Raw genomic sequence first — 53,501 nt, 5'->3', positions numbered from 1 at the left:
TCAGCACGCAGTAGCGACCGGCCAGCGACAGGTAGGTGGTCAGCGCCGCGCCCTTGTTGCCGCGCTCTTCCTTGACGACCTGGACCAGCAGGATCTGGCGGACTTTGATGACTTCCTGGATCTTGTACTTCTTGGCGCGCGGCTTGCGGCGCGGACGCACCTCGTCGGTGACGTCGTCATCGGCGACAGATTCGATGTTTTCGTCCCGCTCGGACGCGTCGTCGGCGGCGACGTAGGGCGTTTCTTCTTCGTCGCCTTCGGCGGTGTCGATCACGTCCATGCCGGGGATGGTGTCGACCACGGCCATGGTGCGCGCCGCGGCGTCGACCTCGGCTTCGCTTGCGTCGACGTCGTCGGCGGCGTCCGCCACTTCGCTGCTGGTGTCGGGCTCTGCCGTGGCGACGGCATCGTCGGCCTGCGTGTCGGCGGCCTTCGTCCGGCTGCGCGAGCGCGAGCGGCGCTTGGGCCGTTCCTCTTCGCGCGCCTCTTCCTCGGCGTCGGCGGCCTCTTCGGCCAGCAGCGCTTCGCGGTCGGCGATGGGGATCTGGTAGTAATCGGGATGGATTTCCGAGAACGCCAGAAACCCGTGCCGATTGCCGCCATAGTCGATGAACGCCGCCTGCAGCGACGGCTCGACCCGCGTTACTTTCGCGAGGTAGATGTTGCCAGCGAGCTGGCGCTTGTTTTCGGATTCAAAGTCGAACTCTTCGACCTTGTTGCCGTCCACCACCACAACGCGGGTCTCTTCCGCGTGGGTGGCATCGATAAGCATCTTCTTTGCCATGTATCCAATTTCTGCACGCCGGGCGGCCCGTCGCGCCCCAGGGGCGCTGCAGGATCTGCACGGTTGTGTCTGACTGAAGCGACTGCGCGCGCCCGATCAGCCTTGCGGAGGCGCCCGAGGGGCCCCGTCATCGGCAAGTCTGTCGCAGGTGCGCGGTGCATCGCTGTTCCATTTCCGACAATCGGTCGCCCAACCGTCGACTGAGTTCCGGACACGCCAGGCGGCCCACCGGAGGTTTCAAAGGGGCGCGAGGGCCCCGATCTATCTGAAATGACTGCAATTCTGCGTAACACAGACCGGTCATTCAGCGAAATCATTCAGGTTCCACACCCCTTGGGGAAGGGGCAACGAACCTGTCATAATACATAGGCGAGGTCGCCGCCCCTTTACAATGGCAATTCGCGACCAGTTCCCGAGCGGAACGCGCAATCGGCCAAATCCGCGCATCTTCGGATGGACCGGTGCCGCGCGTGGCACCGGGCCGAACCGCGGGTCAGTGGCCCAGGTAGTCCGAGCGGCTCAGCCCGTATTTGGCCATCTTTTCGTTCAGGGTCCGACGTGGCAGGCACAGCTCGTCCATGACCGCCACGATCGAGCCCTTGTGGCGGCGCATGGTGTTGTCGATGAGCATCCGCTCGAAGGCTTCCACGTATTCCTTCAGCGGCTTGCCTTCGGTGGTCATGCCCGGCTCGTCCGCGTCCTCGTCTGCCATCAGAAGCGAGCTGATCTTGCCCGACCCGCGGCGGTTCTGCATTACCGCGCGTTCGGCCACGTTGATGAGCTGGCGCACATTGCCCGGCCACGGCGCCTGCAACAGCTGCGCGGCCTCCTGCGCGCTGACCTCGGGGGCGGCGCAGCCATATTCGTCCGCCGCCTGCTCGGAAAACCGCGCGAAGAGCGACAGGATATCCTCGCCCCGCAGGCGCAGGGGGGGCAGCATGATCTTCATGGCCGCCAGCCGGTAATAGAGATCGGGACGCAGCACGTCTTCGACCGTGCGGCCCTGTTCACTGAGGTTCGAGATCGCCACCAGGCGCGTCTCGGCCGGGGTCCCTTGCTCGTTGATCCAGGTCAGCAGCCGCGCCTGGAGTGATATGGGCAGCGCGTCGATATCCTCGAGCACCAGCGTGCCGCCCCGCGCCTGCTCCAGCAGCGGCACGTTCTCGCCGCCCGAGCCGAACAGCCGGTCGGCCAGAACGTCTTCGTCCTGGCCCGCGCAGGAAAACAGCACGAACTTGCGGCCTGCCTTGGCGCCCACCGCGTGCAGCGCGTGGGCGACCAGCGTCTTGCCGGTGCCGGTTTCGCCGTCGATCAGAACATGACCGTCGGCCTGGCCCAGATCCAGGATATCCTCGCGCAGCCGCTCCATCACCGGAGACGAGCCGATCAGCTTCTTCATGATCCCGGTGCCGTCGCTGAGCTCGCGGCGCAGGGCGCGGTTGTCCAGCGTCAGCCGCCGCTTGCCCGCCGCGCGCTTGGCAAGCTCGGTCATCCGCTCGGGATTGAAGGGTTTTTCCAGGAAATCGAAGGCGCCGACGCGCATCGCCTCGACCGCCATGGGCACGTCGCCGTGGCCGGTGATCATGATGACCGGCAGCGCGCTGTCCACGGCCATCAGCCGCTTCAGGAACGCCATCCCGTCCATGCCCGGCATCTTGATGTCGCTGACCACCACGCCGGGATAGTCGCTGCCCAGCGCCTTCAGCGCGTCCTCGGCGCTGCCGTAGGTTTCGGTGTCGAAGCCCGACAACGCCAGCCACTGGCTGATGGATTGCCGCATGTCCTGTTCGTCGTCAACGATCGCGATCTTCATGGAGGCCGCCATGGGCTTTCCCTTCCCTTATTCCGCCGCTTCCCGGGAGTCCTCCAGGATCGGCAATCGCATCTCGAAAACCGCTCCACCCGAGCGGCCGTTTCGCGCGGTCAGGCGTCCGCCCAGATCCGCAACGATGCCCGACGATATGGCCAGCCCGAGGCCGGTCCCGTCGCCAGGTGCTTTGGTTGTGTAAAACGGCTCGAACAACGCGTCGAGATCGTGAATGCCGTGACCGTTGTCGCGAACGGTCAAAACCGCGCTATCGCCCGCCGCCAGGATCAGCTCGATCCGGGGTTTGGCGATGTCCTTGGTGGCGTCGATGGCGTTGCGCAGCAGGTTGACGATGACCTGCTCGACGCGGATCCGGTCGGCGCGGATCGGGATCGGCGTGTTGGGCACCTGGCGGTCGATGACGATGTCACGGGCCTTCAGTTGCGGCTCCATCATGGCCAGCGCGGCAGACAGCGACGCGCGCAGATCCAGGGGCTCGAACGCGTCGCCCCCCTTCCTGGCATAGCTTTTCAGTTGCCGGGTGATGGCGCCCATCCGCTCGATCAGGTCGTCGATGCGGTGAAACGACGCCAGCGCCTCGTCCGGGCGCTTGCGCTGCATCAGCAGCCGCGCGCCCGCCAGATAGGTCTTCATGGCGGCCAGGGGCTGGTTCAATTCGTGGCTGACGGCGGCCGACATTTCGCCCAGGACCGCCAGCTTCGAGGTCTGCGCCACGGTCTGCTCGGCCACTTCCAAGTTCTTCTCGGCCTTCTCGCGCTCGGCGATTTCCCGCTGGAGCGCCACGTTCAATTCGCGAAGCTCCGCCGACTCGCGCTGGAAAAACAGCGACCGGCTGTCGGCGCGGCGTCCCGCCCAAATGGCGCCAAGGGCAATCACGAAGGAAAACAGCATCCATTCCATGGCGAGGACCGTGTTCACGCGCTCGCGTACCGACGCGTAGCTGGTGAAGCTGGTCATCCGCCAACCCTGGAACGGGATGCGCGTCGACTGGCGCATCACGGCCTCGCCGGACAGATAGGCGTCTGCGGGAAGCGCGGTCCAGTCGGTCGTCGCCTGGATGGCGCGCTCGATCGCCCCGCGGGGCGAGCGCAATTGCAGGGCCTGGTCTTCGTTCAGACCGCGCCAGCGCGACTCGGTGGCCAGGACGATCTGCCCCTCGCTGTCGGTGACGAACACCGCGTCCGAAAAGCCGGCCCAGCTGTCTTCGAACTGGCGCAGATCCACGTCCACGACGATCACGCCGGTCAGGTTGCCGCCCACCTCGATCTTGCGCGAATACGAGAACGCGAAGGCCCCGTTGTCGCGCCGCGCGGTTGAAAAGACCGTGCCATTGCCCCGGAGGGCGTTGATGAAATAGGGCTCCTGGCGGTGCTGCGAGCCCAGCCGATTGCGATCGGTCGCGGCGACGGCACGCCCCTCGCTGTCCAGCAGCATGATCGACTGCGCGCCGATCTCGTCGAGATACGAGATCAGTCGTTGCGTGGTCTGCGAATAGTCCAGCGACGTCAGCGCCCCGATCAGGGCCGGATCGCGGCTGAGCAGAAGCGGCACGACGCTCGCGCGCTGCAGCGCACTGATAAGGTTGCCGGAATACAGCGCCAGCCGCACCTCGGCGCGATTGCGGGTGCTTTCGGTGAAGCGCTCGGTCAGCAGCTTGTTGGTGGTCCAGACGATGGTCAGCGCAATCGCGATCGCAAGGAAAACGGCCAGCCGCCACGGCCAGCGGCGGGTCGCGCGTGGCTCAAGGATCAAAGGGTCGTTCATGGCGATCAGGCTATGCGCTGCGCGTGCCCGCGGCAAGCTCAGGCGTGGGCCAGGCATCCCGCCAGGCTGCGGAACAGCGCCCGCCCGTCGGTGCCGCCCAGGCTGGGGTCGGCGGCACGCTCGGGATGGGGCATCATCCCCAGCACCCGGCCGTTTTCGCTGAGCACGCCCGCGATGTCGTTCTGCGAGCCGTTGGGATTGACGGCATAGGTGAAGGCCACCCGCCCTTCGCCCCGCAGCCGGTCCAGCGTGGCGGGATCGGCCGAATAATTGCCGTCGTGGTGCGCGATCGGAAGGTCGATGGGCTGGCGGTCGCGGTAGCGCGCGGTGAAGTCGCTGGTGGCGTTCTGAACGATCAGCGGCACGGTGCGGCAGATGTATTTCAGGTCGCGGTTGCGCATCAGGGCACCGGGCAGCAGGCCCGTTTCGGTCAGGATCTGGAAGCCGTTGCAGATGCCCAGCACGTGGCCGCCCCGGCGCGCGTGCTCGGCCACCGCGCCCACGATCGGCGAGCGCGCGGCGATGGCGCCGCAGCGCAGGTAGTCGCCAAAGGAAAACCCGCCCGGAAGGCCCACCAGGTCCACGCCATTCGGCAGGCCCGTATCCTTGTGCCAGACCATCGACACGTCGAAGCCCGCATCCCTCAGCGCCACGGCCAGGTCGCGGTCGCAGTTCGATCCGGGGAAGACGATGACGGCGGCTTTCATGGCGCGGATCCTATTGCAGGCTGTCGATCAAGGCGGGCGCGTCCGCCCAGCGCATCAGGCGATGCTCCACCGTCTCGCCGCGGTTGTGCAGCGCGTCGAAACAGATGCCGATGCCCCGGAAGCCGGGAAAATGGCGGGGCGAGTCGTCGATCAGCGCATCGGCGTGGATGATCGATTTGTGCCCGCAGAGCACGATGTTGAGCACCGGGACGAACGGGAAATAGCGCTGCATCCACGCGATCTTGTGGGTGCAGGACGCCGGATATTCCATGGCCGCCGTGGCGATGAAGAGCTCGTGATCGCGCGCCAGCGTCTCGAGCGCCTGCTGCGCCCCGTCGATCACGTCGAGATTGGCGAAGATCGTGCCCTCCTGCAGCGTGGCCTCGATCCGGGCGGCATCTTCGGGACGGGCAAGGTCGGTCAGCTTGCGCCCGGCCAGATCGTCCTCGGTCCAGCTGTAGCCCATGTCGGCGAGCATCGCCGCCTTGGCGGCATGGGTGTCCGCGATCACCTCGTCCATGTCGATGGCGATGCGCATCACAGGATCTCGATCCGGTAGGATTCGATCACGGTATTGGCCAGCAGCTTTTCGCACATCTCGCCGATGCGCGCCTCGCTGGTGCCGTCCTCGAGCTCGAGCTCGATCACTTTCCCCTGGCGAACCCCCTTGGCCTCGTCGAAGCCGAGCGCGCCCAGCGCGTGCAGCACCGCGGCGCCCTGCGGATCCAGAACACCGTCCTTCAGCATCACGTGCACCCGTGCCTTCATCGCGCCGCACCCTTCCATCTTTGTTCTTTCAAGTATCCCGGCGCTCCGCCTGCCTGCCACGCGCCGTCAGTTGATCGGCGTGGGTTTCGTCGCGTGGGTCACGTTGGACGGCAGCACGCCCAGCCGACGCGCGACTTCCGTGTAGGCGTCGGTCAACGAACCCAGGTCCCGCCGGAACACGTCCTTGTCCAGCTTCTGGCCCGTCTCGATATCCCACAGGCGGCACGAATCGGGGCTAATCTCGTCGGCCACGATCAGGCGCTGGAAATCGTTGTCCCACACCCGGCCGATCTCGATCTTGAAATCCACCAGCTTGATGCCGACCGCCAGCATCATGCCCGACATGAAATCGTTCACGCGCAGCGCCAGCGCGATCATGTCGTCCAGGTCCTGCTGCGACGCCCAGCCGAAGGCGATGATGTGTTCTTCGCTGACCAGCGGATCGCCCAGCTTGTCGTCCTTGAGACAGAATTCGACGATCGGCCGCGGCAACGGCGTGCCCTCAGCCAGTCCCAGGCGCGTCGACATGGACCCGGCCGCGAAATTGCGCACGACCACTTCCAGCGGAATGATCTCGACCTGGCGGATCAGCTGTTCGCGCATGTTCAGCCGCTTCAGGAAATGCGTGGGCACGCCAATCTGGCCCAGCCCTTTCATGAAGAACTCGGACAGGCGGTTGTTCAGAACGCCCTTGCCCTCGATCGTCGCCTTCTTCTCGGCATTGAAGGCGGTGGCGTCGTCCTTGAAATACTGCACGAAGGTGCCCGGCTCGGGGCCTTCGTAGAGGATCTTGGCCTTGCCTTCGTAGATTTTCTTGCGCCGCGCCATGGGGATCTCCTGCCGGACCTGCTGCCCGCTCGCGGTCGCCTATAGGCCATCGCGCCCGGTCCAGCAAGAACGCCCTCTTGGCAAGCCGGTCGCGTCTGCGCATATGTGGTGGCAAGACCGGAACAGCCGCAACAGGAGCCCACCATGACCGACATGCACGACCGCGAGAAGGCGTTCGAAAACAAGTACGCCCACGATGCACAGATGCAGTTCAAGGCCGAAGCGCGGCGCAACCGCCTGCTGGGCCTGTGGGCGGCCGAGCATCTCGGCAAGTCGGGCGACGAGGCGGCCGAATACGCCAAGGAAGTGGTGAAGGCCGATTTCGAAGAGGCGGGCGATGAAGACGTCTATCGCAAGGTGAAGGGCGATCTGGGCGACAAGGTCGACGAAAAGACCCTGCGCACCAAGATGAGCGAATTCCTGGCCCAGGCGAAGGCCCAGCTGGCCGACGAAGCCTGAGCCACGCCCATTAGCAGAATTTTCGCATCTTCCCTCCATCCTCGTGTCGCGGGGATGGGAGTGCTCTGACACGAAAACCGAACTGGCGCGGACGCGCGGCCCCGCGCTGCGCGCACTTGCGCCCATGATCCTGTCGCTGGGCGCCCTGTGGCTGGCGCGCGACACGCTGGCCGGGCTCGATCCGGCTCGCGCGCTGCGGGGCGCCGCCGCGGCCGCGCCCTGGCAGTGGATCGCGGCGCTGACCGCCACCGCCCTGACTTTCGCCGCCTATGGGCGCAGCGAGGTGGCGGTGCACCGGTGGCTGACCACCGGGCGCGATCCGGTCGCGGCCCGGCGCACGGGCATGGCGGCGCTGGCGATCGCCCAGGTAACGGGACTTGGCCCCCTTGTCGGCATGATGGTGCGCTGGCGCTGCGATCTTGCGGGCGGGCTGGCGCGCGCGGCGCGCGTCACCGCGCTGGTGTCGGTGTCGTTCCTGGTCTGCCTGGGCACGATCGGCGCCATCGCGGTCCTGGCAAGCGGCACCGGCGGCCCAGCGTTTCGCCCGGGTGCCATGGTGATCCTTGGGGCAGTCGCGCTGTTCTGCGCCGCCAGCGTGAGCCTGCGCCACGTGCCCGGTCTACCCCCGATAAGGGTGCTGGGTGCGCTGGCGCTGTGGGGCACGATAGACGCGGCGGCTGCGTGCCTGGCCTTCTGGGCTTTCGCGCCCGCGCTGCCGCTTTTCGATCTGGCGCCCGCCTTCTTCGCGGCGCTTGGCTCGGGGCTGGTCTCCGCGCTGCCCGGCGGGCTGGGCAGCTTCGATCTGTGCCTGCTGTCGTTGCTGCCCGCCGGTCTCTGGCCCGCGCTGGAAGGCGCGACATGGGGCTTCCGGCTGGTCCATATCGCCCTGCCCGCCGCCCTTGCCGCGCTTGCGTTGCTGGGGGCCCCAGGACTGTTCGACGGGCGCGATCGCGATCTGCCCAGCCCCGCGCCCTGCCTCGACACCACCCCCCTGCGCGCCGAGGCCGGCCTGATCCACCAGCCCGGCGCCCGTCTTCTTCGCGCGAACGGCCGGGCCGCCGCGCCCTGCTGGACCGCAAGCCACGCGCTGGTCGCGCTCGGCGCGCCCTTCGCCGGGCCGCTTCCCCTGGACCCGTTGGCGCGCGCCGCCGCGGACACGGGACGGATCGCGCTGTTCTACAAGATCTCCGCCCGCCAGGCGGCCGCCGCGCGGCGCGCTGGTTGGCGGGCGATGCGGGTCGGCTGCGAAGCGCTGGTCGACCCCGCCCGGTTCGATCGGTCCGCACCCGCCTGCCGCCAGCTGCGGCGCAAGCTGCGCAAGGCGGCTGCGTCCGGGGTGACGATCCGCGAGGTTTCCGCCGCCGACATGGACGGCCTTGGCGAAATCGACGCCGCGTGGCAGGCCGAAAACGGGGCCGCGCGCGGCGTGTCCATGGGACGATTCGATCCGCGATACCTGTCGCATCAAAAGGTGTTGGCCGCCTGCCGCGATGGGCAACCAGTCGCCTTCATCTCGCTGCACGTTTGCGCCGCGGAATGGACGCTGGACCTGGTGCGCTGGCACCCGGACGCACCCGACGGCACCATGCACCTGCTTCTGAGCGAGGCCATCGTCCAGGCGCGCGCGCAGGGCATCGCCCAGCTATCGCTGGCCGCGGTGCCCCGGTTCGATCCGTCGCGCGCGGCCGGATTGCACCGGTTCAAGTCCATGTTCGCGCCCCGCTGGGCGCCGCTCTACGCCGCCGCACCGACGCGCATCGGTCTTTGGGCGGGGCTTGCGGACCTGGCCCGCGATATCGCCCGGCCGCCGAAGCGCGCCGCGCCGCAAGATGTTTATGAAGGTTCCGAATTTGCGCCCACCGCGGTTTCGTGACACATCCCGGGCAACGCTCCTTACTGGGTGATCCCATGTCCGAAAATGCTCTCTCCCGCATGCTGGCCGCGCACGATGTGCTGCTGGCCGACGGCGCCACGGGGACGAACCTGTTCAACATGGGCCTGCAATCGGGTGACGCGCCGGAGCTGTGGAACGTGGATCAGCCCGACAAGATCCGCACGCTCTACCGTGGCCCGGTCGAGGCCGGAAGCGACCTGTTCCTGACCAACACGTTCGGCGGAAACGCGTCGCGGCTGAAGCTGCACGACGCGCAGTCCCGGGTGCGCGAGCTGAACCGCGCGGGCGCCGAGCTGGCGCGGGAAGTGGCGGATGCATCGGGCCGCGACATCGTGGTGGCGGGCTCGATCGGCCCGACGGGGGACATCTTCGTGCCCATGGGCACCCTGACCCACGAGCTTGCGGTCGAGATGTTCCATGAACAGGCCGAAGGCCTGAAGGAAGGCGGCGCCGACGTGCTGTGGGTCGAGACGATCAGCGCCCCCGAGGAATACCGCGCCGCCGCCGAGGCCGCGCGCCTGGCGGACATGCCCTGGTGCGGCACCATGAGCTTCGACACCGCCGGGCGCACCATGATGGGCGTCACGTCCGAAGACATGGTGACGCTGGTGGGCAAGCTGAAGGATTCCGCACCGCTGGCCTTCGGGGCGAATTGCGGCGTGGGCGCGTCCGACCTGCTGCGCACGGTGCTGGGCTTCGCGTCGCAGGCGCCGGACCGGCCCATCATCGCCAAGGGCAACGCGGGCATCCCGAAATACGTGGCCGGGCATATCCACTACGACGGCACGCCCGAGCTGATGGCCGATTACGCGGTGCTGGCGCGCGATTGCGGTGCACGGATCATCGGCGGCTGCTGCGGCACGACGCCCGAGCACCTGGTCCGCATGCGCCGTGCGTTGGACGAGACACCGCGCGGCGAGACGCCGACGCTGGCCGAGATCGAAAGGCGGCTTGGCGGCTTTTCGTCCGCGGGCGACGGCACCGGCGACGACGTGGCCAAGCCGCGCGCGCGCAGGCGGGGTCGCAAAAGCTGAAGCCAGCGGATGCATCCGGGATGTTCTTTTCCCCGCCTCACGCGATGCGGAAGGATGCGGTGAACGGCAGGTGGTCCGAGACGCGGTCCCGGAACGCCTCGCGCCCCAGCTCCATCGTCCAATGCATCGGAAACAGACGCAGCGAGCCGCGCACGTAGCGCGTGGAATAGGTGCGGCTGATCGCGAAGCCGTCCAGCAGATTGGCCCGACCGAGATCGAGAATATGCGAAAACCTGTCCTGAAGATCCCAGCTCGACACGAAATCCATCACGTCCTGGCCGCCCAGGTGGTGGAAGTTGCTGACGTCCTGGCCGGGGATCATGTTGAAATCACCCATCATCAGGATCGTCCGGCGCGACTGTCCCGGCGCGGCGCGATAGGCGTCGACATAGCTGCCGATGGCCCGACACTGGCTGTCGCGCAGCGCCTGCTGCGGCGCCCCGCGCCCCGATTTCAGATGCAGGCCCAGCACATGGGCGCTGAAGCGCCCGATCCGCAGGTCGAAGACCAGCGCCCGGCGGCCGTTGGCATAATCGCCCTGGCTGCCCTCGAGCAGGCGCGGGTTCTCGATGCCGACGCCGCCCTTGGCCAGCACGCCGATATGCAGCCGAACCGGCTGCTCGATCAGCGTCGCGCTGTAATCCAGCCCCAGCGCCGCCAGACCGTCGACCAGCCGCTGCAGGTGCGACACCGGCCGAACCTCGATCAGCACCACCAGTTCGGCATCCAGAAGCGCCAGGCCTTCGATCTGGTGCGCCGCGCGCTCTGCGTCGATGTCCTGGTATCCGGCAAGGTTCCAGGTCGCGACGCGGGCGATGGTGTGGGTGAAGCTGGCCATGCCCGAGGCTACCACGCGCGCGCCAGCCGCGCGACCGGCCCCTGCTCAGAACAGCGATGGCTGCGCCGCGGTGCCCAACGGCACGGCGAAAAGATCCCGCCTGAGCGGCGCCAGGTGCTCGCGCAGGCCCAGCCGCTTCACCGCCAGATCGAAGCGCCTGGCGATCAGCTGGGCATGCAGCCCCTCGCCCCGCATCCGCCGACCCCAATCCGCGGCGTAAAGCCTGCCGCCGTGCATCTCGCGCAGGCGGGCCAGCACCTTGTCCTTGCGCAGGGGAACGTGCCGGTCGAGCCAGTCTTCGAACAGCCCCGCCACCTCGTAGGGCAGGCGCAGCATGATCCAGGCCGCCCCCACCGCGCCCGCGTCGCGGGCCGATTGCAGGATCGATTCGAGCTCGGGATCGGTGAGGCCCGGGATCATGGGCGACGCCATCACGCGCACCTCGACACCCGCTTTCGCCAACCGTTCGATGGTCTGCAGCCGTCGCTTCGGCGACGGCACGCGGGGTTCGAGCTTGCGGGCAAGATCTGCATCCAGCGTCGTGACCGAGATGCCCACGCGCGCCAGCCCCTGCCCCGCCATGTCGGCCAGGATGTCCACGTCGCGCTCGACCAGCGCGCCCTTGGTGGCGATGCTCAGCGGATGACGATGGGCCTGCAGCACCTCGAGGATCTCGCGCATGATGCGCCGCTCGCGCTCGATCGGCTGGTAGGGGTCGGTGTTGGTGCCCAGCGCGATGGGCGCCACGTCGTAGCCCTTGCGCCCCAGCTCGCGCGCCAGCACCGCGGGCGCGTCGGGCCGTGCGATCAGCTTCGTCTCGAAATCCAGGCCCGGCGACAGGCCCAGATAGCCGTGGGTCGGTCGGGCGAAGCAGTAGATGCAGCCATGCTCGCACCCGCGATAGGGGTTAATCGACCGGTCGAAGCCGATATCGGGCGACGTGTTGCGCGTGATGACCCGGCGCGGCCGCTCGTCGCGCACCTCGGTGCGCAGCAGCGGCAGGTCGTCATCGGGCGTCCAGCCGTCATCCTCGGCCACGCGGGTGTATGCGTCGAACCGGGTTTCGGGGTTCGACACGGACGCACGGGCCCTCAACCGGACGTGCGGGCGCGATGTGGACGAGTCGGACATGTCCCAAGATTAGAACACACCAGGAACATTCACCAGTCCCGACTGGCCCGCGACCGTGGTTCGCGCGCCACGCGCGTCGGGGAAACGTCGCGGCAGGTCGTAAATCGCCAAGTTGTCGCAGGACCTTGCGCCATACGTGAAAAAACGTCCCGCGCGCCCAATAGGAGTGCACCCCATGTCCGATGAAGACGATATTGTCCTGTCCGAACTCGACGACGACGAGCTTGTGCAGCAGATGCATGACGACCTGTATGACGGTCTGAAGGAAGAGATCGAGGAAGGCGTCAACATCCTGCTCGAACGCGGATGGCAGCCCTACGAGATCCTGACCAAGGCGCTGGTGGCGGGCATGACCATCGTCGGCCACGATTTCCGCGACGGCATCCTTTTCGTTCCCGAAGTGCTGCTGGCCGCGGGCGCCATGAAGGGCGGCATGGCGATCCTGAAGCCGCTCCTGGTCGAAACCGGCGCGCCGCGCATGGGCAAGATGGTGATCGGCACCGTCAAGGGCGACATCCACGACATCGGCAAGAACCTGGTGGCGATGATGATGGAAGGCGCGGGATTCGAGGTCGTGGACCTCGGCATCAACAACGCGGTCGAGAAATACCTGGACGCGCTGGAAACCGAGCAGCCCGATATCCTGGGCATGTCCGCCCTGCTGACCACGACGATGCCCTACATGAAGGTCGTGATCGACACGATGGTCGAGAAGGGCATCCGAGACGACTACATCGTGCTGGTGGGGGGTGCCCCCCTCAACGAAGAATTCAGCAAGGCCATCGGCGCCGATGCCTATTGCCGCGATGCGGCCGTCGCGGTCGAAACGGCCAAGGCCCAGGTGGCGCGCAAGCACAACCAGGTGGGCGCCTGACGCCCGCGATTCGGCGCCGTCAGTCTCAACACCGCGTCAGGGCGGCCTTCGGGCCGCCCCTTTCCTTGGCCGCGCCCGCGCCCGGGTGGCAATTGTGGCGAAGTGGCCATTAACCAAGTCCTTCCGCACAACTCGGTCACATTTCCCCACTGCGGGTGAAAGTTTCGCCCGAATTGATCCAGCTTTGCCCCCGTTCGCGCCCCATCGCCGCCCCACCGGGTCGTCAAAACAGGCTTAACCAAGGAGAACCCTGCCATGACCCGTAAGATCCGCACCGCCCTGATCGCCGTTTCCGTGTTCCTGACCGGCATCTTCGCCGTCAGCTTCAAGGGCGCGATGGCCGCGTCGCTCGGCGGCATGGCACCGTCCAGCCTGGGGCTGCTGCTGCCCTTCCTGGCCATGGCCGCCCTGATCCTGCGCCTGATCGCAAAGGAACATGGCGGTAAGCGCACCGCCTGAGCCTTCACACCGGCCCCCGCGCTTCCTATGTTGGAAGAAACAACATGAGGTTCGCGATGCCCCTCGACAAGTTCGTCCTGATCCTGGTCGTCGTCATGCTCGGCGCGGGCCTGACGATCTGGCTCATGGCCGTGATCTCGGCCAGCCTGACGCATCCGCTGGGCTTCACCCTGTTCATTCCGCTGGTCCTGGTGACCTATGTGCTGTGGCGCGTGGTCGCCCAGCGCCTGACCAGCCGCGACGACGATCATTACGACAGCACGCCGCGCTGACATGATCGCCGTCACCACAGACACGATCGCGGGCAAGGATATCCTTCATTCGCTGGGCCTGGTGCGCGGCTCAACGGTGCGCGCCAAGCATATCGGCAGCGACATCGTCGCGTCGCTGCGCAACCTGGTGGGCGGCGAAGTGCGCGAATACGCCCAGCTTCTGGCGGGCGCGCGCGAACAGGCCTTCGACCGGATGATGGAACAAGCCCGCGCGCTGGACGCCGACGCGGTGGTCGGGTTGCGGTTCGAGACGTCGCAAATCGCCCAGAATGCGTCCGAAGTGCTGGCCTATGGCACCGCGGTGCGCCTTGGATGATCTGCCCGACGCGGGCGTCCTGACCCACGATGGCCTTGCGCCCAGGGGCGACGGTCGCGTCCTGGTCCTGGCCTGCGGCGCGCTGGCCCGCGAGATCCTGGCGCTGATCCGCCTGAACGCCTGGGGCCACATGGACCTGGCCTGCCTACCCGCGATCCTGCACAACCATCCCGACCGCATCCCGGACGCGGTGCAGGGCGCGGTGGAAAAGCACCGCAGCGACTACGACCGGATCTTCGTGGCCTATGCCGATTGCGGCACCGGTGGCGCGCTTGCCCGGCTCTGCGACACGCTGGGCGTCGAGATGATCGCGGCCCCGCATTGCTACGCGTTCTTCGAAGGCACCGACGCCTTCGTCGCCCGCGCCGAGGACGAGTTCACCGCCTTCTACCTGACCGATTTCCTGACCCGCCAGTTCGACGCCTTCGTCATCAAGCCGCTCGGCCTTGATCGCCACCCCGAGCTGCGCGACGCCTATTTCGGCCATTACACCAAGCTGGTCTACCAGGCCCAGACCGACGACCCGGCGCTGACAGCCAAAGCCAAGGCCGCCGCGGCCACGCTCGGCCTGGCCTTCGAGCGGCGGTTCACCGGCTACGGCGATCTCGCCCGCGCGCTCGCGACACAGGGCTGAGCCCGCGGCACCGCGCGCCCCTGCCCCATCTTTGTTCTTTCAAATATCCCGGCGCGACAGCGGCCACTGGCGCACGGTCCGCGTTACGCGTTGGCGGTCACCAGCTTGATCCGCTCGACCATGGCGCGCAGCCCGTTCGAGCGTTGCGACGACAGGTGCTCGTCCAGCCCCAGCCGCGACAGCGCCGCACCTGCATCCACCGACGCGACCTCGCCCACCGGCCGCCCCGCGTAGAGCGCATGCAGAACGGCGATCAGGCCCTTGACGATCATGGCGTCGCTGTCGCCGTCGAAATCGAACCGCCCGTCATCCACCTTCGGTGCCAGCCACACCTGCGACGCGCAGCCTTCGACCTTGGTGGCGGGACCCTTCAAGGCATCGTCCATGGGCGCCAGGTCGCGGCCCAGTTCGATCACGTGGCGATAGCGATCTTCCCAGTCGTCGAGGAATTCGAATGTCTCGGCGATCTCGTCGAACTCTGCCTGGGCCATGGGATGCAGTCTTCCTTGGGGGTGCAACAGGCCTGACCTAAGCGCTCGACCCATGGCCCGCAAGCGCCTCGGCGCTTTTCAAGCGCGCCCGGTTGCGATAGTTCGGATAGCAGGGGGCGGAGCCGGGGACGAATGATGCTCAAGACGATAGTAGCGGCGATCTGCACAATGGCCATCGTTGCAAGCTGCGGCCGGGTGGGCGAGTCGCGCCTGAACCCGCTGAACTGGGGCAGCCGCTCGACCAACGCCGACGCCATGCTGTCGGAAGGCACGCGCGCCGACCCGCGCCCGCTGATCGGCCAGATCGACACGCTCACCGCGAGCCCGACGCAGGGCGGCGCGATCCTGCGCGCGACCGGCATCGCGGCCACCCAAGGCTACTTCGTGGGCGACCTGGTCGCCGTGCCCACCGATGATCCCCGCGTCCTGGCGTTCGAATTCCGCGCCTTCCCGCCGCTCGAGCCCAAGCCGGTCTCGACCCCGCGATCGCGCGAAGTGACGGTGGCGCGGTTCCTGACCTCGCGCGAGTTGACAGGTGTCAACGAGCTGCGCGTGTCCGCCGCTCAAAACGCGCGCGCGGTGCGGCGCTAGAGCTCGAACACCACCACGTCGCTGCCTTCGGCCTTCAGCCCCAGCCGACCCTCGACCAGGCGTAGCGCGTCGCGTCCGAACACCTTCTTGCGCCAGCCCGACAGCGCCTGCACGTCCCGCTCGCCCGCCGCGATCAGGTCCAGGTCGGCCGAGGTCGCAATCAGTTTCTGCGCCACGCCCGCGGTTTCCGCCTTGGCCTTCAGCAGCACCCGCAGCAGATCGGCCAGGGCCGGGTTGACCTGCAGCTTGTCGCGCGCGCGGTCGGGCTTGGGGAAGTCCTTGGGATCGACCTCAAGCCCTGCCTTCACTGCGGCCAGGATACCTTCGGCGATCTCGCCGCGCCGCGCTTCGCGCAACAACAGGCGTGAGCGGCCCAGATCCTTTTCGCTTTGCGGCTTGGTCGAGGCCAGCTCGACCATGGCGTCGTCCTTGAAGACCCGGTTGCGCGGCACGTTGCGTTCCTGCGCATAGGTCTCGCGGAACGCCGCCAGCTCGCGCAGGATGGCCATGAACTTGCCCGACTGGGTGCGCGTCTTGACCCGCATCCACGCGTCGCGCGGCGCCACGCGGTAGGTCGCGGGATCGGTCAGGACCGACAGCTCTTCTTCCACCCATTCGGTGCGGCCCGAGCGCGCAAGCTCGGCCGCCAGGTGCTCGTAGATCACCCGCAGATGCGTCACGTCCGCCAGGGCATAGGCCTTCTGCGCGTCGGTCAGCGGACGGCGCGACCAGTCGGTGAAGCGCGACGACTTGTCGACGCTGTCGCGCGCGATCTTGCGCACCAGCGTCTCGTAGCCCGCCTGCTCGCCGAAGCCGCAGACCATGGCGGCCACTTGCGTGTCGAACAGCGGCTCGGGGATGACGCCGCCCTCGATGCAGAAGATTTCCAGATCCTGGCGCGCGGCGTGGAACACCTTCACGATGCTGGTGTCGCGGAACAGGTCGTAGAGCGGGTCGAGCGACAGGCCCTCGGCCAGCGGATCGACCAGCACCGCGTCTTCCTCGGTGTCGCCGGGCACGGCCAGCTGCACTAGGCAGAGCTTCGAGTAATAGGTCCGTTCGCGCAGGAACTCGGTATCGACGGTGACGTAATCATGGGCCTTGGCGCGCGTGCAGAACGCGGCCAGGGCGTCGGTCGTGGTAATCGTGATCATCGGGCGCGATCTATCCTTCGGTTCAAATCATGTCCCCGCAGCACTCGCCTGATAGGGCGTGTTGCGGGCAAGGGAAACCCTTACCCGAGCATCACCGGCGTCCTGTCGCCGCCCGCGAAGCGCCGAAGTACCGCGGGATACAGCCTGTGCTCGGCGGTGAGCACCCGGGCCGCCAGCGTCGCGGGCGTGTCGTCCGGCGCGATCGGCACGCGGGCCTGGCCCAGGATGGGGCCGTCGTCCAGCGCCGCCGTCACCTCGTGCACGGTGCATCCCGCGACGCTGTCGCCCGCCGCGATGGCCCGCGCGTGGGTGTCGAGACCGCGGTATTTCGGCAAGAGCGACGGATGGATGTTCAGCATCCGGCCCTGCCAGCGGTCGGTGAACCCCGCGGTCAGGATGCGCATGAAACCGGCAAGGCAGACGATGTCGGGACGGGCGGTTTCGAGCTTCGCCTGAAGCGCGTCCTCGAAGGCCGCGCGGTCCCCCTTGAAGGGGCGGTGATCGACGATCGCGGTGGGGATGCCCCGCTCGGCCGCGCGCGCCAAGCCGCCCGCATCCGCGTTGTTGGACAGCACCAGGCAGGGCCGCGCGGGGTGGTCGCCCACCATGCTGTCGGCCAGCGCCACCATGTTCGACCCGCCGCCCGACAGAAGGATCGCCACGCGGGCTGTCACGAAAGCGCGCCCTCGTAGGTGACGCCGTCGCCGGGCAGCACCATGCCCAGGGGGATCACCGTCTCGCCGGCCTCGTGCAGCAGGGTCGCGAGCGCTTCGGCCCTGTCTTGCGCGACGATGACCGCCATGCCGATGCCCGCGTTGAAGGTCTTCAGCATCTCGGCGTCGAGGATGCGGCCCTCGTCGCGCAGCCAGGCGAAGACCGGCGGCAGGGACCACGCATCGAGCGCCACGCGGGCACCAAGCCCGTCGGGCAGGATGCGCGGCAGGTTCTCGGTCAGCCCACCGCCGGTGATATGCGCAAGCCCGTGGATGCCGCCCGCCCGGATCGCCTGCAAAAGCGGCTTCACGTACAGCCGCGTGGGCGTCAGAAGCTGCGCGCCCAGCGTGCCGTCGCCGAAGGGCGCGGGATCGTCCCAGCCGATCCCGGCCCGCGCCGCGATCTTGCGCACCAGGGAAAAGCCGTTCGAATGGACCCCGTCCGAGGCCAACCCCAGGATCACGTCGCCCTCGCCCACATTTTCCGGCAGCGCGGAGCCGCGCTCCATCGCGCCCACGGCAAACCCGGCCAGGTCGAAATCGCTGCCTTCGTACATGCCGGGCATTTCGGCCGTCTCGCCGCCGATCAGCGCGCAGCCCGCGCGGCGGCAGCCGTCGGCGATCCCGTCGATCACGGCGGCCGCGCGGCGGGTATCGAGCTTGGCGGTGGCGAAGTAATCCAGGAAGAACAGGGGCTCGGCCCCCTGGCAGACCAGGTCGTTCACGCACATGGCCACCAGGTCGATGCCCACGCCGTCCAGTCGGTCGGTGTCGATGGCCAGCCGCAGCTTGGTGCCGACACCATCGGTCGCGGCGACCAGAACGGGATCGGAATAGCCTGCGGCCTTCAGATCGAACAGGGCACCGAAACCGCCGAGCCCGGCCATGGTGCCGGGCCGCTCGGTCGACTTTGCGGCCGGCTTGATCCGCTCGACCAGGGCGTTGCCCGCGTCGATATCCACCCCGGCGGCGGCATAGGTCAGGCTGTCCTTGCTGTCGGCCATGCGGTGCATCCCCCCGGGAAGTGCCTTCGAATGGCAGTGGCGATAGACCATCGCCCGCGCGCTCGCAACGGCGAAGCGGCCGCCCACTTGACGCAAGCGTTGGCCGTGATAGTCCGACATCACGGCGGGCCTGTAGCTCAATTGGTTAGAGCAGAGCGCTCATAACGCTTTGGTTGGGGGTTCAAGTCCCTCCGGGCCTACCAAGGGCGCCCCCCATGATCTGCCACGCAAAGCCCGGCTTCCGTCAGAACGTATCGCCCCGGATCGGCTTCAGAAGCGCGCGCTCGTCCAGCCACGGGTTCAGCTTCAGCGCCCGGCGCAGTGTGCGCTGGCCCTCGTCGTCGCGGCCCAGCCCGAGCAGCGTCAGCGCCCGTCCCGACAGCGCCGCCACGTGCAGCGGTTCAAGCGCCAGCGCACGGTCGAGATCCACCAGTGCCGCCGCGAAATCGCCGCTGAGATAGGCCACGAAGGCGCGCTGGTTATACCCTTCGGCGTAGGCGGGGCAGTAGGCCACCAGCGCGTCCAGCGCGGTGCGCGCGCCCGCGAAATCGCGCGCCGCCAGACGATCGCGCCCCTCGTCCAGCAGCGCCTGTGCGGCCGCGTCCGGCGCGTCTGTCCAAAGATCCCACAAGGCGGCTTCGACAGGGCTTGCCTGCAGGTCCGACTGGGCCCGGTTGAGCAAGGTGAAGAGCGTCGCCATCTGGGACGACTTGTCTTCGACCTCGGGGCAGGATTGCGCGGCCAGGGAACCCGGCAGCACGAGGGCAAGGGCGATCAGCGTGTTTTTCATGGGAAGGATCAGGCCCGTCCCAAGGTCGATCTGTCAAGCGCGGCGCGTGCCCCGACTAACCCACCAGGGCCGCGTCCTTGATCGCCTGCATCGCCACGAAGGTCGAGGTTTGCGCCACGTGGGGCAGCACCGAGATGCGGCTGCCCAGAAGCTCGCGGTAACTGCTCATGTCCGAGGTGCGCACTTTCAGCAGGTAGTCGAAATCCCCCGCGATCATGTGGCATTGCTCGACCTCGGGGATCAGCCGCACGGCGCGGTTGAACGCTTCGAGCGCGGCTTCGCGGGTATCGGCGAGCTTGACCTCGACGAAGGCCACGTGCTCGCGGTTCAGGCGCACGGGGTCGATGAGCGCACGGTAGCCCGCGATCACGCCGGTCTGTTCCAGGCGCTTGACCCGTGCCTGCACCGGGCTTTTCGACAGGCCCACGCGGCCCGCAAGTTCGGTCACGCTGATTCGCCCGTCGACCCCCAGGATATCCAGGATCGCCAGATCGAAGCGATCCAGATCGCTGTCCTTCATTTCACCTTCTCCCACGGCGATTTCAGTCGGTTGACCTGCGGAAATCCGGAATTGCGGGCTGTCGAACCACGAAATTCAATCTATCCTTATAGACAACCACAGGAGGATGCCATGCCGCGCGACACCAACCTGCCCCCCACCGTTTTGCCGATCACGCCCTATCCCGACCCCGCCGCCGAGCTGGATCGGCTGGTCGAATTGGCCGATCTGTCTAAAGAAGACCGCGCCAAGATACAGAAGCGCGCGACGGAACTGGTGCGCAGCATCCGCAACGACGCGCGACCCGGCATGATGGAGGTCTTCCTGGCCGAATATGGGCTTAGCACCGACGAGGGCATCGCGCTGATGTGCCTGGCCGAGGCGCTGCTGCGGGTGCCGGATGCCGAGACCATCGACGACCTGATCGAGGACAAGATCGCGCCCGGCGACTGGGGCACGCATATGGGCCATTCGTCGTCGCCGCTGGTGAACGCGTCGACCTGGGCGCTGATGCTGACCGGCAAGGTGCTGGACGACAAGCGCCCGTCGACCGTGCGCGCGCTGCGCGGCGCGGTGAAGCGTCTGGGCGAGCCGGTGATTCGCACCGCCACGGGCCGGGCCATGAAGGAAATGGGCCGCCAGTTCGTGCTGGGCGAGACCATGGACAAGGCCATGGACCGCGCGGCCAAGCAGGAAGCCAAGGGCTATACCTACAGCTACGACATGCTGGGCGAAGCGGCGCGCACCTATGCCGACGCCGACCGCTACCGCAAGGCCTATGACGACGCGATCGAATCGATCGCCGAGGCCGCGAAATACGATTCCATCGCCAAGAATCCCGGAATTTCGGTGAAGCTCTCGGCGCTGCATCCGCGCTACGAGCTGACCCACCACGACATGCTGCTGGAAGACATCGTGCCCATCGTGTCGGACCTGGCCGCCAAGGCCGCGCGGCTGGGCATCGGTTTCAACATCGACGCGGAAGAAGCCAATCGCCTGACCCTGTCGCTGGAGGTCATCGACCGGGTTCTGAAGGACAAGCGCCTGAAGGACTGGGACGGGTTCGGCGTGGTGGTCCAAGCCTACGGGCCGCGCGCCAACTACGCCATCGAATGGCTGTCGACCAAGGCGCAGGAGCTGGGCCGCAAGATCATGATCCGGCTGGTCAAGGGCGCCTATTGGGACACCGAAGTGAAAATGGCGCAGGTCGCGGGGCTCGAGCGCTTCCCCGTCTTCACCCGCAAGCCGGTGACCGATGTGAGCTACATCGCCAACGCGCGCGTCCTACTCAGCAAGCGCGATCACCTCTACCCGCAATTCGCCACCCACAACGCCAACACCGTGGCCGCCGTGCTGCACATGGCCGAGAAGATGGGTGCGACCACGGACCAGTACGAATTCCAGCGTCTGCACGGAATGGGCGAGGCGCTGTACGACATCGTGATGAAGAAGGACGACGTGCGGTGCCGGATCTACGCACCGGTGGGCGCGCATGAGGATCTGCTGGCCTACCTGGTGCGTCGCCTGCTGGAAAACGGGGCCAATTCGAGCTTCGTGAACCAGATCGTCGATGAATCGGTCCCGCCCGAAGAGGTCGCGTCGGACCCGTTCGACGCGCTCGACTATACCTCGCCGGTGACGCCCGGCACCGAGATCTTCCAGCCCCTGCGCGCCAATTCGCGCGGCTGGGACCTGGGCTGCGCCGACCACCTGGAAGAAATCGTGGAGGCGCGCAAACCCTTCACCGAAACGGTGTGGGAGGCCGGTCCGATCCTTGCGGGCGAGGCCGAGCCGCAGGAGCCGCGCGAGCGGTTCAACCCGGCGGTGCCCGACCAGGTCGTGGGCCGCATCACCGACGCCAGCAAGGCCGACGTGGCGACCGCCTTCGACGCCGCGCAGACCTGGGACGCCGACGGCGCCGAGCGGGCGCGCGTGCTGCTGAAGGCCGCGGATCTATACGAAGAGAACTTCGGCCAGATCTTCGCCATCGTGTCGCGCGAGGCCGGCAAGACGATCATGGACGCCGTGGCCGAGCTGCGCGAGGCGGTGGATTTCCTGCGCTACTACGCGGGCCAGATCGAGCACCTGACCGAGCCGCCGCTGGGCACCTTCGTCTGCATCTCGCCCTGGAACTTCCCTCTGGCGATCTTCACGGGCCAGGTCGCGGCATCGCTGGCGGCGGGCAACGCCACGCTCGCCAAACCGGCCGAGCAGACGCCGATCATCGCCCATTACGCCGTGCAGTTGCTGCACGAGGCGGGCGTGCCGAAGGCTGCCCTTCAATTGCTGCCGGGTGGCGGCGACGTGGGCGCGGCGGTGACCAGCGATGCCCGCGTGGCGGGCGTGGCCTTCACCGGCTCGACCGCGACGGCGCGCAAGATCAAGCAGGCCATGGCCGAGCATTGCGCCCCCGGCGCGCCGCTGATCGCCGAGACGGGCGGGCTGAACGCCATGATCGTCGACAGCACCGCCCTGCCCGAGCAGGCGATCCGCGACATCCTGCAATCGTCGTTCCAGTCGGCGGGCCAGCGCTGCTCGGCGCTGCGCTGCCTGTATATCCAGGAAGACGTGTCGAAGCATTTCCTGAAGATGCTGAAGGGCGCGATGGATGCCTTCGTGGTGGACGATCCGTGGCAGCTGCATTCGGACAGCGGCCCGCTGATCGACGCGCAGGCGCATGGCCAGATCTCGGACTACGTGGCCAAGGCCCGCAAGGAAGGCCGCGTGCTGCACCAGACCGCCAGCCCCGACCAGGGCCACTTCCTGTCGCCCACGCTGATCCGCGTGAATGGCATCGAGGACATGGAGCGCGAGGTGTTCGGCCCCGTTCTGCACGTCGCCACCTTCAAGGCCAAGAACATCGACAAGGTGATCGACGCCATCAACAACACCGGCTACGGGCTGACCTTCGGTCTGCACACCCGCATCGACGACCGGGTGCAGCACGTCACCGACCGGATCGAGGCGGGCAACATGTACGTGAACCGCAACCAGATCGGCGCCATCGTGGGCTCGCAGCCCTTCGGCGGTGAAAAGCTGTCGGGCACCGGGCCCAAGGCCGGCGGGCCGTTCTACCTGCCCCGCTTCGCACAGGCGGCCACGCCCGACGCGCCCGAAATGGTGCGCCAGATGCCCGGGCCCACGGGCGAGTCGAACCGTCTGAGCCTGGTGCCGCGCCCGCCGGTGCTGTGCCTTGGGCCGTCGGACGCGGACCGCAAGGCACAGGTGTCGGCAGTGAAGAAGCTGGGCGGCATCGCCAAGCCGGTGACCGACCTGCCGGATCTGAGCCAGGTGCCCGAGTTCGGCAGCGCCGTCTGGTGGGGCGACGAAGACACCGCGCGGACGCTCGCCAAGCAGCTGGCGCAGCGCGACGGGCCGCTGTTGCGGCTGGTGACCGGGTCGATAACCGTGCCCGACGTCATGCACGAACGCCACCTCTGCGTCGACACGACCGCCTCGGGCGGCAACGCGGCGCTGCTGGCGCAAGTGGCGAATGACGAGACCGAGAAGATGGCGGCCGAATAGGTCGTCGCGGGGCGCAAGCGGTCCCTTGATCGTTCGATCGGGATGATCTGACCCAGCGCGGGGAGTGGACAGCCCCCGCGCGACACGCCATCATCGACGGGTCCGATACCTTACGGGTCCGCCGATGCGCAAATTCCTGGTCATCCTCGACGACAGCCGCGAATGCCTGAACGCCATGCGCTACGCGGCCATGCGCGCGGCCAAGACCGGTGGCGGTGTGCAGATCCTGTCGATCATCCCGCCCGACGAGTTCAACCACTGGATCGGCGTCGGCACCATCATGCGCGAAGAGGCCCGCGAGCGCATCCGCGCCCATTACGAGGTTTTCGCCAAGTGGATGCGCGACCGGCAGGGCATCGACCCCGAGCTGGTCATCCGCGAGGGCGAGGCGCTGCCGCAGCTTCTGGCGCAGGTAAAGGAAGACCCCGAGATCGGCGTGCTGATCCTGGGCGCCAGCGCCGAGAAGGGCGGCCCCGGCCCGCTGGTTCAACATATGTCGCGGATGGCGGGCACCCTGCCCATCCCCTTCACCGTCGTGCCGGGCGAGCTGTCGAAAGAGCAGCTCGAATCCATTGCCTGACATGCGATTCTGGTTTTTCGCAGCGTTCAGGCTGGCCTGCCCGATGACAGGCAGCGTGCCATCGTGACCGAGGCCTGCCATTGACCGCATCGGGTGAACGGGTCGCCTGGATCGACCGCGCGCGCGGCGCGGCGCTGGTGGCGATGATCGTGTTCCATTTCAGCTTCGATCTGTCGCTGTTCGGCCTCGTGGATTGGCAGGTCAGCGGCCAGGGCGGCTGGCGGCTTTTCGCCATGGCCATCGCGGCCAGTTTCATCGCGCTGGCGGGCGTGTCGTTGCAGATCGCGCATCAAGGCGGCATCCGCTGGCGCGGCTTCTGGCGGCGCGAGGCCATTCTGGTCGCCGCCGCGGCAGCCGTGACCGTGGCCACCCATTTCGCCATGGGCAGCGCGGTGTGGTTCGGAATCCTGCACGCCATCGCCTTGTTTTCGCTTCTCGCCCTGCCCTTCGTCTTCGCGCCCACCTGGCTCGTCGCCGTCGCTGCCGCCTTCACCCTTGCCGCGCCGCGGTTCCTGACCTCCGAGCTCTTCTCGCATCCCGTGTTCTATCCGCTGGGCCTGTCGCCCACGCGGCTCTACGCGCTGGATTACGAACCGGTCTTTCCCTGGTTCGCGCCCATGCTCGTCGGTCTGATCCTGGCCCGCACGGCGCCCTTGCCCCGCGCGAAGCCGGTGCAGGATCTGCTGGCCCGCATGGGGCGCCATTCGCTGGTGATCTACCTGGTCCACCAGCCGATCCTGATCGGATTGGTGCTGCTCTATACCCGGATCGCGCCAGTTTAGAATGGTTCCAACTCCTTGACAGCGCGGCGGCGCATCCGCATATCGGAAGGATCACACCGACCCCGGAGCGCGCCCATGTTCATCCAGACCGAATCCACCCCGAACCCGGCCACGCTGAAATTTTTGCCCGGCCAGACCGTGCTGGAAACGGGCACCGCCGATTTCCCCACGCCCGAGACCGCCGATACCTCGCCCCTGGCCACGCGCATCTTCGCCGTGGACGGCACGACGGGCGTGTTCCTGGGCAACGATTTCGTCACCGTCACGAAGGACGACGCGACCGAGTGGGATCACATCAAGCCCGCGATCCTGGGCGCGATCATGGAGCATTTCCAGTCCGGCCAGCCCGTCATGGCGGGCGGCGCCGACCAGTCGGGCGGGCATGCCGCGCATGACGGTCCCGACGGGGAAATCGTGGTCCAGATCAAGGAATTGCTGGACACCCGCGTGCGACCGGCCGTGGCGCAGGACGGTGGCGACATCACCTTCCACGGCTTCGAGCGCGGCGTGGTGTATCTGCACATGCAGGGCGCCTGCGCGGGCTGCCCGTCCTCGACCCTGACGCTGAAGATGGGAATCGAGAACCTGCTGCGCCATTACATCCCCGAGGTGATCGAGGTGCGCCCGGTTGCCTGACCGGTCCAACGTCCTGGCGTTCGACACATCGGCCGCGCATTGCGCGGCCGCTTTGCGTTCGGGCGGCGCGCTGGTGGCCGAGATGCAGGAAGACATGGCCCGCGGACAGGCCGAGCGGCTGATGCCCCTGCTCGAGGAACTGCTGCGGCGGTCGGCCATCGGCTGGCGCGATCTCGACGCGCTGGCGGTGGGGATCGGTCCGGGCAATTTCACCGGCCTGCGCGTGGGCGTCGCCGCCGCGCGGGGGCTGGCGCTGGGGCTCGGGCGGCCCTGCCATGGCGTGTCGACCTTCGACCTGGCGCTTGGCGGCAACCGGGGCGAGGCCGTTCTGGTCTGCCTGCCCGCGCCGCACGACATGGCCTATGTCCAGCCGTTCTTCCGGGGGCGTGCTTCGGGCCCGGCGCAGCTGATCGACCCCGCCCGCCCCCCGCAAGATCTGCAGGCGCCGTCCGGCATGTCGGTGACGGGCCCGCTGGCCGAAACCGTGGGACGGCATTTCGAGTGTTTCGTCGATCAATCCGACGAGGGTCCCGTTGCCCCGCGCATCGCCGAGATCGCGGAACACAGGCACCGCGCGGGAGAGAGGCCGGATAGACCCGCGCCGCTTTACGTGCGCCCGCCCGACGCGGCCCCCGCGCGCGCCGTGCCGCCGGTGGTATGAGCCCCCGCGACCTGGCCCGGCTTCACGCCCGCGCCATGGCGATGCCGCCGCCGTTTTCCGAGACTGCCTTTCACGACCTGCTGGCCCATCCGGGCGCGCTGCTGCTCACCCGGCCGAACGCCTTCGCGCTGGGCCGGGTGGTGTTGGACGAGGCCGAGCTTCTGACCATTGCAACGCATCCCGAACATCGCGGCCGCGGCTTGGGGCGCGCCTGCCTCGACGCCTTCCACGACGCGGCCCGGGCGCGTGGCGCTGCGCGCGCCTTCCTGGAGGTGGCGGAAAACAACGCCGCGGCGCGGGCGCTTTACGCCGCCGCGGGCTATGACCACCTCGGCACGCGGCGCGGCTATTACCGCGAACCCGATGGCGGCGCGGTGGATGCGCTGGTGCTGGGGCGCGATCTTTGACCCTGACCACACGTCATCTGCCCGAATCGCGGTCAACTGCCCGCGCGCGCGGCGTTTCATCCACAATCCCGACTTGATTCTCGGGCAAGCCCGGCCCTTAATCGCGCCAGTCGCGGGGGCCAGAGGGTCGCCCGAGGCCGCAAGGGCGCAAACCGCCACGGCCGCAGGACACCAACATCAGGGAGACACCCCAATGACCACCATGAAAACCCTTCTCGGCGCCGCCGCCACCACCGCGCTTTGCGCGGGCGCCGCACTGGCCGAGCCCGGCCTGATCATCGATCTGGGCGGCAAGTTCGACAAATCCTTCAACGAATCCGCCTATACCGGCGCGCAAACCTGGGTCGAGGAAACCGACGGCGACTACATGGAGACCGAGCTTGCCTCCGAAGCTCAGCGCGAGCAGACCATGCGCCGGATGGCCGACCGGGGCGCCAACCCGGTCGTGGTGCTGGGCTTCGCCAACGGCTCGACGCTGGAGCAGGTGGCACCCGACTATCCCGACACCAACTTCGTCATCGTCGACATGGTCGTGGAGCAGCCCAACGTGCAGTCGGTGGTCTTCGCCGAGCACGAGGGCAGCTATCTGGTGGGCCTGATGGCGGCCATGGCGTCCGAGACGGGCACCGTCAGCTTCGTGGGCGGCATGGACGTGCCGCTGATCCGCAAGTTCGCCTGCGGCTATGCCCAGGGCGCCAAGGCCGCCAACCCGGACGTGACCGTGATCGCCAACATGACCGGCACGACGCCGTCGGCCTGGAATGACCCGGTGAAGGGCGGCGAGCTGACGAAATCGCAGATCAGCCAGGGCTCGGACGTGGTCTATGCCGCGGCGGGCGGCACCGGCGTGGGCGTGCTGCAGGCCGCCGAGGACGAAGGCATCCTGGCCATCGGGGTGGACAGCAACCAGAACTACCTGCATCCGGGCACCATGCTGACGTCGATGGTCAAGCGCGTGGACAACGCCGTCTACGATGCGTTCAAGAACGCCGAAGCGGGTGAACTGCAGACCGGCATCGTGGTCAAGGACCTGAGCAATGACGGCGTGGGCGTCGCCATGGACGAGTTCAACGCCGAGCTGGTCAGCGACGAGATGATGGCCGCCGTGGAAGAGGCGAAAGCCGCCATCGTCGCGGGCGAGCTCGAGGTGCACGATTACACCAGCGACGACAGCTGCCCCGTGCTGGACTTCTGATCGGCTGAAACGACCGGCCCCCGCGTCCTGCGCGGGGGCCTTCCTGTAAGGATTGGGGGCAGCTTAGCGATGACGGCACCGGCCATCGAACTCAAGGGCATCTCCAAGGCCTTCGGCCCGGTGCAGGCCAACAAGGACATCGCCATACGCGTGATGCCCGGCACCATCCATGGCATCATCGGCGAGAACGGCGCCGGGAAATCCACACTGATGTCAATCCTTTACGGCTTCTACAAGGCCGACAAGGGCGAGATCTTCATCCGTGGCCAGAAGACCGAGATCCCCGATAGCCAAGCCGCCATCGCCGCCGGGATCGGCATGGTGTTCCAGCATTTCAAGCTGGTGCAGAACTTCACCGTGCTGGAAAACATCGTGCTGGGCGCCGAGGAAGGCGCGTTCCTCAAGACATCGCTTGGCAAGGCCCGCAAACTGCTGAAAGAGCTGTCCGAAGAATACGAGCTGCACGTGGACCCCGATGCGAAGATCGAGGATCTGGGCGTAGGGATGCAGCAGCGGGTCGAGATCCTGAAGGCGCTCTATCGCCGCGCCGATATCCTGATCCTGGACGAGCCCACGGGCGTGCTGACCCCCGCCGAGGCCGACCACCTGTTCCGCATCCTCGAAGGGCTGAAGCGCGAGGGCAAGACGATCATCCTGATCACCCACAAGCTGCGCGAGATCATGGAGACGACCGACACCGTGTCGGTCATGCGGCGGGGCGAGATGACGGCGACCGTGAAGACGTCCGAGACCAGCCCGCAGGAACTGGCCGAGCTGATGGTCGGCCGCGAGGTGTTGTTGCGGGTCGAAAAGAAACCCGCGACGCCGGGCGACGTGGTGCTTGAGGTCGAGAACCTGAAAGTCGTGGACGGCTCGGGCGTGGAACGTCTGCGGGGGATATCGCTGAAGGTGCGGGCGGGCGAGATCCTGGGCATCTGCGGTGTCGCCGGGAACGGCCAGTCCGAGCTGCTGGAAGTGCTCGGCGGGATGCGGGTGGGCACCGGCAAAGTCACGGTGAACGGCCAGCAGATTGACCTGACCGGCACCAAGTCCGACGCGCGGACGCGGCGCAAGCGCGGCATCGCCCATGTCCCGGAGGACCGCCAAACCGAAGGTCTGATCATGGATTTCTTCGCCTGGGAAAATGTCGGCTTCGGATACCACGACGATCCGCGCTACCAGAACGGATTGATGATGGATAACAATGCTTTGCGCGAGGATGCTGAAGCGAAGATCAAGAAGTTCGACGTGCGCCCGGCCAATTGCTGGCTGACGGCCAAGAATTTCTCGGGGGGCAACCAGCAGAAGCTCGTCATCGCCCGCGAATTGGAGCGCAATCCAGACCTGCTGCTGGTCGGCCAGCCCACCCGCGGCGTCGATATCGGCGCCATCGAGTTCATCCACGAACAGATCGTCGCCCTGCGCGACGCGGGCAAGGCGGTGCTGCTGGTGTCGGTGGAGCTGGATGAAATCCTGTCGCTAAGTGACAGGATCGCCGTGATTTTCGACGGGCGCATCATGGGCGAGCGGTTGCCGTCTGAGACCGACGAGCGCGAGCTGGGGCTGATGATGGCGGGCATAACGGACACCGACAAGGACCATTCGGTCAAGGACATCGAGGCCAACCTGGCGAAGGCAGGCGGGGGATCGCGCTGATGGACAAGCTGCCGAAATGGGCCGACGTGGCGCTGATCCCGGCGATCAACCTGGTGCTGGCGCTGATCGTGTCGGGCGTCGTCGTGACCTTCATCGGCCAGGACCCTTTCGAGGCGCTGGCGATCATGGTCAAGGGCGCGGTCGGATCCACCTATGGCTGGGGCTATACGCTGTATTACGCCACCAATTTCATCTTCACAGGGCTTGCCGTGGCGATCGCCTTTCACGCGCGGCTGTTCAACATCGGCGGCGAGGGGCAGGCGCAGCTGGGCAGCCTGGGCGTCGCGCTGGTCTGCCTTTCCGTGCCGTGGCCGCACTGGACCCTGGCCCTGCCCGCCGCCATCGTCGGCGGCGCGCTGTTCGGCGCGGCCTGGGCGGCGATCCCGGCCTACCTGCAGGCCAAGCGCGGCAGCCACATCGTCATCACGACGATCATGTTCAATTTCATCGCGTCCGCCCTGCTGGTCTATTTGCTGGTCTCGGCGCTGAAGGCCCCCGGCATGGCGCCTGAGTCGATCCGCTTCCCCGAGGGCGCGCGCCTGCCCACCGCGCGCGAGGTCTTCGGGTTCATCGGCATCGATTTCGCGCGCACGCCGATGAATGTCAGCTTCGTGGTGGCGCTGTTGGCCTGCTGGGGGCTGTGGCTGCTGCTCTGGCGCACGCGGCTGGGATACGAGATCCGCGCCTTCGGCCATTCGGAAAGGGCCGCCGTCTATGCGGGGATCAGCCCGGTGCGGATCACCATGATCGCCATGCTGATCTCGGGGGCGCTGGCGGGGCTGATGGCCGTCAACGCGGTCATGGGCGAGCAGGAGCGGCTGCTGCAGGACAACGTGCTGGGCGCGGGCTTCGTCGGCATCGCGGTGGCCCTGATGGGCCGATCGCATCCTGTGGGCGTCTTCATCGCTGCGGTCCTGTTCGGCGCGCTTTACCAGGGCGGCGCCGAGCTGGAGTTCGAAACGTCCGTCCCGCGCGAGATGATCGTCGTGATCCAGGCGCTGGTGATCCTGTTCACCGGGGCGCTGGACGGCATGGTGCGCGGGCCGTTGGAAAAGATGTTCCTGCGGTTCCGCAAACGGCCCGCCCCGGGGGTGGCCGCGGAATGAATTACCTCGACCTGGTCCAGATCCTCGACAGCACGATCCGGCTATCTACGCCGCTGCTTTTCGCGTGCCTTGCGGGGCTGTTTTCCGAGCGCTCGGGCGTGTTCGATATCGGGCTCGAGGGCAAGATCCTGATCTCGGCCTTCTTCTCGGCCGCCGTGGCCGCGCTGACGGGATCGGTCTGGTTGGGGCTCGGGGCCGGGATCGCGGCGTCAGTGGTGTTCGCGCTGATCCACGGGCTGGCGTCGATCACCTTCCGGGGCGATCAGCTGATTTCAGGCGTGGCGATCAACTTCCTGGCCGCCGGCATGACCGTGCTGATCGCGCAGGACTGGTTCGCCCAGGGCGGGCGGACGCCGCAACTGTCGGGAAGCGCGCGGTTTTCCAGCATTGATCTGCCCTTCGCCGACGCCTTGCGCGACGTGCCGCTACTGGGCCCGCTTTATGCCGAGGCGCTGTCGGGCCACACGATCCTGGTTTACGCGGGGCTGCTGGCCGTGCCGCTGACCTGGTATGTCCTTTTTCGCACCCGCTTCGGGCTGCGGCTTCGCGCGGTGGGCGAGAATCCCGGCGCGGTGGATACGGCGGGCGTCAGCGTGGTGCGGCTGCGCTATGCCGCTGTGCTCATCTGCGGCGTGCTCTGCGGGATGGCGGGCAGCTACCTGGCCACTGGTCTCGCGGCGAGCTTCACCCAGAACATGAGCGCCGGGCGCGGCTTCATCGCGCTGGCCGCGCTGATCTTCGCCAAGTGGCGACCCTGGTACGCGCTGGGGGCCTGCCTGCTGTTCGGCCTACTGCAGGCGATTTCCAACCGCTATTCGTCGATCGACCTTGTCGTGATCGAGATCCCCAACGCCTTCGTGCTGGCCCTGCCCTACATCCTGACCGTCGTGATCCTAGCCGGCTTCGTCGGCAAGGCCACCCCGCCGCGGGCGGGTGGCGAGCCCTACGTGAAGGAGCGATAGGATGTCGCGCGCCGCGGACGACATTGCGAAATTCATCCGCGACCGCGCGGGCGATGCGCCCGTGCGTCTGGGCCTGATCCTGGGCTCGGGCCTGGGGCACCTGGCCGAGCAGGTGGACGGCGTCGCCATCGACTACGACCAGTTGCCAGATTTTCCCCACGCGGGCGTGTCCGGCCACAGCCCCAAGCTGGTGGTGGGCGAGTTGGAGGGCCAGCGCATCGCGGTCTTCGGCGGGCGCGCGCATTACTACGAAAAAGGCGATCCCGCCGCCATGCGCCTGCCGCTGGAGGTGCTGAAGGCGCTGGGGGCCGAAGGACTGATCGCCACCAACGCGGCCGGGTCGCTGGACCCCGACATGCCGACCGGCAGCGCCATGCTGCTGAGCGATCACATCAACTTTTCCGGACTGAACCCGCTGATCGGCGAGCCCACCGATGCGCGCTTCGTGCCCATGACCGACGCTTACGATCCCGATTGGCGCGCGGCGCTGAAAGACGCGGCCGCGCGCAGCGACACGGCCTTGCATGACGGCGTTTACGCCTGGTATTCCGGCCCCTCGTTCGAGACCCCGGCCGAAATCCGCGCGATCCGCACGCTGGGCGCGGATGCGGTCGGCATGTCGACGGTCCCCGAGGTGATTTTGGCGCGCTTCCTGGGACTGCGGGTCTGCGCCATCAGTGCGATCACCAACATGGCCGCGGGCCTGAGTTCCGAGCGGATCGGGCACGACCACACCAAGAAGATGGCACCGCTGGGCGCCGCCAAGCTGGAAGCGATCCTGAGGGCCTTCTTGCGGGCCTTGTGACGAAACAGGCCGCGGCAGACTAGCATTTTTTCCAGGAAGATGATTTGACAGGGGAAAGCCCGCGGTAAGGGTCCCCATGCAGATCTATCTTCCCATTGCCGAAGTGTCGGTCAACGCGTTCCTGTTGCTGGGATTGGGCGGGCTGGTGGGCGTGCTGTCGGGCATGTTCGGCGTGGGCGGCGGTTTTCTGATGACGCCGCTGCTGTTCTTCATCGGCATCCCCCCCGCCGTCGCCGTCGCGACCGAGGCCAACCAGATCGTCGCGTCGTCCTTTTCGGGCGTTTTGGCGCATCTGCGGCGCAAGACGGTGGACCTGCGGATGGGCACGGTGCTGCTGGTGGGCGGACTGATCGGCGCGGGTCTTGGCGTCTGGATCTTCAACATCCTGCGCTCGATGGGTCAGGTCGATCTGCTGGTGAAGCTCTGCTACGTGCTGTTCCTGGGCATCATCGGCGGGCTGATGTTCATCGAGTCGCTGAACGCGATCCGCAACACCCGCAAGGGCAAGCCGCCCAAGCGCAAGCACCATACCTGGATCCATGCCCTGCCCTTCAAGATGAAGTTCCGCACGTCGGGGCTGTATATCTCGGTGATCCCGCCGCTGCTGGTGGGGCTCAGCGTCGGCGTGCTGGCCGCCATCATGGGCGTGGGCGGCGGCTTCATCATGGTGCCCGCGATGATCTACCTGCTGGGGATGCCCACGAAGGTCGTGGTCGGAACGTCGCTGTTCCAGATCATCTTCGTCACCGCCTTCACCACGCTGCTGCACGCCACCACGAACTTCACGGTCGACATGCTGCTGGCCGTGCTGCTGCTGATCGGCGGCGTGGTGGGCGCGCAGGTGGGCACGCGGATCGGGGTGCTGATGAAGGCCGAGCAATTGCGCATCCTGCTGGCGATCATGGTGCTGCTGGTCTGCGGCAAGCTGGCGCTGGACCTGCTGCTGCAGCCGTCCGAGCTCTATTCCATCGGGACGGCAGGCCATTGATCCGGGCGTTGCTCATCCTGCTGGCGCTGGCCCTGCCCGCCAAGGCCGAGGACCTGGTCGCAGGCCTGTCGCAATCGCGGATCTCGATCTCGGCCAATTTCGACGGCTCGGAAATCCTGATCTTCGGCGCGGTGAAGCGCGACAGTCCGATCCCCGAAGGCCAATTGGGGATCATCGTCACCGTCGAGGGCCCGAAGACGCCGTTGACGGTTCGGCGCAAGGACAAGCAGGCGCTGATCTGGGTCAATTCGGCCGCGGTCGAGATCGACCGCGCCCCGAGCTTTTACGCGGTCAATACCTCCGGCCCGCTGGAACAAGTGTTGAAGCAGACATCCGACATGCGCCACTCGATCACCGTGCGCCGCGCGATCCGGTCGGTGGGCGCGCCGATGGACATCCAGGATCCGACGAATTTCACGGATGCGCTGATCCGCATCCGCGAGGCGCAGGGCCTCTACCAGCAGAATGTCGGCGCGGTCGAGATCGAGGACCAGACCCTGTTCAACACCTCGGTGGCGCTGCCCGCCAACCTGGTCGAGGGCGACTACACCTCGCGCATCTACCTGACGCGCGAGGGCCAGGTGATCGCGGAATACGCGTCCAGCATCGACGTGGCGAAGGTGGGGTTGGAGCGGTTCCTGTTCACGCTGGCCCACGACCAGCCGCTGGCCTACGGGCTGCTGTCCTTGGCGATCGCCATCGCCGCGGGCTGGGGCGCGTCCGCGGTGTTCCGGTACCTGCAGGGCTAGGGGCCGGAATTCTCGAGAATTCCGTCACGTTTTCCTCCAGGAAAACGGCACTAGGCCGGGTCGTCGCGCTGCAGCGCCAGGGGCGGTGCGGGCGTATCCAGGTCGTCGATCCCCAAGGGCTCGGTCGGGCGGGCCAGGCGGTTGCGCATCACCCAGAAGAGCCGCGTCTCGGCCCGGGTGATCGCCACGTAGGCGAGCCGCTTCCACAACGGCACGCCCGCTTCCATCCGGCCCACGCGGGCCGCCGCGAAAAGGTCGGGCGCGAAGACCTGCACCTCGGGCCATTGCGAGCCTTGGGCCTTGTGAATCGTCACCGCCGCCCCGTGCAGGAAGGTGGCGCCCATGCGCGCGGCGAAGGGGATGAAGGGCTCGTCCTCGTCCGGCATCTCGATCTTGACGATCGAGGCCACGTTGACCTGCGGATCTGGCGCGCCGACCACGTGCAGCTTCGAGAAACCGGGACGCGAGCCTTCGCCGCGATAGATCACCTGCGCGCCCTTGATCAGGCCGCGCGCTTCCAGGTCGATGCGCTTCTTGCGGTGCTTGAGCGGCAGCTCGATCCCGTCGCAGATCAGCGGCTCGCCGGGCAGAAGCGTGTCCGACGGGGCCGAATAGGCGGCGCGAAAGGCGTGGATCAGCCGGATCCGGGTGGCATTGCGCCAGACCAACACCGGGCTGCGGGCCATCTTCGCTGCCTCGACCCGGCCCGCCATGACGACGCGGTCGTCCTTGCGCGATGCGTCCTCGACCATGCGCTCGAACGTCTCGAACGTCAGATCGGGATCGGCCAGCGCGTGGGCCAGGTCCAGGATCGGGTTGTCGGCGTCCTGGCGGTGCACGCGGTTCAGATGCGCGATCCGGTCCTTCGGCAGGTCGTCGAAGACCATGCTGCCCGATTGCTGCACCGGGGCCAACTGGGCCGGGTCGCCGAACAGGATCAGCGTCGGAAAGATCTCGCACAGATCCTGGAACTGCTTCTTGTCCAGCATCGACGATTCGTCGACCATCCCGATATCCAGCGGCTCTTCGCGGCGTTTCCAGCCGGTGATGAAGTCCGATCCGCGCAGACCCGCTGCCGCCAGCGCGCCCGGGATCGAGTTGTTCTGCTGGAAAAAGGCATGTGCGCGGTCGAGCGCCAACTCTGACAGCCCTTCGATTGTGGGCCGGTCGCCCTGCCCCGACAGCCATTCGGCGATCTTTTCGTATTCGGGGTCGTATACGGGGGTGTAAAGAATGCGGTGGATCGTCGTGGCGGGCACGCCGCGGGTGCGCAGGACGCTGGCGGCCTTGTTGGTGGGCGCAAGGATCGCGAGCGTGCGACGGTCCTTCTTGCGCCGCGATTCGTAGTCGCCCGACACAAAATCGACGCCCGCGTCCTTCAGCGCCTGGCTGATCTGCGCCAAAAGCAGCGTCTTGCCCGAGCCTGCCTTGCCGGTGATCGCCATGACAGCCGATTTCCCGTCGGCCAGCGGAGTCGTGGCCGATGCCTCGATGTCGATACCGGCGCCGCGCAGAAGCTCGGCCACGCGGGTCTGCGCGTCAGCCTGGTCGGCGGACAGGATGGGGGCGGGCACGGCCATGCCCCTTCCCTAGCCCGACCCGCGGCCCTTGCCCAGATACGATCAGCCCGCCAAGGCCAGCGCCGCTTTCACGCCCGTGGGGAAGGCCGCTGCGAACCACTCGTGCAGCTGGTCCTGCGTCACGCCCGACCGCCGCATCAGCTTGTCCTGTGCGACCTGCGAGAATTCCCAAAGCCCCACGCCGATGGCATCGGCGCCCGTGCCCGACATCCCCAGCACGTCCGGCGTGCCGCCCAGAAGCTGGTAGACCCGGATCATCCGCGCGTCGAACACGCCGACGAAATGCTCGAGGTGGAAGTTGCGCAGGATCTCACCGCCCGCCAGCATCAGCGCGGCCGACACCGCCGGTTTGGCGTCTGGCGCAAGGCAGAACCGGGTGCATTCCCAGATCAGCGGCGAGGCAATCCGCACACCACCGGTCAACGACAGGAAATGCTCGTTGACCATGGTGCGTCCGGTGGTGGGCAGGAACCGCATCGAGCCGCCGTGGCGGCCGTCGGGTTGTTCCCAGATGACGTAGAGCGGGTTCAGGTCGTCGTACTGGTCCCGCTCCCACCCGTCGCGGTCGACGCTGACATCCCAGCCGAGGCGCTCGTGGAATTGAGTCGCGCGATCGCGGAACATGGTATCGGCCAGCCGGGGAAAGGCGTGCAATTGGTCGGCGTAAAGGAAACGGATCATCCGAAGGCTCCTATGTGAAACGTAATAGGAACATTTGGACAGGCTTGGTTTAACGACGGTTAATCACGCCGCACGGAATGGTTAACAAAGTCTGAATATCAGATGACGACCAGGCCGAGCTGCAGCGCGCGGGCCACCGCGTGGGTCACGTTGGCCGAGCCCATCTTGGCGCGCGCGCTTTCGATATAGACCCGCAGCGTGTGCTCGGAAATCGACAGGGTGTCGGCGGTCTGCGCGCGGCTGTAGCCCATGGCAAGGAATGTCAGCGCATCGATTTCACGCGGCGACAACGACACCTCGGGCGCGTCGCGATTGAAGCCGGTCAATTCCAGCGCCTTTTGATTGATGGCGTGGCCCAACAGGATCAGGCCGCGCCCGTTCTCTTCCGAAAACGCCGCCCAGGCTGCATCGTCGCAATTCATTGTCGCGGTGATATGGGCGAATTGACCGTTCGGCCCGCGGATCGGGATCGTCAGCCCTTGGGGCCCGATCCCGGCGGCATGGGCGTCTTCGGTCAATTGGCGCACGGACTTGTGGCTCCAGTCCAGGGCGGCCCAATTGACCGGGTGGAAGCGCTGATAGGCGGCTTTGACCACCGGGTCGATCCGCGCGAAATCCATGGCGATGTAGTGATTGCGCCACGAGCTTGGATAGGTGCCCGCCCCCAGAAGCTCGCCCTCGTGGTTTATCCAGTGATAGAGCAGGTGCTGCAATTGCAGCGCGTCGCGGACATCGTGCAGGATCGGCTCGACGGCCTCGATGGCCTTGGCCGTTTCGATACGGTCAATGAATCGTCCCAGAACCCGCTGTTTCATAGCTGACTTGGCTGCCACTCGCGCGCGCCTCGTCCGCGCCCAGCAATTCGGCGAGGGCGGTCATTTGAACTTCGTCGAGCTTCGCAGCCACGGCGCACAGATCATTCGCCTCCGCGAAAGACTTGAGATCAGTCAGGACATCCAGGAACCATTCGTTTTTCATCGTAACCCCCTTGGGCGTGCAGGCAACAGGAATTGCAACCATTGCGCGATCAGGGTGCGCAAAAAGTTAATGTTGTGACAATTCCCCAGAAATGGGGAACCGAAAGGTCGAAGGCCCGGCGTGGATCTCACACCGGGCCTTGATACCGTGGACAGCAGTGGCCGCGATGACTACCGCGGTCCGGCCTCGATCACGTCTTCCACGGTGCGCAGCCCCACCTTTGGCGATTGCACGAGCACCGCCATGTTGCCCGGCTTGTGCTCGTTGCGGCGCATCTTGGTATGGGCCGCGGGGATCTGGTCCCACGAGAAGACCTCGGACATGCAGGGATCCAGCCGCCGCTCGACCATCAGCTTGTTGGCGCTGGCGGCCTGCTTGAGATGCGCGAAATGCGAGCCCTGGATGCGCTTCTGGTGCATCCAGACATAGCGCGCGTCCATGGTCAGGTTGTAGCCGGTGGTGCCCGCGCAGATCACGACCATGCCGCCCTTCTTGCACACGAAGGTGCTGACGGGGAACGTGGCTTCGCCGGGATGCTCGAACACCATGTCGACATTCACGCCCTTGCCGGTGATGTCCCAGATCGCCTTGCCGAACTTGCGAACCTCGGTGAACCAGGCCTTGTATTCGTCGGTATTGACCGTGGGCATCTGGCCCCAGCAATTGAAGTCCTTGCGGTTGATGACGCCCTTGGCGCCGAGGCCCATAACGAAGTCGCGCTTGTCCTCGTCCGAGATCACGGCGATGGCGTTGGCGCCCGCGGTGTTGATCAGCTGGATCGCGTAGGATCCAAGGCCCCCCGACGCGCCCCAGACCAGGACGTTCTGGCCAGGCTTCAGCTCGTGCGGGTGGTGGCCGAACAGCATCCGGTAGGCCGTGGCCAGCGTCAGCGTGTAGCAGGCCGATTCTTCCCAGGTCAGGTGCTTCGGGCGGGGCATCAGCTGCTGGGCCTGCACGCGGGTGAACTGCGCGAAGCTGCCGTCCGGCGTCTCGTAGCCCCAAATGCGCTGGCTGGGCGAGAACATGGGATCGCCGCCATTGCATTCCTCGTCGTCGCCGTCGTCTTGGTTGCAGTGGATCACGACCTCGTCGCCGACCTTCCAGGTCTTGACCTTGTCGCCCACGGCCCAGACCACGCCCGACGCGTCGGATCCGGCGATGTGGTAATCGGCCTTGTGGACGTCGAACATGCTGATCGGGATGCCCAGGCCGGCCCAGATGCCGTTGTAGTTCACGCCAGCCGCCATGACGAGCACCAGGACCTCATGGCTGTCGGGCTTGGGCGTGTCGACCACTTCGAGCTGGAACGCCTGCTCGGGCTCGCCCTGGCGATCGCGCCGGATCGCCCAGCAATGCATCTGCGCAGGGATGTGACCCAGCGGGGGGATCTCGCCCATCGCGTACAGGTCCTTGCCCGCTGCGGGCTTGGTCATCGTGTCGGCTTCCATGTCTTGAACCCCTTTTGAGACACCTTCAGTGCCGCGCTGCAGCGGCCCTTTGCACAGGAATTACGAAGGTTTCGGAAATATAGCAACCGCCGCAAACCAAATTTTGTAATTTTATGTCCCGATCGCGACCGGAATCTCGTTTGTTTCGTGCACCGCAGCATCCTGGAACGGCACCGACGCCGCGTAGAAGGCCAGCACGTCCCCGGCGTCGGGCGCAAGCGTCAATCGCCCCTCGTCCGATTCGTCGATCAGCTTGCGCAGGATCAGCATGTTGCAGCCGCGCTCGACCGTCTGGTCGACGCTTTTCAGCCGAAGATGCACCGGGATGTCGGCAGCCAGCCACCTGGGCAGGCGCGCGGTGATCCAGGTCTTCACCTCGGCCCGGCTGCACGCCCCGTTCTGCAGGGCCGCGGCGACCATGGGCACCGGCAGCACGGGCACGTGGCGGCGGACCTCGTCCATCAGCTTGGCCCCGATCCCGGTGATCTGGCCGTCGGTTTCGGCGTGCAGCTGGCGCAGGGATACCGGGCTGCCGAACACCACCGCGGCATAGCCGAATCGCTTGGCCCTCCCCGTCACCCGCCGTCCCAGCCAGCGCAGGGCGAAAGCCGTGCCGGTCAGGAACGAGCCCTTGAACCGCCGTTCGCCCGAGCGCCCGGCATCGATCAGGATGCGGTCCTCGATCACGCGGTCGTAGCTGATGGCCACGGGCACGAACACGACTTCGCGGCTGCTGGCCTCGGAGCCTTGCAGGATGTAGCTGAGTAGCCCCACCTTGGCCTCGCCCACGCGACCGTCCAGCGACAGCCCGCCTTCGGGGAAGATCGCCTGGGTCACGCCGTTCTCGATGGCCATCTGCACGTAACGTGACAGCACGCGGCGATACAGCCGGTTGCGCGACTTGCGGCGGATGAAATACGCGCCCATCGCCCGAAACAGGCGGCTGAGCGGCCAGATTTGCGCCCATTCCCCCACCGCGTAGCTGAGCGCCGAGCGGTCGGCGGCCAGATAGGTGACCAGCACGTAATCCATGTTCGAGCGGTGGTTCATGACGAACACCACCGTCGCTTCGCTGTCGATCGCGGCCAGACCCTTTTCGTCCGCGCGGACCACCCGCACGTGGAACAGGCGCGTGGACAGCCACCGCGCGGCCCGGATCGCGAAGCCGAAATAGGCCGATGCCGAGAAGGACGGGACGATTTCGCGCGCGTAGCGCTTGGCTTCCGAGAACGCCACGTCCTCGCGCACGCCTTCTTCCCGGGCGTGCTGGGCGACGGCGGCGATGACCTGGGGGTCGTAGATCAGGCGCTGGATCATGTCGGTGCGGCGCGCCAGCTTGAAGGGCTGGATCGGCCGCTCGAGCCGCTTGTTCAGTTCGTCCACGACGCGCTGCATCCTGCGCCGCAGAAACCACCGCACGGGCGGGATGAAGAAGTGGCTGGCGAAGGTCACCGCCGCGAAGAGCAGGATCAGGACGAACAGCCAGATCGGCAGGGTGACGGTTCCAAACATGGGCAGACCATGCCAGCGGACGACGCCCGGGACAATGGAGCTTGCGCAAGGGTCGGAACCGGGTGATTTTGCTGCGACGCATGGAGAATACGCCGCAGTGCGGCGATTGACAGCGATAGATTATTGCCGTTTAACCCCCGCGACGTTGCCGTTTATTACCGACGAGGCCGAGACCGTGACCAAAGACAAGCCCTGGCTCTTCCGCACATATGCCGGCCATTCCACCGCGAAGGCATCGAACGCGCTTTATCGCGGCAACCTGGCGAAGGGGCAGACCGGCCTGTCGGTGGCCTTCGATCTGCCCACGCAGACGGGCTATGACAGCGATCACGTGCTGAGCGCGGGCGAAGTGGGCAAGGTGGGCGTTCCGGTGGCGCATCTGGGCGACATGCGGGCCCTGTTCAACGACATCCCGCTGGACCAGATGAACACGTCGATGACGATCAACGCGACGGCGCCCTGGCTTCTGGCGCTCTACATCGCGGTGGCCGAGGAACAGGGCGCGGATGTCAGCCAGCTGCAAGGCACCGTGCAGAACGACATCATCAAGGAATACCTGTCGCGCGGCACCTATATCTGCCCGCCGAAGCCCAGCCTGCGGATGATCACGGACGTCGCCGCTTACACCCGCCAGCACCTGCCCAAGTGGAACCCGATGAACGTGTGTTCCTACCATTTGCAGGAAGCCGGGGCCACGCCCGAGCAGGAACTGGCCTTCGCGCTGGCCACGGCGACGGCGGTTCTGGACGACCTGAAGGGCAAGGTCGCGCCCGAGGACTTCCCGAAGATGGTGGGCCGGATTTCGTTCTTCGTGAACGCGGGCATCCGGTTCGTCACCGAGATGTGCAAGATGCGCGCCTTCACCGACCTGTGGGACGAGATCTGCCGGGACCGCTACGGCGTCGAGGACGAGCGCTACCGCCGCTTTCGCTACGGGGTGCAGGTGAACTCGCTCGGCCTGACCGAGCAGCAGCCCGAGAACAACGTCTATCGCATCCTGATCGAGATGCTGGCGGTGACCCTGTCGAAGAAGGCCCGCGCCCGCGCCGTGCAGCTGCCCGCCTGGAACGAGGCGCTTGGCCTGCCCCGCCCGTGGGACCAGCAATGGTCGTTGCGCATGCAGCAGATCATGGCCTACGAGACCGACCTGCTGGAATACGACGACCTGTTCGACGGCAACCCCGCCGTCGAGCGCAAGGTGGCCGAGCTGAAGGAAGGCGCGCGGGCCGAGCTGGCCACCATCGACGCCATGGGCGGCGCCGTGGACGCCATCGAGTACATGAAATCGCGGCTGGTCGAAGCCAATGCCGAGCGCATAGCGGGCATCGAAGGCGGCGAGACGACAGTGATCGGCGTGAACCGCTACGAGACGGGCGAGCCGTCGCCGCTGACCTCTGGTCCCGACGCCATCATGGTGGCCGACAAGGACGCCGAGGCCGACCAGATCGCCCGCCTTCACGCGTGGCGGGCGTCGCGGGACGACGCGGCGGTGCAAGCGGCGCTGGAGGATCTGCGCGCGGCGGCACGCGACGGCGCGAACATCATGCCGCCGTCCATTGCCGCGGCCCGGGCAGGTGCCACGACGGGCGAATGGGGCGACATGATCCGCGCGGCCTTCGGACAGTATCGTGGGCCCACCGGCGTCTCGGCGGCGCCTTCGAACCGGGTACAGGATCTCGACGAAATTCGTGCGCGCGTCGATACCGTGTCGGCGCGTCTGGGCACGCGCCTGAAGTTCATGATGGGCAAGCCCGGGCTGGATGGACATTCCAACGGCGCCGAGCAAATCGCCGCCCGCGCGCGCGATTGCGGCATGGCGATTTCCTATGAAGGCATCCGGCTGACCCCGTCTGAAATCGTGGCACGACTGGAAGAAGAGCGGCCGCACGTGCTGGGTCTTTCGATCCTGTCGGGCAGTCATATCCCGCTGGTGACGGAAATCCTGCGCCTGATGGGCGAAAGGGAGCTGGGCCATATCCCGGTGGTCGTGGGCGGCATCATTCCCGATCCCGATGCCCAGGCGTTGCGCGCCGCGGGAATTGCCCGCGTCTATACGCCCAAGGATTTCCGGATGAATACGATCATGACGGATATCGTGGCGCTCGCGGATCCCCAATCGGTTGCAGCCCAGTAATTGCGGCCAGCAGCGCGAATTGGCGCAAAAGGATTATTGCCACCAATTCCCCTTGCCATTTCAGGGAAATTCGGATCAGGAAGAAACATGGCACTTTCCTGAGGAAGAAAAATGACAAAAGATCTGGAAAAAATGTCCCGTGAAGAGTTGGAGTCGTTGAAAAAGGATATCGACAAGGCACTTGCCTCGCTCGAGATCCGTCGCCGGTCCGAAGCCCGTGCCGCTGCCGAAAAGGCCGCGCGCGACCATGGTTTTTCGCTTGAAGAAGTTTTGAAGGGCGAAAAGAAGGGCAGCAAATCGCCTCCGAAGTACCGCAACCCCGACGATCCCCGGAAGACCTGGACCGGTCGTGGTCGTCAGCCCGCATGGATCAAGGACGCGCTTGCCAGCGGCAAGTCGCTGGAAGATTTCCTGATCTGATCAGGTCGGAAGCGGCGCTGTCATCGAACGGGCAAGGTCCAGGTGGCCTTGCCCGTTTGCGTTGGGGCGTCCGGCCGCGCTGGTCTTCGTGATCGGCGCGCTCTGAGCATTGCGGTCTGAAAGTGAGGACCACCCGTGATCCGCGATACTCACACCGACTGCGACGATTCGAGTTTCAAATTAAAGGCCCGCGCCTTCCGGCGTTGATCCGGATTCCTTTTCGGGGATGCGGGGGCGGTGCCATCGCCGCATTCCGACTTCGCAATAAGCTCGGCCAGGTCAGCGCAGGATGCCAAGCCCAAGTCCACGTATTTCTGCGCGCGGCCGTCGAGATCGCGTCGTGCCAGCATTTCGAATGCGCCGTTGACGCCATTCAAAGGTGTGCGCAGATCGTGCGCCAATCGCATCCGGCGCTCGGACTGGTGCTGCCGCTGATCCGACATCTGCAATCTATTGCGGTCCGCCACATTCAGCGCCCACGCCGCCAGAAGCAGCGGTGGCAGCGCGGACAGGATCGCGAAACTGACATCGGGAAATCCGGACCAGCCGACGCCCGCGGCCCATAGAACCGCCAATGTCGAAAGGAACAGTGGGCCGGTGCGCGCACAAAGGACCATGAGCGACCCGATCGCGGCGGCCGCAAGGCAGACCGCGAACAGCCGTCCCGATCCGACAATTGCGGCGGCGATCAGGGCCAGGCTCATGAGCGGGGCGAGCATCCAGGACCGCCCCCCTTCTAGAATACGACCAAAGCCAACCATGGAAGACCCCCGCAATGCTTTGGGGATCTTCCTAGCCGCTTTGCCGTGAAAACGAAGTTAACGCGCGCTCAGACGGCGCGTTCGACCATGAGTTTCTTGATCTCCGCGATCGCGGCCGACGGGTTCAGACCCTTCGGGCAGGTGCGCGCGCAGTTCATGATGGTGTGGCAGCGATAGAGCTTGAAGGGGTCTTCCAGATCGTCCAGACGCTCGCCGGTCGCTTCGTCGCGGCTGTCGATGATCCAGCGATAGGCGTGCAGCAGCGCGGCGGGGCCCAGGAACTTGTCGCCGTTCCACCAGTAGCTGGGGCACGCGGTCGAGCAGGACGCACACATCACGCATTCATAGAGACCGTCGAGCTTCTTGCGGTCCTCGATGCTCTGGCGCCATTCCTTGCGGGGGCGCTGGGTCTTGGTTTCCAGCCACGGCATGACGGCAGCATGCTGGGCGTAGAAATGCGTCAGATCCGGGATCAGGTCCTTGACCACGGGCATGTGCGGCAGCGGATAGATCTTCACGTCGCCCGACACTTCGTCGATGCCGTAGATGCAGGCCAGCGTGTTGATGCCGCCGATATTCATGGCGCAAGATCCGCAGATCCCTTCCCGGCACGAGCGGCGGAAGGTCAGGGTCGGGTCGATCTCGTTCTTGATCTTGATGAGCGCGTCCAACATCATCGGCCCGCAGCTGTCGAGATCGACGAAATACGTGTCGACGCGCGGGTTCTCGCCATCGTCGGGCGACCAGCGATAGATCTCGAACTTCTTGAGGTTGTTGGCGCCTTCGGGCTTCGGCCAGGTCTTGCCCGTGCGGATCTTGGAATTCTTCGGCAGGGTCAGTTGAACCATGGAGTCCTCGTTTCGGTCAAAGGGTCGTGGCCACCAGGGCGGGAAGCCCTTCGGTAGCAAGGCATTGCAGGGTTTGCGGGCGCTGCGCAATGCGCGATACTGTCTCGGTCGTGGCCGCGGTCGGCCCCAGCACCGCGTCGGACGCCAGCCCGACGAGTTCATTGGTGGTGGCGTTGTCGATGATGCAGTCGATGGCGGGCTGCACCGGGACACTGGGGAAGCGGTCGATCACCACCCGGCTGACGACGCTGCGCGCGGCCGAGCGCGTCACGTCATCGCGCGCGGCGGGCGTGCAGGCGACGATCGCCAGCGTGCCAAGAAGAACGAGCGTCGCGCGCATCAGCGAGACACCGCTATGCGTGCACCGACCTGGGTGCGACCGGCGATGCACTCGTCATAGACCTGCTGCGGGTCGCGCCCGCGCAGGAAATCGCCGGTGACCGACACTTCCAGGTCGGTCGCAACGCCGCCCGAGCCGATGCCCACGCCGACGCTGCCTTGCGGCCCGGCAGCAGCGCGGGCCCGGTCCGCGCAGGCCCGGGCGATCGCTTCGGGCGACGGCGGACCGCAGGCCGCCAGGGCGGCCAGTCCGATGAAGGCGGTGCGCGCGATCACAGACATCCCAGGCGGGCGCGGACGGCGTCCTTTATCAGGTAGCCCGATCCGTTGACGAACACGCTGTCCGAGGGACGATAGGGATAGGGGCACAGAATGCCGTTGCGACCCACTTCCAGGACCTGGGTCTGCATGAAGCCGACATCGTTTGCAGTGACGACGAGGTTGCCGTTGGCGTCGATGCAGGACTGGCCAGCAACCACGGGCGTGCCCCGCGCTGCCAGGTCCGAACAAAGCGGATAGCTTGCGGTGCCCTCTGCGCCGCCGGTCCACCCGCCCGCAAGCGCGGGAGCTGCGACAGCGCATAGCGCCATTGCGGAAAGATATTTAAGCATTTCAGTCTCCTGTCTGGCGGCCCTCACGCGCGACCGATCCCGCGAAGGGTAGCGCGGCGCGCCCGGATCACCAAACCCGAATGCGCGCCCCTGCTCAGTAGACCCGCGTCTTGGGCTTGATCTTGTCCAGGTCGATGCCGCCTTCGTTGTGGCCCAGAAGCGGGTTCAGGTGCACCGGGCGATAGTCCAGCCGCACGCCGCCATTGACGTAGGCCAGCGTGTGCTTGCGCCAGTTCTCATCGTCGCGGTCGGGATGGTCTTCCTGGGCGTGGGCGCCGCGGCTTTCCTTACGCGCCTCGGCGCTGACGATGGTGGCCAGCGCGTTGGGCATCAGGTTGGTCAGCTCCAGCGTTTCCATCAGGTCGCTGTTCCAGATCAGGCTGCGGTCGGTGACGCTGATATTGTCCAGCTTGTCGGCCACCTTTTCCATCTTCTCCACGCCCTCGGCCAGGGTGTCGTCGGCGCGGAACACGGCGGCGTCCTGCTGCATGGTCTTCTGCATCTCGAGCCGCAGCTCGGCGGTCGAGGTGTCGCCCTTGGCATGGCGCAGCCCGTCGAACCGGTCAAAGGCGGCGTCGACGCTGGACTGGTTCAGCTTGGGGTTCGCGCCTTCGCGGTCCACGGTCTTGCCCGCCTGGATCGCGGCGGCGCGGCCGAAGACCACCAGGTCGATCAGCGAGTTCGATCCCAGCCGGTTGGCGCCGTGGACCGACGCGCAGCCCGCTTCGCCCACGGCCATCAGGCCGGGCACGATGCGGTCGGGGTCGCTTTCGGTCGGGTTCAGCACCTCGCCCATATAGTTCGTGGGGATGCCGCCCATGTTGTAGTGCACGGTGGGCAGGACCGGGATCGGCTCTTTCGTTACGTCCACGCCGGCGAAGATCCGGGCGGATTCGCTGATGCCCGGCAGGCGCTCGTGCAGCGCCTCTTTCGGCAGGTGGTTCAGGTTCAGGTGGATGTGATCGCCATCCTTGCCCACGCCGCGGCCTTCGCGGATTTCCATGGTCATGCAGCGGCTGACCACGTCGCGCGACGCCAGATCCTTGTAGGTCGGCGCGTAGCGCTCCATGAACCGCTCGCCTTCCGAGTTGGTGAGGTATCCGCCCTCGCCCCGCGCGCCTTCGGTGATCAGGCAACCCGCGCCGTAGATGCCGGTGGGGTGGAACTGCACGAATTCCATGTCCTGCAGCGGCAGGCCTTGGCGCGCCACCATGCCACCGCCGTCACCGGTGCAGGTATGCGCGGACGTGGCGCTGAAATAGGCGCGGCCGTAACCGCCCGTCGCCAGCACCGTCTGCTTGGCGTTGAAGACATGCATGGTGCCGTCTTCCAGGCACCAGGCCACGACGCCCTGGCACACGCCGTCTTCGGACATGATCAGGTCGATGGCGAAGTATTCGATATAGAACTCGGCGTCGTTCTTCAGCGACTGACCATAGAGCGTATGCAGGATCGCGTGGCCGGTCCGGTCGGCGGCGGCACAGGTGCGCTGCACCGGGGGCCCCTCGCCGAACTTGGTGGTGTGGCCGCCGAAGGGGCGCTGGTAGATCTTGCCGTCCTCGGTCCGGCTGAAGGGCACGCCGTAATGCTCCAGCTCGTAGACCGCCTTCGGGGCCTCGCGGGCCAGGTATTCCATGGCATCCGTGTCGCCCAGCCAGTCGCTGCCCTTCACGGTGTCGTACATGTGCCACTGCCAGTGGTCGTCGCCCATGTTGCCAAGGCTGGCCGCGATGCCGCCCTGTGCGGCCACCGTGTGGCTGCGGGTCGGGAACACCTTGGTGATGCAGGCGGTGCGCAGGCCCTGTTCGGCCAGGCCCAGCGTGGCGCGCAGGCCCGATCCGCCCGCGCCCACCACGATGGCGTCGTATTCATGGGTCGTGTAATCGTAAGCAGCCATGCGAAAGGCCCTTTCGGAGTTAAAGCGCCAGCTGCACCAGGGCAAAGAGCCCGGCGGCGATGGCAGCGTATGAGATACAGGTCACGGCGATGATCGCCACGTGGCGCGCGGTGCCGTGGGAATAATCCTCGATCATCGTCTGGGCGCCGGACTTGAAGTGGACCCAGCCGACGACGAAGGTCAGACCGGCGACGATGGCCGGGAAGGGCTTCGAGTAGTAGGCGACGACCTCTTCATAGGTGCCGCCCAGCGCCGAGCCGAAGGTGAAGATGAACAGCGGCACCAAGATCAGCAGGCCCACCGAGCTTTTCGTCATGGCCCAGAAATGGTCGGTGCCGGACTTGGCGGATCCCAGGCCTTCGGCGCGCTTGCGGTCGGTCATGTAGGACATGGATCAGCCTCCTCAGACGATCAGGGCGGTCAGGATGGTCAGGGCGACCGAGCCGCCAACGCAGGCCCAGCCCAGCTTTTCGGCGGTGGGCAGGTCAAGGCCGTGGCCCGTATCCCAGATCAGATGCCGCACCCCGGCCAGCGTGTGATACCACAGCGCCCAAAGCGACAGGAACATGACCAGATCGCCGAACCACGAGGTCAGAACACCGTTCGCGGTCGCGAACGCTTCGGGCCCGGATGCTGCCGCCAGCAGCCACCAGGTGACCAGCAAACCGCCGACGATCAGGCCGTTGCCGGTGATCCGGGTCAGGATCGAAGTGATCGAGTTCAGCTGCGGGCGATAGATCTGGATATGCGGGCTCAGCGGTCGGTTTCCACGGTTCACGTCGGCCATGGGCTCTCCTTCAATGGTGTCTGGCCCGGGCGGCTTTCCCGGCGGGTCTGCACCTGTTCTAACGCATTTGGCGGGACTGTCACGGCCCACGGCCGGGGTATTTCGCCGCAATGGCCGCGAACCGGGCGATTGGCGCGCTTCGACACGCGCGGCACGTCCCCTTGGGGCGCGGCACGCCTGCTTCACCTTTCTCCAAATACCTGGATCCCGCCGCTCTCAGACGGGCATGAGCGCCCAGTAGTCGAGATCCAGAAGGACATGGGGCAGGTATTTGCCCGCACCGTCCTTCAGCCCCTCGCCATCACCCTTGGTCGCCACCAGCCGCAGACGGATCGCACCGACGCCGGGGGCCGAGGTCTTCGCGGTATCCAGCACCTCGGACCAGGCGCGCACCGTGTCGCCCGCGAAACAGGGGTTTGCGTGGGCGCCCGCGTTCAGCCCCACGATCATCTGCGCGTTGGCCAGCCCGTTGAAGGAGAGCGCGCGGGCCAGGCTGATCACGTGCCCGCCATAGATCAGCCGCTTGCCGTCCGGGCGATGGGTCGCGTCGAAATGCACCTTGGCGGTGTTCTGCCACAGGCGCGTGGCCAGCATGTGCTCGGCTTCCTCGATCGTGACGCCGTCGACATGGTGGATCACCTCGCCGGGCCGGTAGTCGCCCAGGCGATGCGGCTCGCCCGCCAGCTCGAAATCGTAGCCGGTGAAATAAAGACCCTTGGGGATCACCAGGTCGCCCGGCGCGACGGCATCGCTCAGCTGCGGGACGACGGTCTCGGGCGCGGGCGCTGCGGCGTCGCGCTTGCGCACCATGACCCAGCGCACGTAGCTCAGCACGTCCGTGCCGTGCTGGTTGCGGCCCGTGGTGCGGACCCAGACCACGCCGGTCTTGCCGTTCGAGTTCTGCTTCAGCCCGATCACTTCGCTTGTCGATGCCAGCGTATCGCCCGGCCAGACCGGCGCGAGCCAGCGTCCCTCGGCATAGCCCAGGTTCGCCACGGCGTTCAGCGACACGTCCGGCACGGTCTTGCCGAACACCGTATGAAACGCGATCAGGTCGTCGAGCGGTGCGCCGTGCAGGCCGCAGGACGCCGCGAAGGCATCCGACGAATAAAGCGCCCCCCGCGCGGGATAAAGCGCGTGGTAAAGGGCGCGCTCGCCCTGCCCCAAAGTGCGCGGCACCGCGTGGCGGATCACCTGGCCGACCTTGTAATCCTCGAAGAAGCGGCCCGGGTTGGTCTTGGAGCTCATTGATCCCCCAGTTTCATCTCGGGCGAATAGGGAATGTCGATTTCCTTGGTGACCGCCTGGGCGCAGCGCATGACCCCGTGGCCTGCATCGAAGGCATAGGACGGAGCGCCGTGAAGGCTCCAGCCGTTCGACAGCGCCTGGGACACCTTGTGGCAAAAGGCGGAATTGTCGTCGCCGGTCAGAAGTCGATAGATCATTTGGCTTATCCCGGGAAAGGCCAGACGCCCAGCCAGGCGTGCACGGCCGAAATGATTGCGTACAGCACGAGCGAGATGACCAGCAGGCGCACCGTGCCCTTGGTCGAGCCGCCCTGGTAGGGCACCCAGTCGGGCTCGCGCCAGTTTATGAGCTGCATCTCGGCCAGTGCCCAGACGATGAAGGTGCCCCACATGATGGCCGAGGCGAGGTCGCCGTTGACCAGCAAATGCAGCACCGACCAGAGCGTGAAGCCCCACAATTGCGGATGCCGCGTCAGGCCACGAAGGTTCGACTTGGAGCTGCCCAGCCCGAACAGGGCGATGGCGAAGATCATGCCCAGGTCCACCACGTGCACACCCCATACGGGCGGCGTGTAGAGCGGCACGAAGGGCGCCGCGCGATAGCCCAGCACGATCAGGACCACCGACGCCACCAGCACGGCGGCGAACACGCCCTTCGACGCCTGGCCCATCTTCTGGGTCAGCGCGGCGCGGGTGTCGGGAGCCACCCGTTTGAAGACATGGGCCGCGACCCACAGCGCCAGTCCGACGATCAGCAGCGCCATGGCCTACGCCCCCGCCTTGGCCAGCACCTTGCGGGCCGTTGCCACGTGCAGATTCTCGACGATCTTGCCGTCCAGGACGGCGACGCCCTGCCCGTCTGCCTCGGCCCGCTCGAAGGCTTCGATCTGGCGTTTCGCAGTGTCTATTTCGGCTTCGGACGGGCTGAAGACCTCGTTGCAGATCGCCACCTGCGCGGGGTGGATCAGCGTCTTGCCGTCCATGCCAAGCGCTCGGCCCTGCTGGCATTCGGCGCGCAGGCCGTCGTCGTCCTTGAACGCGTTGAACACGCCGTCGACGCAGGGAATGCCGCCCATGCGCGCGGCGGCCAGGCAGGTCTGCAGCGCCATCATCAGCGGCATCCGGTCGCCGCCGGTGTCACATCCCAGTTCCGCCGCCAAATCGTTGGTGCCCATGATGAAGCCACCCATGCGCGGGGCCTGCGCGATCTCGGCCGCGTTGAAGACGCCGCGCGTGGTTTCCATCATCGCCCAGATCGCCACGTCGCCGCAGCCCGGATGCGCGTCGAGCTGCGCGGCCACCGCCGCCACCTGCGCCGCCGAGTCGACCTTGGGCAGAAGGATCGCGTCGGGCGCCATGTCCATCGTCGCCGCCAGGTCGTCCGCGCCCCAGGGCGTGTCGCCGCCGTTGACGCGCACCAGCCGTGCCCGGCTGCCGTAGCCGCCCTGCGCCAGCGCGTCGGCCAAGGTGGCCCGCGCGGCGGCCTTCTCGCCCGGCGCCACTGCATCTTCCAGGTCGAAGATGATCGCATCCACGTCGAGCCCGCGCGCCTTTTCCAGCGCGCGCTCTTTCGAGCCGGGGATGTAGAGAACCGAGCGCCAGGGGCGAAGGACAGAGGTCATGGGACACTCCCGTAGCTGGGGTAATAATCTGTCGCCACAGACCACGGATCGGATCGATTTCGCAACCCGGTTTTCGCCGCGATGCAGAATATTGCCTGCGAACGGTCGCTTAACCTCATTTTGCTAGGCTGGGCGCACGCTTCCGGGCCTAACCTGCCCTTCCCCGGAGTATGCCACATGACCAGATCGCAGATTGTCCTGACCCTGTTTCTTGCCACCATCGCCGTGACCATGGTGCTGCGGCCGGCCCATGCGCGCAGCAATTGCGCGCCGCGGGACCTGGTGCTGGAAAAGCTCGCATCCGAGTTCTCGGAATCGCGCCAGTCCATCGGCCTGGCCGCCAACAACCAGGTCGTCGAAACCTTCGCCGCGCCGTCGGGATCCTGGACGGTGATCGTGACCGCGCCGTCGGGCATCAGCTGCATCGTCGCGTCGGGCCAGAGTTTCGAGCTGACGGCCGACGCCTTGCCGCCGCAGGGCGACCCGGCCTAGGCCAGACCTGTTCAGACCAGGCCGCCGTCGGTCACGATTAGGGGCATGGAGGTCAGGACCAAAAAAGTGCGCCCGGGGCTACGGCGCTACATCCGCCGCCCCGAGCGAAATGCCAATCACTCCTCCAGAGAGTCGCCGCGCCCGACCCTTAGCGCCCTTCGGGATACCGGCGAGCCGGACGGCCGGAGTCGCGGCTGCGGTCGGTTCCAGAAAAGTTCCCTAAGTCTTTTTCATAGGACATTTTTCGCCTTTCGGCGACAGCGCGTCGGCGCGATCCAGCTGGTTGCATCATAGTCCGGAACAAAGCGCGTTCGGTCTGCGTATTGCTGATGAAGCGCGCCAGAATGTCGCGCCCATCTGAAGGGAAAATACCGATGAAAAGAATGCTGACAACCACCGCAATCATCCTGTCGCTGAGCAGCGCGGGTGCCATGGCCGCCGAACACGCAATGGACGGCGCGTTTTCCGATTACCAGGTCGAAGCGCAGACGGATCTGTTCGCGTCGGACCTTCTGGGCGCGCGCATCTATGCGACCGAGACCGAGGTCGGCGACACGATCGAGGCCGGCGCCCAGCAGGAATGGGACGATCTGGGCGAGATCAACGACATGATCCTCAGCCCCGATGGCATGGTCCAGGTCGTGATCCTGGGCATCGGTGGCTTCCTGGGCCTGGGCGAGCGCGACGTGGCCGTCGACATGAACCAGATCAAGATCGTGCGCGGCGGTGCCGATGCGACCGATTATTTCCTGGTGATCAACGCCTCACAGGAAGCGATCGAGAACGCGCCCGAGTTCACCCGTGCCGGTGAAGGCGCCATGGCCGAGGATGCCGCCGCCGAAACCGGCGAGGCCATGAACGAGGCCGAAGCCACCGCCGAGACCGCGGCCGAAGAGACCGAGCAGGCGGCAGAAGAAGCTGCCACCGACGTCGAGCAGGCAGCGGAAGAAACCGAGCAAGCCGCCGAGGACGCGGCGAACGAGGCCGCGGACGCCGCCGCGGATGCCGGTCAGGCTGCAGAAGACGTCGCCAACGATGCCGAACAGGCCGTTGAAGGCGCTGCCAACGAAGCCGAGCAGGCCGTCGAAGGCGCGACCGACGGATCGGCGACGATGGAAGGCGAAGGCGAGACCACGACCGAAACGCAGAACTGATCGTATCGCAACGATCGAAGGGGGCCGTCCACTTACCGTGGGCGGCCCTTCTTATTTGCGCGGTCCCGCCACCCTTGCGCCGCCAAGCGAAGCGCCTTACCCATCGCGTCAAGTTCAGCAACCACTGGAGACTTCCATGGCCAGACCCAAGATCGCGCTGATCGGCGCAGGACAGATCGGCGGCACGCTCGCCCACCTCGCAGCCATCAAGGAACTGGGCGATATCGTCCTGTTCGACATCTCGGACGGCGTTCCGCAGGGCAAGGCGCTCGACATCGCCGAATCCGGCCCGTCGGAAAAGTTCGACGCGCATCTCAAGGGCACCACGTCCTACGAGGATATCGCGGGCGCCGATGTCTGCATCGTGACCGCAGGCGTGCCCCGCAAGCCGGGGATGAGCCGCGACGACCTGCTGGGCATCAACCTGAAAGTCATGAAATCGGTGGGCGAAGGCATTGCCGCGCACGCGCCGGATGCGTTCGTAATCTGCATCACCAACCCACTGGATGCCATGGTCTGGGCGCTGCGCGAATTCTCGGGCCTGCCGCACCAGAAGGTCGTGGGCATGGCCGGCGTGCTCGACAGCGCGCGCTTCCGCCACTTCCTGTCGCTGGAGTTTGACGTCTCCATGCGCGACGTCACGGCTTTCGTGCTGGGCGGACACGGCGACACGATGGTGCCGCTGGCGCGCTATTCGACCGTGGCGGGCATCCCCCTGCCCGACCTCGTGAAGATGGGCTGGACCACCCAGGACAAGCTGGACGAGATCATCCAGCGCACCCGCGACGGCGGCGCCGAGATCGTGGGCCTGCTGAAGACCGGGTCGGCCTTCTATGCGCCGGCGACCAGCGCCATCGAGATGGCCGAATCCTACCTGAAGGACCAGCGCCGCCTGCTGCCCTGTGCCGCCTGGTGCGACGGCGAATTCGGCCTGAAGGGCATGTATGTGGGCGTGCCCACCATCATCGGCGCGAACGGCATCGAGAAGGTCGTGGACATCAAGCTGGGCAAGGACGAACAGGCCATGTTCGACAAATCGGTCGACGCCGTGAAAGGCCTGGTCGACGCCTGCAAGGGCATCGACGACAGCCTGAGCTGATCGACCG

61 protein-coding genes and 1 tRNA gene (1 of these 62 only partly in view) are annotated in these 53,501 nt (G+C 66.5%); 28 read left to right on the top strand and 34 right to left on the bottom strand.

Features of this window, described 5'->3' with window-relative positions; translation table 11 throughout:
* The 7 genes from ILP92_RS14620 to purC form a co-directional block, all read right to left on the bottom strand.
* Positions 1-784, bottom strand: the 5' end (the start) of a protein-coding gene (locus tag ILP92_RS14620; protein WP_198917153.1) for a ribonuclease E/G. It extends 1,865 nt beyond the left edge of the window; 784 of the gene's 2,649 nt are visible here — the first part of the coding sequence; its start codon is at positions 782-784; the stop codon falls past the left edge of the window.
* A 493-nt stretch (positions 785-1,277) separates the two neighbouring features.
* Complete coding sequence (locus ILP92_RS14615; protein ID WP_198917152.1) at positions 1,278-2,609, bottom strand: sigma-54-dependent transcriptional regulator; 1,332 nt, start codon at positions 2,607-2,609, stop codon at positions 1,278-1,280.
* Between the two features lie 15 nt (positions 2,610-2,624).
* Positions 2,625-4,376 carry a sensor histidine kinase gene (locus tag ILP92_RS14610; RefSeq protein ID WP_235971454.1) on the bottom strand — a complete coding sequence of 584 codons (1,752 nt, stop codon included), beginning with the start codon at positions 4,374-4,376 and terminating at the stop codon, positions 2,625-2,627.
* 38 nt (positions 4,377-4,414) lie between these two features.
* A complete protein-coding gene (gene purQ / locus ILP92_RS14605; protein WP_198917150.1) occupies positions 4,415-5,083 on the bottom strand; it encodes a phosphoribosylformylglycinamidine synthase subunit PurQ in 669 nt (222 codons plus the stop codon).
* A 10-nt stretch (positions 5,084-5,093) separates the two neighbouring features.
* On the bottom strand, positions 5,094-5,621 hold the full coding sequence (locus ILP92_RS14600; protein WP_198917149.1) for a 5' nucleotidase, NT5C type: 528 nt from the start codon (positions 5,619-5,621) through the stop codon (positions 5,094-5,096).
* Positions 5,621-5,851: a phosphoribosylformylglycinamidine synthase subunit PurS gene (purS, locus tag ILP92_RS14595; RefSeq protein ID WP_198917148.1), complete on the bottom strand. Its 231-nt coding sequence runs from the start codon at positions 5,849-5,851 to the stop codon at positions 5,621-5,623. Before purS ends, ILP92_RS14600 begins: the two co-directional genes overlap by 1 nt.
* Before the next feature lie 66 nt (positions 5,852-5,917).
* On the bottom strand, positions 5,918-6,679 hold the full coding sequence (gene purC, locus ILP92_RS14590; protein ID WP_198917147.1) for a phosphoribosylaminoimidazolesuccinocarboxamide synthase: 762 nt from the start codon (positions 6,677-6,679) through the stop codon (positions 5,918-5,920).
* A gap of 144 nt (positions 6,680-6,823) precedes the next feature.
* Between purC and ILP92_RS14585 the strand changes: the two genes are divergently transcribed.
* The 3 genes from ILP92_RS14585 to bmt all read left to right on the top strand — a co-directional run bounded on the left by ILP92_RS14585 (position 6,824) and on the right by bmt (position 10,066).
* Complete coding sequence (locus tag ILP92_RS14585) at positions 6,824-7,138, top strand: DUF1476 domain-containing protein (RefSeq protein ID WP_198917146.1); 315 nt, start codon at positions 6,824-6,826, stop codon at positions 7,136-7,138.
* 124 nt (positions 7,139-7,262) lie between these two features.
* Positions 7,263-9,011 carry a DUF2156 domain-containing protein gene (locus tag ILP92_RS14580; RefSeq protein WP_198917145.1) on the top strand — a complete coding sequence of 583 codons (1,749 nt, stop codon included), beginning with the start codon at positions 7,263-7,265 and terminating at the stop codon, positions 9,009-9,011.
* A gap of 35 nt (positions 9,012-9,046) precedes the next feature.
* Positions 9,047-10,066: a betaine--homocysteine S-methyltransferase gene (gene bmt / locus ILP92_RS14575; protein ID WP_198917144.1), complete on the top strand. Its 1,020-nt coding sequence runs from the start codon at positions 9,047-9,049 to the stop codon at positions 10,064-10,066.
* Between the two features lie 37 nt (positions 10,067-10,103).
* On the opposite strand, the gene ILP92_RS14570 is transcribed toward bmt, so the two are convergent.
* The gene (locus tag ILP92_RS14570) at positions 10,104-10,904 is read right to left on the bottom strand and encodes an exonuclease/endonuclease/phosphatase family protein (protein WP_198917143.1); all 801 of its coding nucleotides are present in this window, start codon (positions 10,902-10,904) and stop codon (positions 10,104-10,106) included.
* 45 nt (positions 10,905-10,949) lie between these two features.
* A complete protein-coding gene (locus ILP92_RS14565; protein ID WP_198917142.1) occupies positions 10,950-12,035 on the bottom strand; it encodes a PA0069 family radical SAM protein in 1,086 nt (361 codons plus the stop codon).
* 175 nt (positions 12,036-12,210) lie between these two features.
* Here ILP92_RS14565 and ILP92_RS14560 point away from each other — a divergent pair, with 175 nt between their 5' ends.
* The 5 genes from ILP92_RS14560 to ILP92_RS14540 all read left to right on the top strand — a co-directional run bounded on the left by ILP92_RS14560 (position 12,211) and on the right by ILP92_RS14540 (position 14,590).
* Positions 12,211-12,909 carry a corrinoid protein gene (locus tag ILP92_RS14560; RefSeq protein ID WP_198917141.1) on the top strand — a complete coding sequence of 233 codons (699 nt, stop codon included), beginning with the start codon at positions 12,211-12,213 and terminating at the stop codon, positions 12,907-12,909.
* A gap of 255 nt (positions 12,910-13,164) precedes the next feature.
* The gene (locus ILP92_RS14555; protein WP_198917140.1) at positions 13,165-13,368 is read left to right on the top strand and encodes a hypothetical protein; all 204 of its coding nucleotides are present in this window, start codon (positions 13,165-13,167) and stop codon (positions 13,366-13,368) included.
* A gap of 56 nt (positions 13,369-13,424) precedes the next feature.
* On the top strand, positions 13,425-13,640 hold the full coding sequence (locus ILP92_RS14550; RefSeq protein ID WP_198917139.1) for a hypothetical protein: 216 nt from the start codon (positions 13,425-13,427) through the stop codon (positions 13,638-13,640).
* A 1-nt stretch (position 13,641) separates the two neighbouring features.
* Positions 13,642-13,956, top strand: coding sequence for a YbjQ family protein (locus tag ILP92_RS14545; protein ID WP_198917138.1), 315 nt, complete (start codon positions 13,642-13,644; stop codon positions 13,954-13,956).
* Complete coding sequence (locus tag ILP92_RS14540; RefSeq protein WP_198917137.1) at positions 13,931-14,590, top strand: DUF1638 domain-containing protein; 660 nt, start codon at positions 13,931-13,933, stop codon at positions 14,588-14,590. The genes ILP92_RS14545 and ILP92_RS14540 overlap by 26 nt, the downstream gene beginning before the upstream one ends.
* 83 nt (positions 14,591-14,673) lie before the next feature.
* Here ILP92_RS14540 and ILP92_RS14535 read toward each other — a convergent pair whose 3' ends face one another.
* Positions 14,674-15,081 carry a SufE family protein gene (locus ILP92_RS14535; RefSeq protein ID WP_198917136.1) on the bottom strand — a complete coding sequence of 136 codons (408 nt, stop codon included), beginning with the start codon at positions 15,079-15,081 and terminating at the stop codon, positions 14,674-14,676.
* A gap of 168 nt (positions 15,082-15,249) precedes the next feature.
* Between ILP92_RS14535 and ILP92_RS14530 the strand changes: the two genes are divergently transcribed.
* On the top strand, positions 15,250-15,672 hold the full coding sequence (locus ILP92_RS14530) for a hypothetical protein (RefSeq protein ID WP_198917135.1): 423 nt from the start codon (positions 15,250-15,252) through the stop codon (positions 15,670-15,672).
* On the opposite strand, the gene rnd is transcribed toward ILP92_RS14530, so the two are convergent.
* The 3 genes from rnd to purM form a co-directional block, all read right to left on the bottom strand.
* Positions 15,669-16,826 (bottom strand): ribonuclease D, encoded by a 1,158-nt coding sequence (gene rnd, locus ILP92_RS14525; protein ID WP_198917134.1) that lies wholly within the window; start codon positions 16,824-16,826, stop codon positions 15,669-15,671. The genes ILP92_RS14530 and rnd overlap by 4 nt on opposite strands.
* 80 nt (positions 16,827-16,906) lie before the next feature.
* Positions 16,907-17,500, bottom strand: coding sequence for a phosphoribosylglycinamide formyltransferase (purN, locus tag ILP92_RS14520; RefSeq protein WP_198917133.1), 594 nt, complete (start codon positions 17,498-17,500; stop codon positions 16,907-16,909).
* Positions 17,497-18,543, bottom strand: a complete 1,047-nt coding sequence (gene purM / locus ILP92_RS14515; protein ID WP_198917132.1) for a phosphoribosylformylglycinamidine cyclo-ligase — start codon at positions 18,541-18,543, stop codon at positions 17,497-17,499. The genes purN and purM overlap by 4 nt, the downstream gene beginning before the upstream one ends.
* A gap of 126 nt (positions 18,544-18,669) precedes the next feature.
* On the opposite strand from purM, the gene ILP92_RS14510 reads away from it, so the two are divergent.
* A tRNA-Ile gene (locus ILP92_RS14510) sits at positions 18,670-18,746 on the top strand.
* A 41-nt stretch (positions 18,747-18,787) separates the two neighbouring features.
* Here ILP92_RS14510 and ILP92_RS14505 read toward each other — a convergent pair.
* Complete coding sequence (locus ILP92_RS14505) at positions 18,788-19,333, bottom strand: tetratricopeptide repeat protein (RefSeq protein ID WP_198917131.1); 546 nt, start codon at positions 19,331-19,333, stop codon at positions 18,788-18,790.
* A 55-nt stretch (positions 19,334-19,388) separates the two neighbouring features.
* Positions 19,389-19,853 carry an Lrp/AsnC ligand binding domain-containing protein gene (locus tag ILP92_RS14500; RefSeq protein ID WP_198917130.1) on the bottom strand — a complete coding sequence of 155 codons (465 nt, stop codon included), beginning with the start codon at positions 19,851-19,853 and terminating at the stop codon, positions 19,389-19,391.
* Between the two features lie 111 nt (positions 19,854-19,964).
* On the opposite strand from ILP92_RS14500, the gene putA reads away from it, so the two are divergent.
* The 13 genes from putA to ILP92_RS14435 all read left to right on the top strand — a co-directional run bounded on the left by putA (position 19,965) and on the right by ILP92_RS14435 (position 33,884).
* Positions 19,965-23,357: a bifunctional proline dehydrogenase/L-glutamate gamma-semialdehyde dehydrogenase PutA gene (putA, locus tag ILP92_RS14495; protein ID WP_198917129.1), complete on the top strand. Its 3,393-nt coding sequence runs from the start codon at positions 19,965-19,967 to the stop codon at positions 23,355-23,357.
* Positions 23,358-23,481: 124 nt separating this feature from the next.
* On the top strand, positions 23,482-23,937 hold the full coding sequence (locus ILP92_RS14490) for a universal stress protein (RefSeq protein ID WP_198917128.1): 456 nt from the start codon (positions 23,482-23,484) through the stop codon (positions 23,935-23,937).
* Positions 23,938-24,017: 80 nt separating this feature from the next.
* Entirely contained in the window at positions 24,018-24,719 is a 702-nt protein-coding gene (locus tag ILP92_RS14485; protein WP_198917127.1) for a heparan-alpha-glucosaminide N-acetyltransferase, read from the top strand.
* A 75-nt stretch (positions 24,720-24,794) separates the two neighbouring features.
* On the top strand, positions 24,795-25,355 hold the full coding sequence (locus ILP92_RS14480) for a NifU family protein (RefSeq protein WP_198917126.1): 561 nt from the start codon (positions 24,795-24,797) through the stop codon (positions 25,353-25,355).
* Positions 25,348-26,016, top strand: a complete 669-nt coding sequence (tsaB, locus tag ILP92_RS14475; protein ID WP_198917125.1) for a tRNA (adenosine(37)-N6)-threonylcarbamoyltransferase complex dimerization subunit type 1 TsaB — start codon at positions 25,348-25,350, stop codon at positions 26,014-26,016. The genes ILP92_RS14480 and tsaB overlap by 8 nt, the downstream gene beginning before the upstream one ends.
* Positions 26,013-26,423, top strand: coding sequence for a GNAT family N-acetyltransferase (locus ILP92_RS14470; RefSeq protein WP_198917124.1), 411 nt, complete (start codon positions 26,013-26,015; stop codon positions 26,421-26,423). The genes tsaB and ILP92_RS14470 overlap by 4 nt, the downstream gene beginning before the upstream one ends.
* A gap of 193 nt (positions 26,424-26,616) precedes the next feature.
* Positions 26,617-27,618, top strand: a complete 1,002-nt coding sequence (locus ILP92_RS14465; protein WP_198917123.1) for a BMP family lipoprotein — start codon at positions 26,617-26,619, stop codon at positions 27,616-27,618.
* A gap of 69 nt (positions 27,619-27,687) precedes the next feature.
* On the top strand, positions 27,688-29,274 hold the full coding sequence (locus ILP92_RS14460) for an ABC transporter ATP-binding protein (RefSeq protein WP_198917122.1): 1,587 nt from the start codon (positions 27,688-27,690) through the stop codon (positions 29,272-29,274).
* Positions 29,274-30,380, top strand: coding sequence for an ABC transporter permease (locus ILP92_RS14455; protein ID WP_198917121.1), 1,107 nt, complete (start codon positions 29,274-29,276; stop codon positions 30,378-30,380). Before ILP92_RS14460 ends, ILP92_RS14455 begins: the two co-directional genes overlap by 1 nt.
* Positions 30,377-31,342, top strand: a complete 966-nt coding sequence (locus ILP92_RS14450) for an ABC transporter permease (protein ID WP_198917120.1) — start codon at positions 30,377-30,379, stop codon at positions 31,340-31,342. The genes ILP92_RS14455 and ILP92_RS14450 overlap by 4 nt, the downstream gene beginning before the upstream one ends.
* A 1-nt stretch (position 31,343) precedes the next feature.
* The gene (locus ILP92_RS14445) at positions 31,344-32,147 is read left to right on the top strand and encodes a purine-nucleoside phosphorylase (protein WP_198917119.1); all 804 of its coding nucleotides are present in this window, start codon (positions 31,344-31,346) and stop codon (positions 32,145-32,147) included.
* A gap of 76 nt (positions 32,148-32,223) precedes the next feature.
* Positions 32,224-33,135: a sulfite exporter TauE/SafE family protein gene (locus ILP92_RS14440; protein WP_198917118.1), complete on the top strand. Its 912-nt coding sequence runs from the start codon at positions 32,224-32,226 to the stop codon at positions 33,133-33,135.
* An 8-nt stretch (positions 33,136-33,143) separates the two neighbouring features.
* The gene (locus ILP92_RS14435; RefSeq protein ID WP_235971452.1) at positions 33,144-33,884 is read left to right on the top strand and encodes a TIGR02186 family protein; all 741 of its coding nucleotides are present in this window, start codon (positions 33,144-33,146) and stop codon (positions 33,882-33,884) included.
* Positions 33,885-33,934: 50 nt separating this feature from the next.
* Here ILP92_RS14435 and ILP92_RS14430 read toward each other — a convergent pair whose 3' ends face one another.
* The 6 genes from ILP92_RS14430 to ILP92_RS14405 all read right to left on the bottom strand — a co-directional run bounded on the left by ILP92_RS14430 (position 33,935) and on the right by ILP92_RS14405 (position 40,083).
* Positions 33,935-35,464 carry an ATP-dependent DNA helicase gene (locus ILP92_RS14430; protein ID WP_198917116.1) on the bottom strand — a complete coding sequence of 510 codons (1,530 nt, stop codon included), beginning with the start codon at positions 35,462-35,464 and terminating at the stop codon, positions 33,935-33,937.
* A 42-nt stretch (positions 35,465-35,506) separates the two neighbouring features.
* Positions 35,507-36,145 carry an acyl-homoserine-lactone synthase gene (locus ILP92_RS14425; protein ID WP_198917115.1) on the bottom strand — a complete coding sequence of 213 codons (639 nt, stop codon included), beginning with the start codon at positions 36,143-36,145 and terminating at the stop codon, positions 35,507-35,509.
* Between the two features lie 98 nt (positions 36,146-36,243).
* Complete coding sequence (locus tag ILP92_RS14420; RefSeq protein WP_198917114.1) at positions 36,244-36,960, bottom strand: helix-turn-helix transcriptional regulator; 717 nt, start codon at positions 36,958-36,960, stop codon at positions 36,244-36,246.
* The gene (locus ILP92_RS14415; protein ID WP_198917113.1) at positions 36,929-37,123 is read right to left on the bottom strand and encodes a hypothetical protein; all 195 of its coding nucleotides are present in this window, start codon (positions 37,121-37,123) and stop codon (positions 36,929-36,931) included. Before ILP92_RS14415 ends, ILP92_RS14420 begins: the two co-directional genes overlap by 32 nt.
* Positions 37,124-37,293: 170 nt before the next feature.
* Entirely contained in the window at positions 37,294-38,571 is a 1,278-nt protein-coding gene (ccrA, locus tag ILP92_RS14410) for a crotonyl-CoA carboxylase/reductase (protein WP_198917112.1), read from the bottom strand.
* Positions 38,572-38,682: 111 nt separating this feature from the next.
* Positions 38,683-40,083, bottom strand: coding sequence for a 1-acyl-sn-glycerol-3-phosphate acyltransferase (locus ILP92_RS14405; RefSeq protein WP_198917111.1), 1,401 nt, complete (start codon positions 40,081-40,083; stop codon positions 38,683-38,685).
* Between ILP92_RS14405 and ILP92_RS14400 the strand changes: the two genes are divergently transcribed.
* Together ILP92_RS14400 and ILP92_RS14395 are read left to right on the top strand one after the other, a co-directional pair.
* Positions 39,998-42,217 (top strand): methylmalonyl-CoA mutase family protein, encoded by a 2,220-nt coding sequence (locus ILP92_RS14400; protein ID WP_368667898.1) that lies wholly within the window; start codon positions 39,998-40,000, stop codon positions 42,215-42,217. The two genes, ILP92_RS14405 and ILP92_RS14400, sit on opposite strands and share 86 nt — an antisense overlap.
* Before the next feature lie 111 nt (positions 42,218-42,328).
* On the top strand, positions 42,329-42,637 hold the full coding sequence (locus tag ILP92_RS14395; protein ID WP_198917109.1) for an H-NS histone family protein: 309 nt from the start codon (positions 42,329-42,331) through the stop codon (positions 42,635-42,637).
* 149 nt (positions 42,638-42,786) lie between these two features.
* Here the strand turns inward: ILP92_RS14395 and ILP92_RS14390 are convergent, their stop codons facing one another.
* The 12 genes from ILP92_RS14390 to ILP92_RS14335 all read right to left on the bottom strand — a co-directional run bounded on the left by ILP92_RS14390 (position 42,787) and on the right by ILP92_RS14335 (position 50,749).
* On the bottom strand, positions 42,787-43,356 hold the full coding sequence (locus ILP92_RS14390; RefSeq protein WP_198917108.1) for a histidine kinase dimerization/phospho-acceptor domain-containing protein: 570 nt from the start codon (positions 43,354-43,356) through the stop codon (positions 42,787-42,789).
* Positions 43,357-43,466: 110 nt separating this feature from the next.
* Positions 43,467-44,246, bottom strand: coding sequence for a succinate dehydrogenase iron-sulfur subunit (locus ILP92_RS14385; protein WP_198917107.1), 780 nt, complete (start codon positions 44,244-44,246; stop codon positions 43,467-43,469).
* Between the two features lie 16 nt (positions 44,247-44,262).
* Positions 44,263-44,586, bottom strand: a complete 324-nt coding sequence (locus ILP92_RS14380; RefSeq protein ID WP_198917106.1) for a hypothetical protein — start codon at positions 44,584-44,586, stop codon at positions 44,263-44,265.
* Positions 44,586-44,861, bottom strand: coding sequence for a hypothetical protein (locus ILP92_RS14375; RefSeq protein ID WP_368667897.1), 276 nt, complete (start codon positions 44,859-44,861; stop codon positions 44,586-44,588). The genes ILP92_RS14380 and ILP92_RS14375 overlap by 1 nt, the downstream gene beginning before the upstream one ends.
* A complete protein-coding gene (locus ILP92_RS14370; protein ID WP_198917104.1) occupies positions 44,858-45,196 on the bottom strand; it encodes a hypothetical protein in 339 nt (112 codons plus the stop codon). The genes ILP92_RS14375 and ILP92_RS14370 overlap by 4 nt, the downstream gene beginning before the upstream one ends.
* A 94-nt stretch (positions 45,197-45,290) precedes the next feature.
* A complete protein-coding gene (gene sdhA, locus ILP92_RS14365; RefSeq protein WP_198917103.1) occupies positions 45,291-47,093 on the bottom strand; it encodes a succinate dehydrogenase flavoprotein subunit in 1,803 nt (600 codons plus the stop codon).
* Between the two features lie 19 nt (positions 47,094-47,112).
* Positions 47,113-47,484, bottom strand: a complete 372-nt coding sequence (sdhD, locus tag ILP92_RS14360; protein ID WP_198917102.1) for a succinate dehydrogenase, hydrophobic membrane anchor protein — start codon at positions 47,482-47,484, stop codon at positions 47,113-47,115.
* A 12-nt stretch (positions 47,485-47,496) separates the two neighbouring features.
* Positions 47,497-47,880 carry a succinate dehydrogenase, cytochrome b556 subunit gene (gene sdhC, locus ILP92_RS14355; RefSeq protein WP_198917101.1) on the bottom strand — a complete coding sequence of 128 codons (384 nt, stop codon included), beginning with the start codon at positions 47,878-47,880 and terminating at the stop codon, positions 47,497-47,499.
* Positions 47,881-48,096: 216 nt separating this feature from the next.
* Entirely contained in the window at positions 48,097-49,128 is a 1,032-nt protein-coding gene (locus ILP92_RS14350) for a MaoC family dehydratase (protein ID WP_198917100.1), read from the bottom strand.
* A complete protein-coding gene (locus ILP92_RS14345; protein WP_198917099.1) occupies positions 49,125-49,325 on the bottom strand; it encodes a DUF1737 domain-containing protein in 201 nt (66 codons plus the stop codon). The genes ILP92_RS14350 and ILP92_RS14345 overlap by 4 nt, the downstream gene beginning before the upstream one ends.
* Positions 49,326-49,330: 5 nt before the next feature.
* Entirely contained in the window at positions 49,331-49,891 is a 561-nt protein-coding gene (locus ILP92_RS14340) for an NnrU family protein (RefSeq protein WP_198917098.1), read from the bottom strand.
* A 3-nt stretch (positions 49,892-49,894) separates the two neighbouring features.
* Positions 49,895-50,749, bottom strand: a complete 855-nt coding sequence (locus tag ILP92_RS14335) for an HpcH/HpaI aldolase/citrate lyase family protein (RefSeq protein WP_198917097.1) — start codon at positions 50,747-50,749, stop codon at positions 49,895-49,897.
* 177 nt (positions 50,750-50,926) lie between these two features.
* Between ILP92_RS14335 and ILP92_RS14330 the strand changes: the two genes are divergently transcribed.
* Positions 50,927-51,241 carry a hypothetical protein gene (locus ILP92_RS14330; RefSeq protein WP_235971450.1) on the top strand — a complete coding sequence of 105 codons (315 nt, stop codon included), beginning with the start codon at positions 50,927-50,929 and terminating at the stop codon, positions 51,239-51,241.
* 148 nt (positions 51,242-51,389) lie between these two features.
* On the opposite strand, the gene ILP92_RS14325 is transcribed toward ILP92_RS14330, so the two are convergent.
* Positions 51,390-51,638 carry a hypothetical protein gene (locus ILP92_RS14325; protein ID WP_198917096.1) on the bottom strand — a complete coding sequence of 83 codons (249 nt, stop codon included), beginning with the start codon at positions 51,636-51,638 and terminating at the stop codon, positions 51,390-51,392.
* Between ILP92_RS14325 and ILP92_RS14320 the strand changes: the two genes are divergently transcribed.
* Positions 51,625-52,395, top strand: a complete 771-nt coding sequence (locus tag ILP92_RS14320) for a PRC-barrel domain-containing protein (protein WP_198917095.1) — start codon at positions 51,625-51,627, stop codon at positions 52,393-52,395. The genes ILP92_RS14325 and ILP92_RS14320 overlap by 14 nt on opposite strands.
* A 136-nt stretch (positions 52,396-52,531) precedes the next feature.
* On the top strand, positions 52,532-53,494 hold the full coding sequence (mdh, locus tag ILP92_RS14315; protein ID WP_198917094.1) for a malate dehydrogenase: 963 nt from the start codon (positions 52,532-52,534) through the stop codon (positions 53,492-53,494).
* Positions 53,495-53,501: the final 7 nt, after the last annotated feature.

Origin of the sequence: Palleronia pontilimi (assembly GCF_016412875.1) — a bacterium.
GTDB classification, from domain to species: domain Bacteria; phylum Pseudomonadota; class Alphaproteobacteria; order Rhodobacterales; family Rhodobacteraceae; genus Palleronia; species Palleronia pontilimi.
This window is presented reverse-complemented; position numbering and strand designations above follow the sequence as displayed.

What these genes read in the sequence shown, in the direction of transcription:
- ILP92_RS14490 (WP_198917128.1), top strand. Translation starts at nt 23,482, where the DNA reads ATGCGCAAATTCCTGGTCATCCTCGACGACAGCCGCGAATGCCTGAAC.
- ILP92_RS14535 (WP_198917136.1), bottom strand. Translation starts at nt 15,081, where the DNA reads ATGGCCCAGGCAGAGTTCGACGAGATCGCCGAGACATTCGAATTCCTC.
- ILP92_RS14390 (WP_198917108.1), bottom strand. Translation starts at nt 43,356, where the DNA reads ATGCTCGCCCCGCTCATGAGCCTGGCCCTGATCGCCGCCGCAATTGTC.
- ILP92_RS14345 (WP_198917099.1), bottom strand. Translation starts at nt 49,325, where the DNA reads ATGATCTATCGACTTCTGACCGGCGACGACAATTCCGCCTTTTGCCAC.
- ILP92_RS14340 (WP_198917098.1), bottom strand. Translation starts at nt 49,891, where the DNA reads ATGGCGCTGCTGATCGTCGGACTGGCGCTGTGGGTCGCGGCCCATGTC.
- ILP92_RS14550 (WP_198917139.1), top strand. Translation starts at nt 13,425, where the DNA reads ATGCCCCTCGACAAGTTCGTCCTGATCCTGGTCGTCGTCATGCTCGGC.
- ILP92_RS14395 (WP_198917109.1), top strand. Translation starts at nt 42,329, where the DNA reads ATGACAAAAGATCTGGAAAAAATGTCCCGTGAAGAGTTGGAGTCGTTG.
- ILP92_RS14405 (WP_198917111.1), bottom strand. Translation starts at nt 40,083, where the DNA reads ATGTTTGGAACCGTCACCCTGCCGATCTGGCTGTTCGTCCTGATCCTG.
- ILP92_RS14555 (WP_198917140.1), top strand. Translation starts at nt 13,165, where the DNA reads ATGACCCGTAAGATCCGCACCGCCCTGATCGCCGTTTCCGTGTTCCTG.
- mdh (WP_198917094.1), top strand. Translation starts at nt 52,532, where the DNA reads ATGGCCAGACCCAAGATCGCGCTGATCGGCGCAGGACAGATCGGCGGC.
- sdhA (WP_198917103.1), bottom strand. Translation starts at nt 47,093, where the DNA reads ATGGCTGCTTACGATTACACGACCCATGAATACGACGCCATCGTGGTG.
- ILP92_RS14445 (WP_198917119.1), top strand. Translation starts at nt 31,344, where the DNA reads ATGTCGCGCGCCGCGGACGACATTGCGAAATTCATCCGCGACCGCGCG.
- ILP92_RS14320 (WP_198917095.1), top strand. Translation starts at nt 51,625, where the DNA reads ATGCTGACAACCACCGCAATCATCCTGTCGCTGAGCAGCGCGGGTGCC.
- ILP92_RS14335 (WP_198917097.1), bottom strand. Translation starts at nt 50,749, where the DNA reads ATGACCTCTGTCCTTCGCCCCTGGCGCTCGGTTCTCTACATCCCCGGC.
- ILP92_RS14465 (WP_198917123.1), top strand. Translation starts at nt 26,617, where the DNA reads ATGACCACCATGAAAACCCTTCTCGGCGCCGCCGCCACCACCGCGCTT.
- ILP92_RS14585 (WP_198917146.1), top strand. Translation starts at nt 6,824, where the DNA reads ATGACCGACATGCACGACCGCGAGAAGGCGTTCGAAAACAAGTACGCC.
- ILP92_RS14380 (WP_198917106.1), bottom strand. Translation starts at nt 44,586, where the DNA reads ATGCGCGCGACGCTCGTTCTTCTTGGCACGCTGGCGATCGTCGCCTGC.
- ILP92_RS14615 (WP_198917152.1), bottom strand. Translation starts at nt 2,609, where the DNA reads ATGGCGGCCTCCATGAAGATCGCGATCGTTGACGACGAACAGGACATG.
- ILP92_RS14530 (WP_198917135.1), top strand. Translation starts at nt 15,250, where the DNA reads ATGGCCATCGTTGCAAGCTGCGGCCGGGTGGGCGAGTCGCGCCTGAAC.
- ILP92_RS14545 (WP_198917138.1), top strand. Translation starts at nt 13,642, where the DNA reads ATGATCGCCGTCACCACAGACACGATCGCGGGCAAGGATATCCTTCAT.
- purC (WP_198917147.1), bottom strand. Translation starts at nt 6,679, where the DNA reads ATGGCGCGGCGCAAGAAAATCTACGAAGGCAAGGCCAAGATCCTCTAC.
- ILP92_RS14430 (WP_198917116.1), bottom strand. Translation starts at nt 35,464, where the DNA reads ATGGCCGTGCCCGCCCCCATCCTGTCCGCCGACCAGGCTGACGCGCAG.
- ILP92_RS14565 (WP_198917142.1), bottom strand. Translation starts at nt 12,035, where the DNA reads ATGTCCGACTCGTCCACATCGCGCCCGCACGTCCGGTTGAGGGCCCGT.
- ILP92_RS14570 (WP_198917143.1), bottom strand. Translation starts at nt 10,904, where the DNA reads ATGGCCAGCTTCACCCACACCATCGCCCGCGTCGCGACCTGGAACCTT.
- ILP92_RS14450 (WP_198917120.1), top strand. Translation starts at nt 30,377, where the DNA reads ATGAATTACCTCGACCTGGTCCAGATCCTCGACAGCACGATCCGGCTA.
- sdhD (WP_198917102.1), bottom strand. Translation starts at nt 47,484, where the DNA reads ATGTCCTACATGACCGACCGCAAGCGCGCCGAAGGCCTGGGATCCGCC.
- sdhC (WP_198917101.1), bottom strand. Translation starts at nt 47,880, where the DNA reads ATGGCCGACGTGAACCGTGGAAACCGACCGCTGAGCCCGCATATCCAG.
- ILP92_RS14415 (WP_198917113.1), bottom strand. Translation starts at nt 37,123, where the DNA reads ATGAAAAACGAATGGTTCCTGGATGTCCTGACTGATCTCAAGTCTTTC.
- ILP92_RS14455 (WP_198917121.1), top strand. Translation starts at nt 29,274, where the DNA reads ATGGACAAGCTGCCGAAATGGGCCGACGTGGCGCTGATCCCGGCGATC.
- purM (WP_198917132.1), bottom strand. Translation starts at nt 18,543, where the DNA reads ATGGCCGACAGCAAGGACAGCCTGACCTATGCCGCCGCCGGGGTGGAT.
- bmt (WP_198917144.1), top strand. Translation starts at nt 9,047, where the DNA reads ATGTCCGAAAATGCTCTCTCCCGCATGCTGGCCGCGCACGATGTGCTG.
- ILP92_RS14610 (WP_235971454.1), bottom strand. Translation starts at nt 4,376, where the DNA reads ATGAACGACCCTTTGATCCTTGAGCCACGCGCGACCCGCCGCTGGCCG.
- putA (WP_198917129.1), top strand. Translation starts at nt 19,965, where the DNA reads ATGCCGCGCGACACCAACCTGCCCCCCACCGTTTTGCCGATCACGCCC.
- purS (WP_198917148.1), bottom strand. Translation starts at nt 5,851, where the DNA reads ATGAAGGCACGGGTGCACGTGATGCTGAAGGACGGTGTTCTGGATCCG.
- ILP92_RS14600 (WP_198917149.1), bottom strand. Translation starts at nt 5,621, where the DNA reads ATGCGCATCGCCATCGACATGGACGAGGTGATCGCGGACACCCATGCC.
- ILP92_RS14560 (WP_198917141.1), top strand. Translation starts at nt 12,211, where the DNA reads ATGTCCGATGAAGACGATATTGTCCTGTCCGAACTCGACGACGACGAG.
- ILP92_RS14370 (WP_198917104.1), bottom strand. Translation starts at nt 45,196, where the DNA reads ATGCTTAAATATCTTTCCGCAATGGCGCTATGCGCTGTCGCAGCTCCC.
- ccrA (WP_198917112.1), bottom strand. Translation starts at nt 38,571, where the DNA reads ATGGAAGCCGACACGATGACCAAGCCCGCAGCGGGCAAGGACCTGTAC.
- ILP92_RS14500 (WP_198917130.1), bottom strand. Translation starts at nt 19,853, where the DNA reads ATGAAGGACAGCGATCTGGATCGCTTCGATCTGGCGATCCTGGATATC.
- ILP92_RS14425 (WP_198917115.1), bottom strand. Translation starts at nt 36,145, where the DNA reads ATGATCCGTTTCCTTTACGCCGACCAATTGCACGCCTTTCCCCGGCTG.
- purQ (WP_198917150.1), bottom strand. Translation starts at nt 5,083, where the DNA reads ATGAAAGCCGCCGTCATCGTCTTCCCCGGATCGAACTGCGACCGCGAC.
- rnd (WP_198917134.1), bottom strand. Translation starts at nt 16,826, where the DNA reads ATGATCACGATTACCACGACCGACGCCCTGGCCGCGTTCTGCACGCGC.
- ILP92_RS14330 (WP_235971450.1), top strand. Translation starts at nt 50,927, where the DNA reads ATGACCAGATCGCAGATTGTCCTGACCCTGTTTCTTGCCACCATCGCC.
- ILP92_RS14480 (WP_198917126.1), top strand. Translation starts at nt 24,795, where the DNA reads ATGTTCATCCAGACCGAATCCACCCCGAACCCGGCCACGCTGAAATTT.
- ILP92_RS14540 (WP_198917137.1), top strand. Translation starts at nt 13,931, where the DNA reads ATGGCACCGCGGTGCGCCTTGGATGATCTGCCCGACGCGGGCGTCCTG.
- ILP92_RS14505 (WP_198917131.1), bottom strand. Translation starts at nt 19,333, where the DNA reads ATGAAAAACACGCTGATCGCCCTTGCCCTCGTGCTGCCGGGTTCCCTG.
- ILP92_RS14440 (WP_198917118.1), top strand. Translation starts at nt 32,224, where the DNA reads ATGCAGATCTATCTTCCCATTGCCGAAGTGTCGGTCAACGCGTTCCTG.
- ILP92_RS14470 (WP_198917124.1), top strand. Translation starts at nt 26,013, where the DNA reads ATGAGCCCCCGCGACCTGGCCCGGCTTCACGCCCGCGCCATGGCGATG.
- ILP92_RS14580 (WP_198917145.1), top strand. Translation starts at nt 7,263, where the DNA reads ATGATCCTGTCGCTGGGCGCCCTGTGGCTGGCGCGCGACACGCTGGCC.
- ILP92_RS14385 (WP_198917107.1), bottom strand. Translation starts at nt 44,246, where the DNA reads ATGGTTCAACTGACCCTGCCGAAGAATTCCAAGATCCGCACGGGCAAG.
- ILP92_RS14460 (WP_198917122.1), top strand. Translation starts at nt 27,688, where the DNA reads ATGACGGCACCGGCCATCGAACTCAAGGGCATCTCCAAGGCCTTCGGC.
- ILP92_RS14400 (WP_368667898.1), top strand. Translation starts at nt 39,998, where the DNA reads ATGAAGAAGTGGCTGGCGAAGGTCACCGCCGCGAAGAGCAGGATCAGG.
- ILP92_RS14350 (WP_198917100.1), bottom strand. Translation starts at nt 49,128, where the DNA reads ATGAGCTCCAAGACCAACCCGGGCCGCTTCTTCGAGGATTACAAGGTC.
- ILP92_RS14420 (WP_198917114.1), bottom strand. Translation starts at nt 36,960, where the DNA reads ATGAAACAGCGGGTTCTGGGACGATTCATTGACCGTATCGAAACGGCC.